This is a genomic window from Brevundimonas sp. ALps5, assembly GCF_058681645.1.
The window spans coordinates 2,365,055-2,421,216 of record NZ_CM178744.1 but is presented as its reverse complement, the minus strand read 5'-3'; the positions used below and the strand labels follow the sequence as shown (position 1 = coordinate 2,421,216).

General features: G+C 67.0%; 55 protein-coding genes (1 of these 55 cut by a window edge). 31 read left to right on the top strand and 24 right to left on the bottom strand.

The window, feature by feature from the left end; all coding sequences use genetic code 11:
• Positions 1-248: 248 nt before the first annotated feature.
• The gene (ilvA, locus tag ACW172_RS11710; protein WP_492031616.1) at positions 249-1,763 is read left to right on the top strand and encodes a threonine ammonia-lyase, biosynthetic; all 1,515 of its coding nucleotides are present in this window, start codon (positions 249-251) and stop codon (positions 1,761-1,763) included.
• A 4-nt stretch (positions 1,764-1,767) separates the two neighbouring features.
• Positions 1,768-2,499, top strand: a complete 732-nt coding sequence (locus ACW172_RS11705; RefSeq protein ID WP_492031615.1) for a LamG domain-containing protein — start codon at positions 1,768-1,770, stop codon at positions 2,497-2,499.
• A 10-nt stretch (positions 2,500-2,509) separates the two neighbouring features.
• On the opposite strand, the gene ACW172_RS11700 is transcribed toward ACW172_RS11705, so the two are convergent.
• The 9 genes from ACW172_RS11700 to ACW172_RS11660 all read right to left on the bottom strand — a co-directional run bounded on the left by ACW172_RS11700 (position 2,510) and on the right by ACW172_RS11660 (position 9,738).
• Positions 2,510-3,706, bottom strand: coding sequence for a GAF domain-containing sensor histidine kinase (locus ACW172_RS11700; RefSeq protein WP_492031614.1), 1,197 nt, complete (start codon positions 3,704-3,706; stop codon positions 2,510-2,512).
• Between the two features lie 59 nt (positions 3,707-3,765).
• Complete coding sequence (locus tag ACW172_RS11695; protein WP_492031613.1) at positions 3,766-4,305, bottom strand: methylated-DNA--[protein]-cysteine S-methyltransferase; 540 nt, start codon at positions 4,303-4,305, stop codon at positions 3,766-3,768.
• Positions 4,286-5,401 carry a bifunctional transcriptional activator/DNA repair enzyme AdaA gene (locus tag ACW172_RS11690; protein WP_492031612.1) on the bottom strand — a complete coding sequence of 372 codons (1,116 nt, stop codon included), beginning with the start codon at positions 5,399-5,401 and terminating at the stop codon, positions 4,286-4,288. The genes ACW172_RS11695 and ACW172_RS11690 overlap by 20 nt, the downstream gene beginning before the upstream one ends.
• 64 nt (positions 5,402-5,465) lie before the next feature.
• A complete protein-coding gene (locus ACW172_RS11685; protein WP_492031611.1) occupies positions 5,466-6,608 on the bottom strand; it encodes an HAAS signaling domain-containing protein in 1,143 nt (380 codons plus the stop codon).
• 26 nt (positions 6,609-6,634) lie between these two features.
• The gene (locus tag ACW172_RS11680) at positions 6,635-6,964 is read right to left on the bottom strand and encodes a PadR family transcriptional regulator (RefSeq protein ID WP_492031610.1); all 330 of its coding nucleotides are present in this window, start codon (positions 6,962-6,964) and stop codon (positions 6,635-6,637) included.
• Between the two features lie 338 nt (positions 6,965-7,302).
• Positions 7,303-8,049, bottom strand: a complete 747-nt coding sequence (locus tag ACW172_RS11675) for a helix-turn-helix transcriptional regulator (protein WP_492031609.1) — start codon at positions 8,047-8,049, stop codon at positions 7,303-7,305.
• A gap of 91 nt (positions 8,050-8,140) precedes the next feature.
• Positions 8,141-8,350 carry a helix-turn-helix transcriptional regulator gene (locus ACW172_RS11670; protein ID WP_492031608.1) on the bottom strand — a complete coding sequence of 70 codons (210 nt, stop codon included), beginning with the start codon at positions 8,348-8,350 and terminating at the stop codon, positions 8,141-8,143.
• Positions 8,343-9,059: a hypothetical protein gene (locus tag ACW172_RS11665; protein WP_492031607.1), complete on the bottom strand. Its 717-nt coding sequence runs from the start codon at positions 9,057-9,059 to the stop codon at positions 8,343-8,345. The genes ACW172_RS11670 and ACW172_RS11665 overlap by 8 nt, the downstream gene beginning before the upstream one ends.
• A complete protein-coding gene (locus ACW172_RS11660) occupies positions 9,052-9,738 on the bottom strand; it encodes a hypothetical protein (protein WP_492031606.1) in 687 nt (228 codons plus the stop codon). The genes ACW172_RS11665 and ACW172_RS11660 overlap by 8 nt, the downstream gene beginning before the upstream one ends.
• Positions 9,739-9,880: 142 nt before the next feature.
• Here ACW172_RS11660 and ACW172_RS11655 point away from each other — a divergent pair, with 142 nt between their 5' ends.
• Positions 9,881-12,586 carry a M14 family metallopeptidase gene (locus ACW172_RS11655; protein WP_492031605.1) on the top strand — a complete coding sequence of 902 codons (2,706 nt, stop codon included), beginning with the start codon at positions 9,881-9,883 and terminating at the stop codon, positions 12,584-12,586.
• Between the two features lie 18 nt (positions 12,587-12,604).
• Here ACW172_RS11655 and acuI read toward each other — a convergent pair whose 3' ends face one another.
• Positions 12,605-13,603, bottom strand: a complete 999-nt coding sequence (gene acuI / locus ACW172_RS11650) for an acrylyl-CoA reductase (NADPH) (RefSeq protein WP_492031604.1) — start codon at positions 13,601-13,603, stop codon at positions 12,605-12,607.
• A 108-nt stretch (positions 13,604-13,711) separates the two neighbouring features.
• On the opposite strand from acuI, the gene ACW172_RS11645 reads away from it, so the two are divergent.
• The gene (locus ACW172_RS11645) at positions 13,712-14,089 is read left to right on the top strand and encodes a winged helix-turn-helix transcriptional regulator (protein ID WP_492031603.1); all 378 of its coding nucleotides are present in this window, start codon (positions 13,712-13,714) and stop codon (positions 14,087-14,089) included.
• On the opposite strand, the gene ACW172_RS11640 is transcribed toward ACW172_RS11645, so the two are convergent.
• Positions 14,086-14,616 (bottom strand): methylated-DNA--[protein]-cysteine S-methyltransferase, encoded by a 531-nt coding sequence (locus tag ACW172_RS11640; protein WP_492031602.1) that lies wholly within the window; start codon positions 14,614-14,616, stop codon positions 14,086-14,088. The two genes, ACW172_RS11645 and ACW172_RS11640, sit on opposite strands and share 4 nt — an antisense overlap.
• The gene (locus ACW172_RS11635) at positions 14,616-15,404 is read right to left on the bottom strand and encodes an isocitrate lyase/PEP mutase family protein (RefSeq protein ID WP_492031601.1); all 789 of its coding nucleotides are present in this window, start codon (positions 15,402-15,404) and stop codon (positions 14,616-14,618) included. Before ACW172_RS11635 ends, ACW172_RS11640 begins: the two co-directional genes overlap by 1 nt.
• Positions 15,405-15,597: 193 nt before the next feature.
• Between ACW172_RS11635 and ACW172_RS11630 the strand changes: the two genes are divergently transcribed.
• A complete protein-coding gene (locus ACW172_RS11630) occupies positions 15,598-16,197 on the top strand; it encodes a GNAT family N-acetyltransferase (RefSeq protein ID WP_492031600.1) in 600 nt (199 codons plus the stop codon).
• Between the two features lie 79 nt (positions 16,198-16,276).
• Positions 16,277-17,266, top strand: a complete 990-nt coding sequence (locus ACW172_RS11625; protein WP_492031599.1) for a hypothetical protein — start codon at positions 16,277-16,279, stop codon at positions 17,264-17,266.
• A 9-nt stretch (positions 17,267-17,275) separates the two neighbouring features.
• Here the strand turns inward: ACW172_RS11625 and ACW172_RS11620 are convergent, their stop codons facing one another.
• The gene (locus tag ACW172_RS11620) at positions 17,276-18,025 is read right to left on the bottom strand and encodes an extensin family protein (protein ID WP_492031598.1); all 750 of its coding nucleotides are present in this window, start codon (positions 18,023-18,025) and stop codon (positions 17,276-17,278) included.
• A 313-nt stretch (positions 18,026-18,338) separates the two neighbouring features.
• Here ACW172_RS11620 and uvrB point away from each other — a divergent pair, with 313 nt between their 5' ends.
• The 4 genes from uvrB to ACW172_RS11600 all read left to right on the top strand — a co-directional run bounded on the left by uvrB (position 18,339) and on the right by ACW172_RS11600 (position 24,672).
• Positions 18,339-20,567: an excinuclease ABC subunit UvrB gene (gene uvrB, locus ACW172_RS11615; RefSeq protein ID WP_492034975.1), complete on the top strand. Its 2,229-nt coding sequence runs from the start codon at positions 18,339-18,341 to the stop codon at positions 20,565-20,567.
• Between the two features lie 80 nt (positions 20,568-20,647).
• Complete coding sequence (locus ACW172_RS11610; protein WP_492031597.1) at positions 20,648-22,933, top strand: DGQHR domain-containing protein; 2,286 nt, start codon at positions 20,648-20,650, stop codon at positions 22,931-22,933.
• Positions 22,933-23,754: a DNA adenine methylase gene (locus ACW172_RS11605; RefSeq protein ID WP_492031596.1), complete on the top strand. Its 822-nt coding sequence runs from the start codon at positions 22,933-22,935 to the stop codon at positions 23,752-23,754. Before ACW172_RS11610 ends, ACW172_RS11605 begins: the two co-directional genes overlap by 1 nt.
• Before the next feature lie 360 nt (positions 23,755-24,114).
• Positions 24,115-24,672: a hypothetical protein gene (locus ACW172_RS11600; RefSeq protein ID WP_492031595.1), complete on the top strand. Its 558-nt coding sequence runs from the start codon at positions 24,115-24,117 to the stop codon at positions 24,670-24,672.
• A gap of 163 nt (positions 24,673-24,835) precedes the next feature.
• On the opposite strand, the gene ACW172_RS11595 is transcribed toward ACW172_RS11600, so the two are convergent.
• Genes ACW172_RS11595 through ACW172_RS11585 form a run of 3 tightly spaced genes read right to left on the bottom strand, consistent with a single transcriptional unit; the run spans position 24,836 to position 28,076 of the window.
• On the bottom strand, positions 24,836-25,609 hold the full coding sequence (locus ACW172_RS11595; RefSeq protein WP_492031594.1) for an RNA methyltransferase: 774 nt from the start codon (positions 25,607-25,609) through the stop codon (positions 24,836-24,838).
• A gap of 1 nt (position 25,610) precedes the next feature.
• The gene (locus tag ACW172_RS11590) at positions 25,611-27,053 is read right to left on the bottom strand and encodes a sulfotransferase (protein ID WP_492031593.1); all 1,443 of its coding nucleotides are present in this window, start codon (positions 27,051-27,053) and stop codon (positions 25,611-25,613) included.
• 3 nt (positions 27,054-27,056) lie between these two features.
• Complete coding sequence (locus tag ACW172_RS11585; protein WP_492031592.1) at positions 27,057-28,076, bottom strand: S1/P1 Nuclease; 1,020 nt, start codon at positions 28,074-28,076, stop codon at positions 27,057-27,059.
• Positions 28,077-28,233: 157 nt separating this feature from the next.
• Here ACW172_RS11585 and ACW172_RS11580 point away from each other — a divergent pair, with 157 nt between their 5' ends.
• Complete coding sequence (locus ACW172_RS11580) at positions 28,234-29,607, top strand: M28 family metallopeptidase (RefSeq protein ID WP_492031591.1); 1,374 nt, start codon at positions 28,234-28,236, stop codon at positions 29,605-29,607.
• A gap of 24 nt (positions 29,608-29,631) precedes the next feature.
• On the opposite strand, the gene ACW172_RS11575 is transcribed toward ACW172_RS11580, so the two are convergent.
• On the bottom strand, positions 29,632-30,972 hold the full coding sequence (locus ACW172_RS11575; protein ID WP_492034974.1) for a WcaI family glycosyltransferase: 1,341 nt from the start codon (positions 30,970-30,972) through the stop codon (positions 29,632-29,634).
• 457 nt (positions 30,973-31,429) lie between these two features.
• Here ACW172_RS11575 and gmd point away from each other — a divergent pair, with 457 nt between their 5' ends.
• The 5 genes from gmd to ACW172_RS11550 all read left to right on the top strand — a co-directional run bounded on the left by gmd (position 31,430) and on the right by ACW172_RS11550 (position 37,575).
• Positions 31,430-32,506, top strand: a complete 1,077-nt coding sequence (gmd, locus tag ACW172_RS11570) for a GDP-mannose 4,6-dehydratase (RefSeq protein ID WP_492031590.1) — start codon at positions 31,430-31,432, stop codon at positions 32,504-32,506.
• Positions 32,496-33,443, top strand: coding sequence for a GDP-L-fucose synthase (gene fcl, locus ACW172_RS11565; protein ID WP_492031589.1), 948 nt, complete (start codon positions 32,496-32,498; stop codon positions 33,441-33,443). The genes gmd and fcl overlap by 11 nt, the downstream gene beginning before the upstream one ends.
• Positions 33,440-34,933, top strand: a complete 1,494-nt coding sequence (locus ACW172_RS11560; protein WP_492031588.1) for a hypothetical protein — start codon at positions 33,440-33,442, stop codon at positions 34,931-34,933. The genes fcl and ACW172_RS11560 overlap by 4 nt, the downstream gene beginning before the upstream one ends.
• On the top strand, positions 34,930-36,252 hold the full coding sequence (locus tag ACW172_RS11555; RefSeq protein WP_492031587.1) for a lipopolysaccharide biosynthesis protein: 1,323 nt from the start codon (positions 34,930-34,932) through the stop codon (positions 36,250-36,252). The genes ACW172_RS11560 and ACW172_RS11555 overlap by 4 nt, the downstream gene beginning before the upstream one ends.
• 147 nt (positions 36,253-36,399) lie before the next feature.
• Positions 36,400-37,575, top strand: a complete 1,176-nt coding sequence (locus tag ACW172_RS11550; RefSeq protein WP_492031586.1) for a glycosyltransferase — start codon at positions 36,400-36,402, stop codon at positions 37,573-37,575.
• Positions 37,576-37,612: 37 nt separating this feature from the next.
• Here the strand turns inward: ACW172_RS11550 and ACW172_RS11545 are convergent, their stop codons facing one another.
• The 4 genes from ACW172_RS11545 to ACW172_RS11530 form a co-directional block, all read right to left on the bottom strand.
• On the bottom strand, positions 37,613-38,605 hold the full coding sequence (locus ACW172_RS11545; RefSeq protein ID WP_492031585.1) for an NAD-dependent epimerase/dehydratase family protein: 993 nt from the start codon (positions 38,603-38,605) through the stop codon (positions 37,613-37,615).
• A gap of 9 nt (positions 38,606-38,614) precedes the next feature.
• Complete coding sequence (locus tag ACW172_RS11540) at positions 38,615-39,184, bottom strand: WcaF family extracellular polysaccharide biosynthesis acetyltransferase (RefSeq protein WP_492031584.1); 570 nt, start codon at positions 39,182-39,184, stop codon at positions 38,615-38,617.
• A 566-nt stretch (positions 39,185-39,750) separates the two neighbouring features.
• On the bottom strand, positions 39,751-41,082 hold the full coding sequence (locus ACW172_RS11535) for an ATP-binding protein (protein ID WP_035308677.1): 1,332 nt from the start codon (positions 41,080-41,082) through the stop codon (positions 39,751-39,753).
• Positions 41,079-41,732 (bottom strand): response regulator, encoded by a 654-nt coding sequence (locus ACW172_RS11530; protein ID WP_035308676.1) that lies wholly within the window; start codon positions 41,730-41,732, stop codon positions 41,079-41,081. The genes ACW172_RS11535 and ACW172_RS11530 overlap by 4 nt, the downstream gene beginning before the upstream one ends.
• Positions 41,733-41,794: 62 nt before the next feature.
• Between ACW172_RS11530 and dsbD the strand changes: the two genes are divergently transcribed.
• The 10 genes from dsbD to ACW172_RS11480 all read left to right on the top strand — a co-directional run bounded on the left by dsbD (position 41,795) and on the right by ACW172_RS11480 (position 51,817).
• Positions 41,795-43,693, top strand: a complete 1,899-nt coding sequence (gene dsbD, locus ACW172_RS11525; RefSeq protein ID WP_224764426.1) for a protein-disulfide reductase DsbD — start codon at positions 41,795-41,797, stop codon at positions 43,691-43,693.
• Entirely contained in the window at positions 43,690-44,484 is a 795-nt protein-coding gene (locus ACW172_RS11520; RefSeq protein ID WP_035308673.1) for a TlpA disulfide reductase family protein, read from the top strand. The genes dsbD and ACW172_RS11520 overlap by 4 nt, the downstream gene beginning before the upstream one ends.
• Positions 44,485-44,507: 23 nt before the next feature.
• Positions 44,508-45,182 (top strand): DsbA family protein, encoded by a 675-nt coding sequence (locus ACW172_RS11515; protein WP_035308672.1) that lies wholly within the window; start codon positions 44,508-44,510, stop codon positions 45,180-45,182.
• An 8-nt stretch (positions 45,183-45,190) separates the two neighbouring features.
• Positions 45,191-46,618 carry a bifunctional metallophosphatase/5'-nucleotidase gene (locus tag ACW172_RS11510; RefSeq protein WP_035308671.1) on the top strand — a complete coding sequence of 476 codons (1,428 nt, stop codon included), beginning with the start codon at positions 45,191-45,193 and terminating at the stop codon, positions 46,616-46,618.
• Between the two features lie 11 nt (positions 46,619-46,629).
• A complete protein-coding gene (locus ACW172_RS11505) occupies positions 46,630-47,247 on the top strand; it encodes an SAM-dependent methyltransferase (protein ID WP_492031583.1) in 618 nt (205 codons plus the stop codon).
• Positions 47,248-47,276: 29 nt separating this feature from the next.
• Complete coding sequence (locus tag ACW172_RS11500) at positions 47,277-47,801, top strand: DsrE family protein (protein ID WP_052005017.1); 525 nt, start codon at positions 47,277-47,279, stop codon at positions 47,799-47,801.
• Positions 47,802-47,900: 99 nt separating this feature from the next.
• Positions 47,901-48,551, top strand: a complete 651-nt coding sequence (locus tag ACW172_RS11495; protein WP_035308669.1) for a peroxiredoxin — start codon at positions 47,901-47,903, stop codon at positions 48,549-48,551.
• A 64-nt stretch (positions 48,552-48,615) separates the two neighbouring features.
• The gene (locus tag ACW172_RS11490; protein ID WP_052005015.1) at positions 48,616-49,515 is read left to right on the top strand and encodes an MBL fold metallo-hydrolase; all 900 of its coding nucleotides are present in this window, start codon (positions 48,616-48,618) and stop codon (positions 49,513-49,515) included.
• A complete protein-coding gene (locus ACW172_RS11485; protein WP_035308668.1) occupies positions 49,515-50,288 on the top strand; it encodes a substrate-binding domain-containing protein in 774 nt (257 codons plus the stop codon). Before ACW172_RS11490 ends, ACW172_RS11485 begins: the two co-directional genes overlap by 1 nt.
• Before the next feature lie 35 nt (positions 50,289-50,323).
• A complete protein-coding gene (locus tag ACW172_RS11480) occupies positions 50,324-51,817 on the top strand; it encodes a L,D-transpeptidase family protein (protein ID WP_081836188.1) in 1,494 nt (497 codons plus the stop codon).
• A 3-nt stretch (positions 51,818-51,820) separates the two neighbouring features.
• Here the strand turns inward: ACW172_RS11480 and ACW172_RS11475 are convergent, their stop codons facing one another.
• Genes ACW172_RS11475 through ACW172_RS11465 form a run of 3 tightly spaced genes read right to left on the bottom strand, consistent with a single transcriptional unit; the run spans position 51,821 to position 53,317 of the window.
• Complete coding sequence (locus ACW172_RS11475) at positions 51,821-52,216, bottom strand: cupin domain-containing protein (protein ID WP_035308666.1); 396 nt, start codon at positions 52,214-52,216, stop codon at positions 51,821-51,823.
• A 25-nt stretch (positions 52,217-52,241) separates the two neighbouring features.
• A complete protein-coding gene (locus ACW172_RS11470; RefSeq protein ID WP_035308664.1) occupies positions 52,242-52,661 on the bottom strand; it encodes an ArsR/SmtB family transcription factor in 420 nt (139 codons plus the stop codon).
• Positions 52,658-53,317, bottom strand: a complete 660-nt coding sequence (locus ACW172_RS11465) for a peroxiredoxin (RefSeq protein ID WP_035308662.1) — start codon at positions 53,315-53,317, stop codon at positions 52,658-52,660. The genes ACW172_RS11470 and ACW172_RS11465 overlap by 4 nt, the downstream gene beginning before the upstream one ends.
• A 104-nt stretch (positions 53,318-53,421) precedes the next feature.
• On the opposite strand from ACW172_RS11465, the gene ACW172_RS11460 reads away from it, so the two are divergent.
• The 5 genes in view from ACW172_RS11460 to ACW172_RS11440 are tightly spaced (at most 29 nt apart) and all read left to right on the top strand, a layout consistent with a single transcriptional unit that may run on beyond the window.
• Positions 53,422-54,363: an MBL fold metallo-hydrolase gene (locus ACW172_RS11460; RefSeq protein ID WP_035308659.1), complete on the top strand. Its 942-nt coding sequence runs from the start codon at positions 53,422-53,424 to the stop codon at positions 54,361-54,363.
• Between the two features lie 12 nt (positions 54,364-54,375).
• Positions 54,376-54,810 (top strand): YeeE/YedE family protein, encoded by a 435-nt coding sequence (locus ACW172_RS11455; RefSeq protein WP_035308657.1) that lies wholly within the window; start codon positions 54,376-54,378, stop codon positions 54,808-54,810.
• The gene (locus tag ACW172_RS11450; RefSeq protein ID WP_035308654.1) at positions 54,807-55,226 is read left to right on the top strand and encodes a DUF6691 family protein; all 420 of its coding nucleotides are present in this window, start codon (positions 54,807-54,809) and stop codon (positions 55,224-55,226) included. The genes ACW172_RS11455 and ACW172_RS11450 overlap by 4 nt, the downstream gene beginning before the upstream one ends.
• Before the next feature lie 29 nt (positions 55,227-55,255).
• The gene (locus ACW172_RS11445; RefSeq protein WP_035308653.1) at positions 55,256-55,678 is read left to right on the top strand and encodes a protein tyrosine phosphatase family protein; all 423 of its coding nucleotides are present in this window, start codon (positions 55,256-55,258) and stop codon (positions 55,676-55,678) included.
• A protein-coding gene (locus tag ACW172_RS11440) for an NAD(P)/FAD-dependent oxidoreductase (RefSeq protein WP_035308651.1) crosses the window boundary here: on the top strand, positions 55,675-56,162 show its 5' end (the start). It continues 790 nt past the right edge of the window; only the first 488 of its 1,278 coding nucleotides appear in the window; the start codon lies at positions 55,675-55,677; its stop codon lies off the right edge, out of view. The genes ACW172_RS11445 and ACW172_RS11440 overlap by 4 nt, the downstream gene beginning before the upstream one ends.

Here is a 56,162-nt window from a genome sequence, read left to right as displayed (position 1 = left end):
TCGCCCCGACTTATGCTCAACTTGAACATATGTGCATTCAATGTAGGCCGATCTTCGTGGGGCGCAAGCGTAAATGCGCCGGATCGCGACGGGTTTTCCTTCACGCCGAAAAAGCAAAACTCTCTGCCTCAGGGGCAAACGCTCGCTCGCACACGACCGTAAAAGCGGCGCATTAATGCTCGACCCCGCATCGACGGCAGCCTAGACGACAGCTTCCTTTCTCACCTCGCTGATTTTCCGAGACGTTCGTGCAAGACACCATCCGCCGCATCCTGACCGCCCGGGTCTATGACGTGGCCGAAGAAACCGCCCTCGACGCCCTGACCCGGCTGTCGCGGCGCCTCGACCGCCCGGTCTTCCTGAAGCGCGAGGACCTGCAGCCGGTCTTCTCGTTCAAGATCCGCGGCGCCTACAACCGTATCGCCAATCTGTCGGAGGCCGAGCTGTCGCGCGGCGTCATCTGCGCCTCGGCCGGCAACCACGCGCAAGGTGTGGCCCTGGCCGCCGCCACGCGAGGCGCCAAGTCGACCATCGTCATGCCGGTGACCACCCCGGGCATCAAGGTCGCGGCCGTGCGTGCGCGCGGCGGCGAGGTGGTGCTGCACGGCGACGGCTTCGACGACGCCTATGCCCATGCCCGCGAGATCGAGGCGAAGACCGGCGCCACCTTCGTCCACCCCTTCGACGATCCCGACGTCATCGCAGGACAGGGCACGGTCGGGCTGGAGATCCTGCGCCAGCATCCCGACACGATCGACGCCGTCTTCGTCCCCATCGGCGGCGGCGGCCTGGCGGCCGGGGTCGCGGCCATCGTCCGCTTCCTGCGGCCGGAAACGAAGATCATCGGGGTCGAGCCGGTCGACGCCCCGACCATGCATGCATCGATCAGCGCAGGTCACGTCGTGACGCTGGATCAGGTCGGGCTGTTCGCCGACGGGGTGGCGGTGCGTCGCGCCGGGGACCTGACGTTCGAACTGTGCAAGGACCTGCTGGACGACATCGTCCTCGTCGACACCGACGCCATCTGCGCGGCGGTGAAGGACATCTTTGACGACGTCCGCGCCGTCGCCGAGCCGGCAGGCGCCCTGGCGCTGGCGGGCCTCAAGGTCTGGGCCGCCGCCAATCCCGGATCGGGCGCCCTCGTGGCCATCAACTCGGGCGCCAATCTCAATTTCGACCGGCTGCGTCACGTCGCCGAACGGGCCGAGATCGGCGAGGGCGCCGAAGCCCTGCTGGCCGTCGCCCTGCCCGACGACCGCGACGCCTATCGCCGCTTCCTCGGCTCGCTGGACGGCCGCTCGGTGACCGAGTTCAACTACCGTTGGAGCAATACCGGCGCGGCCCACTTCTTCGTCGGTGTCGGGCTGAAGGACGGCGCGGCCGAGAAGGACGCCCTGATCGCGGCCCTGCGCGCTGACGGCTATTCGGTCGAGGACATGAGCGAGAACGAGACCGCCAAGCTGCACGTCCGCTATATGGTCGGCGGCCGCGCCACAGGTCTGGGCGACGAACGCATCCTGCGCTTCCAATTCCCCGAACGCCCCGGCGCCTTCCTGCGCTTCCTCAACAGCCTGCAGCCCGCCTGGGCCCTGACCCTGTTCCACTACCGCAACCACGGCGACGACGTCGGCCGGGTTCTGGCGGGCGTCTCGGTCCAGCCGGGCGAGCGCGAGGCCCTGGTCGCGGCGCTCGACGGATTGGGTTATCCCTACGTCGACGAGACCGACAACCCGGCCAGTCGTCTGTTCCTCGACGGAGTGTGACCTGATGCGGACCGATACGACCCGCCGCGACCTGATCCTCGCGGCCGCCGCCGCGCCCCTGCTCGCCACGACTTCCGCCTGTGCGACGCCGCTCTCCGCCCGTCCGCGCGACGCGGCGACGGGTCAGGTCTGGACCTTCGATAAACTCGCGGACATCGGCGGCCATCCGACCCATATCGAGGGCGCGCCCGTCCTGACCGACAGCCCCTGGGGTCAGGCCGTCAAGTTCGACGGCGTCGACGACGCCCTGTTCATCGACAACCACCCGCTGGCCGGCGCCGGGCATTTCACCTTCGAGGCCCTGTTCCGTCCGGACGGCGGCGCCTTCGAGCAGCGCTGGTTCCACCTCGCGGTCGACGAGCCGATCCCGGCGGACGGCTCGACGCCCATCGGCACCCGCTTCCTGTTCGAGATCCGGGTGGTCGAGAACGAATGGTATCTGGACGCCTTCACCAAGGGCGAGGGCTACAACCTGACCCTGATCGATCCGGCCAAACGCTTCCCCGTCGGCCAATGGTTCCATGTCGCCCAGACATTCGACGGGACCACCTACCGCAGCTTCGTCAACGGCGTGGTCCAGGCCGAGGGCCCGCTGGCCTTCAAGCCACAGGGCCCGGGCAAGTCCTCGGTCGGCTGCCGCTTCAACAGGCGCAACTACTTCAACGGCGCTGTCCGCGAGGCCCGCTTCCACGCCGAGGCCCTGACGCCCGACCGGTTCAGCAACCCGTTCGCCTGAAGGCTTGAGGCTACGAGGCCTCACCCTCGACCGAAGCCCAGACGGGCATCACGAAGCGAAATCGCGTGCGTTCCGCCGTCGATTCCGCATCCAGCGATCCGGCGTGCCCCTTGGCGATCTGTGAGGCGATGTAGAGCCCAAGCCCAAGCCCGGCCTGCGGCTCATCATTCTTCGGACGGTGGAAGGGCTTGAACAGATGCGGCAGGGCGTGGTCCGGGATCGGGTCGCCCGAGTTGGTGACCGACAGTTCGAAGAACTCGCCCTCGCACAGGGCGTGAACATGCACCACGCCGTCAGCCGCGCCATGGGTCAGGGCGTTGGCCAACAGGTTGGACAACAATTGCCCCACCCGGTCGGGATCGCAGGCGACCGGCCGGTCCACCCGGATATCGGTGATGATGGTGCTGTCGGGCCAGGCGCTGCGCAGTTCCTGCACCACCTGTTCGATAACGTCATGCACCCGGGCCTCGGCCTGACGCGCCAGCGGAACGCCGCCACCCAGCCGCCCCCGCGCGAAGTCCAGGACGTCGGCGATCAGCCGTTCCATCCGGTGACCGCTGGCTTCCATCTGACTGACGATCAGCCGGGCCCGGTCATTCAACGGGGTGGTCTTCAACAAGGTCGCGCCCGCCTGGATCGCCGCCAGCGGATTGCGCAGGTCGTGACCGAGGACGGCGATGAACTGATCGCGCAGCACCGCCGCCTCGCCAGCATCAATCAGAGCGGCCTCTGAGGCGGCCAGTTGGTCCCCGGCGTCCAGATGGATGGCGATCAGTTCGGCGAACAGTTTGAACATCGACCGGGTGTGGGGCGTGTCGACGACATGCGGGTTGGGATCGATGGCGCACAGGGTGCCGAACATCTCGCCGTTGGCGCGGACGATGGGGAAGGAGATATAGCCGCGCAAGCCATAGGTCCGAGGCGTGTGATGATCGCGATAGGCCGGGTCGGCCTGGGCGTCGTCGAACACGATGGGTTCACGGCTGTCGCGGATCTCGTCGCACAGGGTGGTCTTGAGCGGCAGTTCCCCGCCGACCGGCAGCCCGAACCCGATCTCGTCGCGCACAGCGCAGGCCGTCCAGTGCGTTTCAGTCACCCGCGCGACGGCCGCGAAGCCCATGCCGGTGATGCGGCAGACGACGTCGAGGATATTTTCGACCGCCGCGATGCCCGCCACCGCCGCGATGTCGCGATCGATGTCTGTCACGCCCTTCGAGGTCGGATCAGAAAAAACCATGTAGTCTGTGTAGCTTAACCGCGCGTCGGTTAAAACGGCTGTTTCGGCACAGGCCGTTCGTGGTCGAGCAGCCAGCGCTTGCGCTCCAGCCCGCCCGCATAGCCGGTCAGGGTCCCGTTCGCCCCGATCACCCGGTGGCAGGGCACGATGACCGCGACCGGATTCTGGCCGTTGGCCAGCCCCGCCGCCCGCACCGCCTTCGGCTTGCCGATCGCCGCGGCCAGCTGGCCGTAGGTGCGGGTCTCGCCCGCCGGAATGTCCCGCAGCGCGGCCCATACCGAGCGCTGGAAGTCTGTGCCCGCCGTCTTCACCGTCAGCCCGTCGAGCGCCTTGTGGTTCCCGGCGAAATAGGCCGCGACCGCGTCGCGCACCGCTTCCGGCGCGCGACCATCCGCCAACGGAGCGTCGCCATAGTGACGACGCAGCAGCCGGTGCATCCGGTCTTCATAGCCGGCGAAATCCAGCGCCCGCACGCAGCCTTCCGGATCGACGACCAGCAGCACGGTTCCGACGGGGGTCTCGATCCGGTCGAGCGTCAGCTTCAGGGGTTCAGGCCGCTTCGAGGCCATGGTCCGTCTCCTTCAGTTCGGCCGCCCCGATCCCCGCCGTCCGCAGGTGGAGCGCGCCATAGGCCCGCCAGGGCCGCCAATGATCCGCCCGGCCGATCAGCCGCGCGTCGAAATCTTCCGGAAGCCGGTCGTTGGGCGGCTCGCTTCCCGCGTCGATCCAGTCGCCCGGCAGCCTCAGCCCGGGCCGCGCCTCGACCCGCAACTTCAGGGCCGCATCCGCCGACAGGTCGCGGCCGATGGCCTCCGGATCCGCCGACAGGTCGAACACCCGCCGCACCCGGGCCAGAACGCCCGGAAGCGCCCGGAGGTCCGACGCCTCGACCCGGACCTCTACCCGACAAGGCTTGTCCGGCGTCACCGACACCCGACCCTCGGCTCCGTCGACGACGGCGTCCAACACCCGCGACCAGACCCGGTCCTCGACCGCGTCGCCGCGCGCGCGCAGCGCCGCCAGCATGGCCTCCCAGTCATAGGGAGGCCGATAAGACAGGTGCAGCCGCACCCCGCCCTCGCCCGGCCGTTCCTTCCGGCGCCTCAGGGCCGACGGCGGCCGCCCGTACAGGGACTGGAAGGTCTCGTTGAACCGCCTCACGCTGCCGAAACCGGACCCCAGCGCCACCTCGGCCATGGTCAGGTCGGTCTCGTGGATCAGGGCCTTGGCCAGCAGCACGCGCCGGGTCTGGGCCACGCTGACCGGCGCCGCGCCCAGATGCTGGCGGAACAGCCGGCGGAGCTGTCGCTCGCCGACCCCCAGCCGCCCGGCCAACGTATCGACGTCGCCCTCATCCAGCGCGCCCGCCTCGATCAGGCTCAGCGCGCGGCTGACCGTATTCGAGGTCCCGCGCCAGGCGCCCATGTCGGGGGCCGTCTCGGGTCGACAGCGCAGGCAGGCGCGAAAGCCCGCCTCCTCGGCCGCCGCCGCCGTGGGATAGAAGATCATGTTCTCGCGCCTGGGCGTGCGCGCCGGACAGACGGGCCGACAGTAGATGCCCGTCGAGGTCACCCCGCCGAAGAAGCGCCCGTCGAACCGCACGTCCCGCGTCACCGCGGCGCGGTAGCAGGCGTCCTGATCCAGTTCTGCGTGAGCGTTTTCCATGACGACAACATGGGGGCGGGCGGCCCCCATGTCTCGCGGTTTTCGGGCATTTGCCTGAGAAGGCCTAGACGGCGGCCTCGTTCCAACGGCGACGGTCATAGGGCATCAGCTGGCCCGTGATCAGCCGCCACAGGGCGCCCGACATCCTGAACAGGGCCTGCACCAGACCGAACACCACACAGGCCATCAGCACGGTCGACAGGCTCCACCAGCCACCCTCGAAGGCCGCACGGATCCGCTCGACGAAGGCTTGAACGCTCTCGACGTGGATCACCGGCGACAGGGGCGAGGCGGCCCACAGCCAGCCGAACAGCCAGGCCTGCACCCCGCCGAAGGCCAGGTCGCCCAGCGCCGTGAACCGCACCTGACCCGGATTGGCGGCCCGGATCAGGTCGAAGGCGATGCGGCAGGCGGCATAGGCGACGCCGGGCCAGTAGAGCAGGTTCAGGATGCGGCGGAAGATGTCGGCATAATCGACCCCGCCGATCGTCGCCCCGTCCAGGGTGAACAGGTCCTCGGGCCGCAGCGGCGTGACCATCAGGAGACCCGCCCACCACAGCAACAGCACCGTCCAGGCCGCCGCGCTGCCCATCGCCCGGGCCGACGGCGACAGGGCCATGCGGCCGCGACGACGCCCGCGCCGATCCCGGGATGAGGTCTCTACCGTCCCGGCCAACTGCCGCGACACCGCGTCGGCATCCATGCCCGCCAGTTCGAACAGGCCCAGATCCTTGACCCGCCAGTCGCGCAGGAAGGCCGGCTTCTCCTTCTGTCGCTCGATGACGAAGCCGGCGATGGTGGCCAGGCCGATGATGGTGATCCCGCCGGTGAAGACGCTGTTGAACGCCTGACCGATCGCCCGGCCGACCTCCTCGTCGCCGACGATGACGCGCACGATCGCCCCGATGACGGTGATGCAGATCAGGGCCATCAGCCCGACCTTCACCCCGAACATCCACCAGGGATAGAGCTCCGGTCCGACGATGTGTTGCGGCCCGGAGCCATAGCGGGCGGCGACGCTCAGCGGATGGCCGAACTCGCGCAGCACAGCCTCCTCATCGGCCTCGGTCAGGGGCCGGCCGAGTTCTTCCTCGCGGTCCTCCATCCGGGTCTGGAGGACGTCGCGCAGCTCGGCGACGATGTCTTCGCGGCTGGCCTTGGGCAACTGCGCCGCCACAGCCTTCAGATAGCGTTCCGTCAGGGTCATTGAGTGTCCCTCCTCAAGCGTGAATGTCAGAGAATCTTGTCGAGCGAGGCGTTGATGCCCCGCCATTCGTCGGCCAGGGCGGCCAGCATGGCCTCGCCCATCGGCGACAGGCGGTAGAAGCGCTTCTTGCGCTTCTCCTCCTCGCGCCATTCGGAGACCAGCAGCCCCTGGCTCTCCAGCCGGCGCAGCAGCGGATAGAGGGTGGATTCCTCCATCTCCAGCCCGTCCCCGGCCAGGGCCTGACGCAGGGTATAGCCGTAGCGCTCCTCCCTCAGGCGAGCGAGCACAGCCAGGACCAGCGACCCGCGCCGCAGCTCCAGCCTCATGCTTTCGAACAGTTCGGGATCAGGGGTCATTGCGTCTGCCTTGGCGCCACATAGTGTGTGACACACAGTGTATGCGACATACTGTGTGACCGAGTCAAGCGAACGTTGGGGTTCGGGATGATGGACTGGTCATTTCAGGGGATTTCGGTGAGCCGAAGGGGGCGTCCCGACCCCGTGGGGCGAAGGCGGGACGCCCGTTCCGGGGCCGCCCTACGGTCAGGCGGGACGGCTCGCGGAGCCCGGCGATTCGACATCTGGGAGCCGTCCCGTCGGGTGCGAACACGCTAGGGCCGGGCCCTGTCGGCGGCTACCTGCGGAAATCCATAGGACGTCTCTGATTTGAAACAGCCCAGCCTGGCCTGAAGACCTCAGGCGACCTCGATCTGCTGAAACAGCAGGGCCCGGGCCACGGCCTCGGGCAGGCTGCGCGCCCCCAGTTTGTAGCGCGCATTCTTCAGGTGCAGACCGACGGTGACCTCGGCCAGGGCCATGTCGTGGGCGATGCCGCTGACCCTCTGCCCCCGGGCGACGGCCTGCAGACAGTCCTTTTCGCGCGCCGTCAGCTTCGCCGCCCCATAGCGCCGCCGCATCATCTCCCCGACCGCGCCGGCGTGGAACAGATGCGCCAGCGACACCAGCCGCGGCCCATGCTCCTCCAGAAGCCGCCGGCACTCGGCCGGGTCCATGCCCGAGCCCATGACGATCCCCGCGCCCGGACCCAGCGTCCCGGGCGCGCCCGGCAAGGGGATCAGTATGCCGCCCGCCAGTCCGGCCTCCTCGGCCTCGTTCAGGATCTGCGACGGGCCGTAGTGGGTCGTGGTTTCGAAAATCACCGGATCGTACCGCGCCGCCCGGACGTGACCGACCAGTGGATCGTGCATGTCGTACATCCGCTCGGTGTAGTACTCGATCCAGTCCGACCGCATGGTCGACATGGCCGGGTCGCCCCGCGCCTCCATCCGGTCATAGGTCACCATGTCCAGAAAGGCGTAGTTGACCTGGTCCAGCCCCATCCGGGCCAGACCTCGGGTCAGGACGCCCCAGCGCCGATCCGGATCGCGTTCAGACAGCAGTCCGGCGAAATGGTCCCCGAGCGAAAGGTCTCTGTTCGGCATGATTGATCCCCACGCCTCACCCTGACCCACACCCGAAGGTTGATCAACGCTCCAGATATGACAAAAACGGGTATTTTCCGCCCACCCGCAGTCAGTCCGTCAGATAGAACAGGGCCTCGACCGTGGTGCCGAGCGCCTTGGCCAGGCTGAGCGCCAGCAGGGTCGAGGGGATGAAGACCCCGTTCTCGACCGTGTTGATGGTCTTCCTCGACACCCCGGCGCGGTCGGCCAGTTCGGCCTGGGTCAGTCCCGCCTCGGTACGCACGGCCTTCAGTCTGGAGCCCAGACGCGGATCACCCACCGTCGCCGCCCTCCGCCTGCTGGTCCAGCCAGACGAAGCGCAGACCTGCCACCGAGGCCGCCAACATCAAGGTCGCCGGAAAGCCCATGACGACCCAGTCCCGCTCCCATAGTGCGATCACGAACAGGGCGGTCATCGCGGTCATCAGCACGATGAACCCGAGCGACAGGGCGCGCCGGCGAATGTCACGCGTGACCTCATCTTCCAACCAGCGGCGGTTCAACTGGACCACGCCCTCCCAGCCCGCGACACTCATCATCACGAACAGGGGCGACAGGGCCGTTGCCGCCGCGATCCCGAAATCATCGCCGTCGGCCTGCCCCTGAACGATCCGCCACAGGGGCGACAGGCCGACCGCTACCAATCCCCATCCAGTGATAGAACCCGCGTAGATGCGGTCGTTTCGCACCCGCTGCAGCCGGTCGCGGCGACCGATCAGCCCCTCCAGACGCCGCGCCGCCCGCCCCCTCCTCCACAGCAGGGCCGCGGCGGCGCCGAGCAGGCCGAGCGCGGCGGCGATCGCGAACCCGACACTGGCCCCGCCATCGGAAATCGATCCGACCTTGGAGAGGGTAAGCGTCACTCCGCCGGTCAGTATGCCGGTGACGATCGCCATGACGCCGAAGCGTTCATGCCCCTGACGCCGACGTTCGACCCGCAACAGGACATCGACCTCGTCGGTCGCTTCAGCCGTGATCCGATCACTCATCGCGGCCAGCCTCGCGGAACAGCCAGGCGAAGCGTAGACCCGCCGCCGCGCCCGCCGCCGCCAGGACGAGGATCAGGCTCAGGACTCCGACGATCGGACGCCAGAGGCCCAGACCCAGCGACAGGGTCGTGCCGGCCAGAAGGACGAAGAAGGCCACGGTCATCGCCCGCGCCCGCAGCGACTGGGTCAGTTCGTCCTCGAGGAAGCGCTTGTTCTTCAGCGAGGCGCCGTCCCAGCCCATGACCAACAGGGCCGTGACCCAGGCATAGAGAACCGGTACGGCCAGTCTCAGACAATCGACCCAGCGGTGCTCGCCCGCGAGCACATGATCAAGCGCACCGACCGCCTGGGCGAGGAACAGCAGCGACAGGGCCGGGAAGATCGCCAGCTGCCGCGCCCTCTGGGCCTGCAGCCGGTCGCGCCTGCCGGGCTCAGCCGGATCGACGCGCCAGCGCGGACCGCCGGGCCTGTAGAACCAGGCGCAGATTCCGCCCGCCGCCACGAAGGCCGCGCCCATGCCTGCGACCACCCCGGCCGTGGTCGCCGCATCACCGCTCTTGTCCGCGCCCCAGGCGAAGCCGAAGGCGCACATCGCCGCCCCGACCGCCGTCAGCGCCACCAGCAGGACGAACTTCGCCCGGCTGGTCCGTTCCGTTGTTTTCCTGTTGTCCGCCATCATTGATCGGCTCCCGAGCCTGATGTCACCTTCGGGTTACATATATCACCTATGGGTTACACGCCGTCAAGTGACCCAGCCAGGCCCGCTTCCCTTTCGCGGCGGCGAAGCTAGGGTGGCTCCGCTTTCGGGGATCCCATCACACATGCCGTCTTTCTCGCGCCGTCTCGTTCCGGCCGGCCTCGCCGCCGTTCTCGCCACCACCACCGTCCTGGGCGCCGCCCCTGCCCTGTCGCACCCGATCCAGACGGCGCCCGCTCCGGCCTCCGTCCCGCTGATCCCCGGCGCCGACTACGATTCCAGCGTCCCGTCCGTCGCCCAGGTGCTGGGCTATGACAGCGGCGCCCGGATCAGCCGCGCGGCCGACGTGCGCCGCTATTTCGAGGCCCTGCGCGCCGCCGCCCCCGACCGCGTCGCCATGGGCGACTACGCCACCACCCACGAGGGCCGCCCGGTGTTCTGGGCCGCCGTCGGCTCGGCCGCCAACATCGCCCGCCTGGACCAGATCAAGGCCAACTCCCGGGCGCTCGCCGACGCCCGTGTCACCTCGCCCGAGCGCGCCCGCGCCATCATCGCCGACCAGCCGGTCATCGTCTGGCTGATGTATTCGGTGCACGGCGACGAGATCAGCCCCGCCGACGCCGCCATGGCCGCCGCCCGCCATCTGCTGGCCTCGCGCGACCCGGCGGTCCAACAATGGCTGGCCAACACCGTCGTGGTCTTCGTGCCCACCCAGAACCCCGACGGGCGCGAGCGCTTCCTGAACTCCAACGCCTCTGGCTTCGGCACCGAGCCCAACCCCGATCCCCTCTCGGCCGAGCGTGACCAGATCTGGCCCGGCGGCCGTTACAACCACGATCTCTTCGACCTGAACCGCGACTGGTTCATCCAGACCCAGCCCGAGACGCGCGGCCAGGCCGCCGCCGTGCGCGACTGGCGCCCGCAGGTCCTGGTCGACGCCCATGAGATGGGCACCGACGACACCTTCTTCTTCCCGCCCGAGGCCCAGCCGCTGAACCCGTGGATCTATCCGGCGACGCTGGAGAGCCGCGAACTGATCGGCCGCAACACCGCCCGTCGCTTCGACCAGAACGGCATCCCCTACTTCAACCGCCAGGTCTATGACGCCTTCTATCCGGGCTATGGCGACGGCTGGCCGGGCTATCTCGGCGCCATCTCCATGACCTATGAACAGGGCTCGGCCCGGGGTCTGGCGGCGCGCCGGTCGTCGGGCGAGATCCTGACCTACCGTGACACCGTCCGGAACCACTTCGTCGCCTCCCTCTCGACCATCGAGGCGGCCTCGACGAACCACGACCGGCTGCTCAACAACTTCTACGCCTACGGCGCCGACGGCGTCGGCGGACGCGGCGCCTATGTCCTGTCGCGCTCCAGCTGGGACCCGGGTGAGGCCGACCGCCTCGCCGGGCTGCTGGTCGCCTCGGGCGTCGAGGTCGGCAAGGCCGAGGCCGGCTTCACCGCCTGCGGCAAGTCCTATCCGGCCGGCTCCTATGTCGTGAACCTCAGCCAGCCCCAGCGTCGCATGGCCGAGGTGCTGCTGACGAAGGACGTCGCCGTCCCCGCCGACTTCCTGGCCGAACAGGAGCGCCGTCGCGCGCGCGGTCTGGGCGACGAGATCTATGACGTCACCGCCTGGTCCCTGCCCCTGATGTTCAACACGCCCGCCGACCGCTGCGCTTCGGCGCCGAGCGTCAGCGTCACGGCCGCCACCACCGACAAGGCCACGCCGCGGGGCATCGCCGACGCCGACGCCGCCTACGGCTTCCTCGTCGCGCCGGGCTTCGGCGCGACCCAGCTGATGGCCTCGGCCCTGCGTCAGGGCGTGGCCATGCGCACCATGGACAAGCCCTTCACCCACGCCGGTCGCCGCTGGCCCGCCGGGACGCTGGTCATTCCCCGCGCCGGCAACGCCGCCGACCTGACCGCGAAGATGACTGGCTGGGCGGCCATGACCGGCGCCGAGGTCGTGGGCGCGGCCGAGAGCTGGAACTCCGACGGCCCCAGCTTCGGCTCGGGCGACGCCGTGGCCCTGCGCGCCCCGCGCATCGCCCTGGCCTGGGACGACCCGGCCGACCCCACCGCCGTCGGCGCCACCCGCTATGTGCTGGAGCGCGAGTTCGGCTATCCGGTCACCGTGGTCCGCACCTCCAACCTCGGCTCGGCCGACCTCTCGGCCTTCCAGGTGATCGTCCTGCCCCAGGGCGGCGGCTACAAGGGCGTCCTCGGCGAGGGCGGCGCCAAACATCTGAAGGAATGGGTCGACAACGGCGGCACCCTGATCGGCCTGGGCTCGGCGACCCGCTTCCTGACCGACCCCGCATCCGACATGCTGGCCTCGCGCCGCGAGAACGCCGCCGAAGCCGGCGACGGTTCCGGCGCCTCCGACAAGGCCCGGGTCGACGGCCAGCGGATCGCCAGTCTCTCGGACTATGAGAAGCAGGTCGGCGACAGCCAGCACGGCCCGGCCTCGGTCGCCGGCGTCCTGGCCCGCGCCGACGTCGATCCCGACCACTGGCTCTCGGCCGGGACCGCGCCGTCGCTGAACGTGCTGGTTCAGGGCGGCGACATCTACACCCCGCTCAAGGTCGGCGAAGGGACCAATGTCGCCCGCTTCGCCTCGGCCGACGATCTGCTCATGTCCGGCCAGCTCTGGGCCCAGAACCGCGCCCAGCTGGCGTTCAAGCCCGCGATCATGGCGGCTTCCTCTGGCCGGGGCTGGATCATCGGCTTCGCCCAGGACCCGACCTTCCGCGGCTATATGGACGGGATGAAGGTCATCTTCGCCAACGCCGTCTTCCGCGGCCCGGCCCACGCCAGTCCGAACTGGTAGGGGCCGGGCCGGAAGGCCTCAGCGGTTTACGTCCACCACTGTCCGGCCGCGCACCCTGCCCTGCAGGATGTCCGCCGCGACGCCCGGGACCTCGGCCAGACCGACCTCCGTGATGGTGCTCGCCAGCTTCGTCACATCCAGATCGGCCGCCAGTCGCCGCCAGGCCTCCAGCCGGACCTCGCGCGGCGCATTGACGCTGTCGATCCCGGCCAGGGTCACATTCCTCAGGATGAAGGGCGCGACCGATCCCGGCAGGTCCATGCCCTGGGCCAGACCGCAGGCGGCGACCGTTCCCCGATATTTTGTCTGGGCCAGAACATTCGCCAGAGTATGGCTGCCGACCGAATCCACCGCCCCGGCCCAGCGCTCGGCCTGGATCGGCTTGCCCGGCTCCGACACGGTCGCGCGGTCAATGACCTCTGCCGCCCCCAGAGCCTTCAGATAGTCAGCCTCTTCCAGCCGCCCGGTCGAGGCGACGACGCGGTAGCCGAGCTTCGACAACAGGGCGATGGCGATCGATCCGACTCCGCCGTTGGCGCCGGTGACCAGCACCTCGCCCTTGTCCGGCGTCAGCCCGCCGTGCTCCAGCGCCAGCACACACAGCATGGCCGTATAGCCGGCCGTCCCGATGGCCATGGCCTCGCGCGTGGTGAAGGCCTCGGGCACGGGGATCAGCCAGTCGCCCGGCACGCGGGCCTTCTGCGCATAGCCGCCATGATGCGTCTGGCTCAGCGCCCAGCCGTTGACCAGAACCCGGTCGCCGACCTTGAACCGATCATCCTCCGAGGCCTCGACCACACCTGCCAGATCGATGCCCGAAATCAGCGGAAAGACCCCGATCACCGGCGCCCGCCCCGTGATCGCCAGCCCGTCCTTGTAGTTGATGGTCGACCACTCGACCGCGACGGTGACATCGCCCGCCATCAGGTCCGACGTCGGAAAATCGACGACCGCCGTCTGCAGTCCGCCCTCCCCCTTCGTGGTCAGCAGCGCCTTGAAATTCGCCTGTTCGCTCATCGGTCCGGTCCTTGTCTGGAGTGTCGATGAGGCCCAGATCGGTCGGTGCGCCGATGATCGCAAGAAGGCACAATCATCACCGGTACTTACATTTATGGACGTATAAAGATGCGACCCAAACGGCTGGACGCGAAGAGCGGATGCGCTGTCGAAGTGACCCTGTCGGTCATCGGCGGGGTGTGGAAACCCTTGATCCTGTTCCACCTTCTGGAGAAGCGGCTGCGCTTCATGCAACTGACCCGCCGCATTCCCAATGCGACCCAGCGGATGCTGACCCTGCAGTTGCGCGAACTGGAGGCCGACGGCCTTGTCGCCCGCCATGTCTTCCCGCAGGTGCCGCCGCGCGTCGAATACGAACTGACCGACTATGGTCGCAGCCTGAAGCCCATCCTGCTGACCCTGCGCGAATGGGGCATGGCCTATCAGCGCGACCACGGCATCCCGGTTTCGCAGGGCTACTGCGCGGCCGAAGCCGACGCCGCCTAGAGCAGCAGCGCGCCCTCGTGGCGCAACAGCCAGGTCTTGCGCTCCAGCCCGCCGCCGAAGCCGGTCATGGCCCCGTCGGCCCCGACCACCCGGTGGCAGGCCAGCACCAGGGCGATCGGATTTCGGTTCAGGGCCACCCCGGCGGCGCGCGCGGCCTCCGGCCCCGAACCGCCGGCCCGCTTGGCCATCTCGCCATAGCTGATCGTCTGGCCCGGCGGGATGTTCGTCAGTTCGACCCAGACCCGCGCCTGAAACCCGCCCTCCCCGGTCGCCCCGTCCAGCGACCACGGGATCCGCTCCAGCGCCGACCGATCGCCGGCGAAATAGGCCACGAACGCCTCGGCCATCGTCGCCGGAACCGGCGCCTCGATCAGGTCTGCGCGCGGATATTCGCGCGCCATCGTTGCCGCCACGCTGTCGCCCTTCCCATCGAAGCTCAGCGCCCGCAGCGCTCCGGCCGCGTCGAAGGCGATGGCCAGGGGCTGGATCGGGCTGTCGATCACGGCGCGATAGAAGGTCAGGCTCATCAGCGGCTCATCAGGGCGTTCAACGCCCCATAGTCCATCGCCGCCTCGACCTGGGGCCCCGACAGTCCGTCGGCCAGAAACGCCCGCGTCAGCCGGTCGGCGGTCCCATAGGCCGCCGCCGACATGTTCGACCCGGCGCTGAGCCTGCGCACCCCCATGGCCTCCAACGCCGCCGCCCCCGGCAGGGCCGCCCGCGCCAGCAGGTTCAGCGGCAGGCCGAACCCGACCAGTTCACGGATGGTCGGCTCGTCCGTTACGCCCGGCATGAACAGACCGTCGGCGCCCGCTTCACGGAACAGGGCCGTGCGCCGCGCCGCCTCTTCCAGCCGCCCTTCGACCGGCCCGATCCCTCTCAGCCACAGGTCGCAGCGGGCATTGATGAACAGGTCGGGTCCCACCACCGCCCGGATGGCCGCGATCTTCTCGGCCAGCAGTTCCGCCGGCCCGGCCCCGTCCTCGATATTGATGCCCTGGGCGCCCGTCTCGACCACCCGGCGGATGAAGCCCGCCGCCTCGGCCGGATCGTCGGAAAAGCCCGCCTCGCAGTCGGCGCTGACCGGCACGCCCGCCACCCGCACGATCCGCGCCAGCGCCGCCAGCAGCTCGCCCTCGGGCGGCGCCGCCTCCCCTTCCGCCCCGTCCGGCCAGCCCAGCGCCCAGGCCACGCCCGCGCTGGTCGTCGCCACCGCCTTCGCCCCCGCCGCTCGCGCCACCACGGCGCTGGCCGCATCCCAGGCATTGGGCAGGATCAGCAGGCCCGAGGCATGCAGGTCGCGGAATTGGGTCATGACGGGTCTCCCGGTTTTCGCCGACCCTAGCGTCCCGCACGCATCGCGGTCTCGCGGTTTTCGGACGCGAACGGGAGATGCTGACATTTTCCAGGGCGCCCGCGCCTGCGGGCGGATTTCGGCGTGCCGTGTGTTGCCAAGTCTGCGCTCTCCCGGCCTTACTGCGCCGTCCCAACCGCCAGCAGGCGCCGCCATGTTCGAAGTCAGACCCGCGCGTTCCGACGACGTCGAGGCCGCCGTCGCCATGCTGGGCGACACCTTCGCCCGAGACCCGTTGATGGCCTGGCTGTTCGGAGACCACCCCGAGGGCCTCCGCGCTGGCGTCCTGACCTTCTTCTCCATCCTTCTGCGGGCTCGACTGGCGCTGAACATGCCGGCGTTCGTTGTTCACCGGGACGGCGAGGTGCTGGGCGCTGCGATGGGCTACGACGCCTCCCGACCGATCTGGCCCGCGGCTCTGATCGAGGAATGGCGCCTGTTCGAAGCCGGTGCGCCGCCGCTCGCCGACCGTCTCGCCGCCTATGAACGGATCTGCGACGCTTTTCAGCCCCCCGAGGCTCACGCCTATCTGGGCGTCATCGGCGTACACCCGTCGCTCCAGGGCCAGGGCGCCGGCAAGCGGTTGCTCGAAACTTTCTGCGAGGCTGCGCGCAGGGACGAGCGCTCGCACGGCGTCTATCTGGACACCACCAATCCCGACAGTCTGGAGTTCTACTATCGCAACGGCTTTGAACTCCGTGGCGAAGGCGAGGTGGGCTCGACCCCGATCTGGTGCGTGTGGAAGCCGAGCTGAACCTCTTCGGCAACCGATCCGCCCCGCCGTCGTTCTGTCGGCTCAGGGGCCCGGGGCCGGCCCGTTCGGAGACTGAGCCATGCGTTCGATCAAGACCACCGTCACCTCGCGCGACCTGATCGCGCCCGCCCTGATCGGGATCGCGGCGGCCGCCATGGCGATCACCACCAACGCTCACGCCCAGACGCCCTACGGCCAGACGACGCCCTACGGCCAGACGTCTTACGGGCAGACCCAGCAGCCCAATCTCGGCAGCGTCGTCGGCGCCCTGTTCGGCATCAACTCCAATCTCGATCCGCAGTGGCTGGCCAACCGTCGCCCGCTGGAAACCGGCCGCGCCCAGTTCGAAACCCAGCTGACCGCCGACGTTCGCGCCGGAACCCGGTCGAGCAGCAGCGCCGACCGCCTGCGCACCGACTACAACGCCCTGGTCCAGCTCGAGGCCCGCTACGGCTCGGACGGCCGCTTCACCACCCAGGAGCGCGCCGACCTGAACGCCCAGTATCAGGCCTTCACCCAGCGGCTGAACGTCGTCGACAACACCGGGACCGGCTATCCCAACACCGGTGGCGGCTATGGCTCGAACACCTCGGTCGCCGATGGCCGCGCCGACTTCGAGGCCCGCATCAACGCGGCCGTCACCGCCCGTCGCATCACCCGCACCCAGGCGACCAGCCTGCGCACCGACTATCAGGCCCTGATCCAGACCGAGGCCTCCTATGCCCGCAACGGCATCGACGCCCGCGAGCAGGCCGATCTGGACGCCAGGCTCGATGCACTGGACGCCCGTCTCGGCGACGGCCCGACCTCGGGCTACCCGGGCGGCGGCTACCAGCCCGTCCTCGACAACCGCACCCGCCTGGCCAACATCGACGCCGCCGTCTCGGCGGGCGAACGCTCCGGCTCGATCAGCCGCACCGAAGCCGCCGACATCCGTGTCGAATACGGCGACCTCATCCGCCTGGAAGCCGCCTACAGCCGCACCAGCCCCTCGGCCGACGACCGTGACTATCTGCTGCGCCGTATCGGTGAACTGGAGACCCGCGCCCGCGTCAGCACGCGCCGCTAGGGCCCCAGCCTAGCGGCAAAACCGGCTGTTCTCCGCCTCCAGATGGAGGTGGTCGTGGTGCAGGGCGTTGTAGTCGGGGCTGAGCGTGGTCCCGAACACCTTGCAGGCGTCGTCGCGGATCCGGTGCAGGAACCGGCCCTTGGGCCCCGGGTCATTCCAGTCGTTGGTCACGGTGATCCGCGTCCCGTCCCTCAGCCGCACGCCCGCGAAGTCCAGGGCCGCCGCCCGCGAATGGGCGCTCGGCCGGTTGCCTGCCTGTGAGTTGACCGGTCGGCAGGCGTAGACGCCCATATGGTCGATCTGGACCACGTCCGATCCAAAGAACTCCCGCGCCGCCGGCTCGACCGACTGCCTGCGCCAGACGCTGACGGCGGCGGCCAGGGCGCAGGTCATGGTCACGTCCGACGGCTGCATCCGCGCCACCGTGCCGAAGTCCGGGCCCAGCACCCCGGCGTCGGTCAGGCCGCAGGTCTCGGAGTTCACCCGGTCCGGCGTCGGCGAGAAGGTCACCCGCGCCGCGTCCAGCTCGGCCACGCACTGGCCCAGCGAGCTCGTCGCACCGCGTAGCCGCCGGTACGTATCGCCGTCGATCGGCTGGCCGATCACCCCGGTCGCGCTGGCGTAGGAGGTCTGTCCCGGCCGGCTCATGCTCGGTGGATAATAGGGAGCGGGCTTCGGCGCATCCGGGATCAACCGCCCGCAGCCGGACAGCAGCAGCAAGCTTGCCACCGCCAGCCGCATCTTCACTCCGTGCCTCATCCGAATCATCCACGCGACGCCCCGTACAAGGGTAGGTCAGGACGCCGCCGCCCCGAAGCGTCGCCGGATGTGAAACTTGCTGCCACCCCGTCATCCTCCGGCTTGACCGGGGGATGTCAGCAACCCTCCGCCGTCCCGGGCGCTCTGACTGGCGTCTGCCGCCCTCCGGACCTATCTTGCGTTCATGAACCGTTCCTCGACGCCCAAAGGCTCCGCGCCCCGGACCACGAAGCCCGTGCACGTCCCCGGCTCGGGCATGCAGGAGGCTCCCGCCGCCTTTCTCCGCGACGATGCGGGCGCCATGCCCAGGGCGATGAAGAACATGCCGATGTTCGCCCCGGTGTCCGGCCCGCGCCTGACGCCCGAGGAGGCCCCCGGCGCGCCCGACGATTGGGTCCCGCACCGTCCCTCGCACGAGGGCAAGCGCAAGGGCGGCCGCTTCCGCCTCGAGACGAAATACACCCCCGCCGGCGACCAGCCCGCCGCCATCGCCGAACTCGTCGCCCAGGCCGCCGAGGGCGATCGCGACCAGGTCCTCCTCGGCGTCACCGGCTCCGGCAAGACCTTCACCATGGCCAAGGTCATCGAACAGACCCAGCGCCCCGCCCTGATCCTCGCCCCCAACAAGACCCTGGCGGCGCAGCTCTATTCCGAGTTCAAGGCCTTCTTCCCGGACAATGCCGTCGAGTATTTCGTCAGCTACTACGACTACTACCAACCCGAGGCCTATGTGCCCCGGACCGACACCTACATCGAGAAGGACAGCTCGATTAACGAGCAGATCGACCGCATGCGCCACTCGGCGACGCGGTCGATCCTCGAGAGAGACGACGTCATCGTCGTGGCCTCGGTCTCCTGCATCTACGGCATCGGGTCGGTCGAGACCTATACGGCCATGACCTTCACGCTGAAGGTCGGGGACACGATCGACGAGGGCAAGCTGCGGGCGGACCTGATCGCGCTGCAGTACAAGCGCAACGACGTCCATTTCGAGCGGGGGATGTTCCGCAAGCGCGGCGACGTCGTCGAGATCTTCCCGGTCCACCAGGAGGACCGCGCCTGGCGCATCAGCCTGTTCGGGGACGAGATCGAGAGCATCCAGGAGTTCGATCCCCTGACCGGCAAGAAGACCGCCGACCTCAAGGAGATCACCGTCTACGCCGCCTCCCACTACGTCACCCCCCGGCCGACGCTCAACCAGGCCGCCGCCGGCATCAAGGCCGAGCTCAAGGAGACGCTCGACTGGATGATCGAGAACGGCAAGCTGCTGGAGGCCCAGCGCCTCGAACAGCGCACCCGCTTCGATCTGGAGATGATGGAGGCCACCGGCTCCTGCGCCGGCATCGAGAACTATTCCCGCTGGCTGACCGGCCGCGCCCCCGGCGAGCCCCCGCCGACCTTTTTCGAATACATCCCCGACAACGCCCTGCTGTTCGTGGACGAGAGCCACGTCACCGTGGGCCAGATCAACGGCATGTACCGCGGTGACTACCGCCGCAAATCCACCCTGGCGGAGTACGGCTTCCGCCTGCCCTCGGCCATCGACAACCGCCCGCTCAAGTTCGACGAATGGGACGCCATGAGGCCCCAGACGGTCCACGTCTCGGCCACCCCCGGCCCGTGGGAGATGGAGCGCACCGGCGGCGTCTTCGTCGAACAGGTCATCCGCCCCACCGGCCTGATCGACCCCCCGGTCGAGATCCGCCCGGTCTCGGGAACCACCCGCAACCAGGTCGACGACGTCATCGACGAGGTCAAACAGGTCGCCCGCAACGGCTACCGCTCCCTGGTCACCGTCCTGACCAAGAAGATGGCCGAGGACCTGACGGAATACATGCACGAACAGGGCGTCCGCGTCCGCTACATGCACTCCGACGTCGACACCCTCGAACGCATCGAGATCATCCGCGACCTGCGTCTGGGGACCTTCGACGTCCTGATCGGCATCAACCTGCTGCGCGAGGGCCTCGACATCCCCGAGTGCGGCCTGGTCGCCATCCTCGACGCCGACAAGGAGGGCTTCCTGCGCTCCGAGACCTCGCTGATCCAGACCATCGGCCGCGCCGCCCGCAACGTCGACGGCCGCGTCATCCTCTACGCCGACCGCATGACCGGCTCGATGGAGCGCGCCATGGCCGAGACGAACCGCAGGCGCGAGCGTCAGGAGGCCTACAACCTCGAACACGGCATCACGCCCGAGAGCGTCAAGCGCGACATCAAGGAAATCCTCGACAGCCCCTATGAGAAGGACCGCGTCCTGATCCCGGCCGGCGTGAAGGAAGACAGCAAGCCCTTCATCGGCTCCAACTTCCAGGCCACCCTCAAGGACCTCGAAGGCAAGATGCGCGACGCCGCCTCCAACCTCGAGTTCGAGGAAGCCGCCCGCCTCCGCGACGAGATCAAGAAGCTCAAGCTTCTGGACCTGGAGTTCGCCAACGACGTCATGACGGCGGAGGGCGATGCGGTCGACCGCGCGGCGCCGAAGAAGTGGCGTCAGGAGGCGGCGGCGGAGAAGGCGGAGGCGTTCAGGAAGGGGCGGTAGCTACCTCTGGTGACGCTAGGCAAACCCCTCAACTCTCAGTAGCTTGCCTCCGAGATAAGCTAGATAAGCCGGGGGGCGAGTTGCCAGAAGCCAACGTAGCTACAATTCCAGCAGAGGGCCTGACCGAGACCCGCGCTGCTCGGATCGCCGAGTACAAAAAGCGTCGCCAGCCGTATTCGATCAAGCGGATCAGCCAAGGCGAGCTAGCCGAACATCTTGAAGCGGGTTGGGAAAAAGACCGCGACATGCAGCGCGGGGTCCGAGTTCGCAGAGCCAAGCGGTTGGACGAGCAGCTCGAAAACCAGCTTTGGGTCCTCCTGTATCTGCTCGGCTACGAAAAGCTGAACACAGGCCGCCACTTTAAAGTGACGGTCGATGTGGAAGGCAAAAAGATTACCAAGCAGATCGACGTGCTAGCGCTTGATGATGAAACGGCGGTCGTGGCGGAGTGCAAGTCCGCCGAGTCGATGAAATCCAAGAGCCTGCAAGCAGAGCTTTCCGAGTTCGACTCCATCAAGAAGCAGGTAGCAAACGCCATCCGCGCTCACGGCGGACCGGACTATAAGCCAAAGATCATCTGGCTGATGGTGACGGCAAGAATTCGGTGGAAAGAGAACGATCTAGCGCGCGCCAAAGATCGGCAAATTCATGTAGTTCGCGAACACGAGCTTCGGTACTTCATGGAGATAGCCAAAATTCTCGGCAAGGCCGCAAAATATCAGTTTCACGCCGAATTTCTGCGCGGCCAATCCATACCCGCCTTATCTCAATCCTATGTAATGGCGTCTCGTTTTCGCTTAGGAGGCCGTGCGGCCTACTCCTTCACCATTTCTGCAGAAGACCTCCTTCGCCGGGCATTTGTGAACCACCGAGATCTTCGTGACCCCTCGGGAGCCCCAACTTATCAGCGGCTGATAAACCCTGGTCGCTTGAAGAAAATCGCCGGGTTCCTTGAAGCTGGCGGCTACTTCGCGAACTCGGTGCTGGTGAATTTCCACCACAATCTTCGATTTGACATCGGAGAGCGCGACCCCGGCGGAGACGTCCAGTTTGGCCGTCTCTACTTGCCCGACACATACAAGAGTTGCTGGATCATCGACGGCCAGCATCGGATCTACGGTGCCGCGATAGTAGGCGACCCCGAGAGGGCTCCTGCGATTCCGGTTGTCGCCTTTGAGCGCCTTCCTGCAGAAGAAGAGGCCAACCTATTCGCAACGATCAATCGCGAACAGAAGCAGGTCCAAAAGAAACTGCTCGATGAGTTGGACGGCGAACTCAAATGGGGATCCGAAGATCCCCGGGAAGCGCTTAGTGCGATCGCCGTTCGCGCCCTCGACATGCTTCGCGGTGAAGTTTTGGGGCCGTTTGAAGATCGCATCGCTCTTCCTGGCATGCGCGGCCGTCAGCAGCCCCTGACGGTACCCCAACTGAAGCCCGCAATCCTCCAAAGTGCGCTTATAGGGCGGCTTTCAGCACGAGATGGAAGGCTTGTTGACGGCCCGCTCACGGGACGTACTCACGAGGAAACGCTCTCAAATATTACGAGTTTCCTCAGCAGCTTCTTTGAGGCAATACGCCGGGTGAACCCTGACCGTTGGGCTGGCTCCGCCGTCCCCCTCTGCCATAACGTGGCAGTTGCTGCCCTTATCCGTCTATCTTCTGAGCTCATTCGCCATCTCGAGACCGTCGAGCGAATTGACGTCCGAGAAGTGGATCCAGGAGATTTGGCTGATCAAGCCATAATGCTGGCCAAACCATTTATCGATTTCTGTGAACAGGCCTCTGATGAGGAGTTCAAGTCGCGATTCCCAATTACCTTCGGTACGGGCGGCCCCAAACGCTACTTCTTGCAGTCCGCAGCTCTAATCGCTGAACAGCTCCCTTCACTGAATGTGGATGGCCTTGACGAATTTCGGTTGAACTCATCGAAAGGACGGACCGATCAAGGAGATCAGTATGTCCGATGGATCGTCGACAATCTTCACCGGTATGTCATTCAGCGACTAAGAGAAATCTACGGCGCTGACTTCTTCGAAAAGGGAATCAAAAACAAAGACATAAAAATCAAAGCCTACAGCAAACGGGCGGATACAGATCCAGACGGCACTACACCTCTTGAGACATATCTCGACGTAATTGAGCTTAAGAAAATCGTCGAAACCAACGAAAATTGGCCTCACTTCAAAGAGGTCCTGAACATACCGCTTCCGGGCCAGCAGAAAGGCCTGACCAAATACATAAAATGGTTCGATGATTTCAACGACGTGCGCAAGATATATGCGCACCCTTTCAATAGGTCATATTCCGACGCAGACATGAATTTGCTGTCGTTGATCGAGGACCATCTTCGAAAGCAGGCGTCCTGATGTCTGCGTTGATTTTAGAGGAGCTGACTCCTCCATTGAAATGGGCTGGCGGAAAGCGATGGCTTGCTCGAAATTACAAGAACCTTATACCGAAGGATTTCGGCACATACGTCGAGCCCTTCTTCGGGGGCGGAGCTATCTTCTTCAGTATCAGACCGGAAAGAGCGATCCTTTCAGATTTAAATCTAGATCTTATAAGAACATATCGCGCAATTCAGTTTGACGTCATTGGTGTTCAGGAGGAATTATCCAAACACGCCACCAATCATTCTGAGTCATATTATTATAAAACGAGGTCAAATCGCCCAAAAGATCCCACAGAACTTGCTGGTTGGTTTCTGTATCTTAATAGATCTTGCTACAACGGTTTATATAGAGTCAATAGAAAGGGCGAGTTCAACGTCCCAAAAGGCACAAAGGATCAGATTTTACTTAAATCGGATAATTTTGATGGAATAGCAGAATCGCTGGACGGCTGCGAGATACTGAATTCTGACTTTGAGCCTGTAATTGACAGAACAAAAAGGAATGATTTCCTATTTGTGGACCCTCCCTACACGGTAAAGCATAACAACAACGGATTTGTTAAATATAATGAGAATATTTTCTCTTGGCATGACCAAGAGCGTCTTTCTCGAGCAATAAGGCGGGCATCAAATCGAGGCGTAAAAATTCTTATAAGTAACGCGGACCATAAGTCAGTACGTATGCTCTATGAGGATATTGGAGAAACAGTGACCTTGAATAGATACTCCGTTATAGGAGGAGGATCTAACTACAGATCAAATACTTCAGAAATTGCCGTGAAGATAAATTACTAGGCACCCTGCGTCACGAGATATCGCTCCTCACTTCAGGCACCGTGTCGCCCCCTCCTGATCGCTGCGCGATCTGTCCTCCCCATTCGCCTTGGCGAATGGGGAGGTGAAAGAGCCCCCTCCACCGCTTAGCGGTCCCCCTCCCCACTGCGTGGGGAGGATAAGCACGCCCGATGTCCGGTCCGGGCGGCGAACCTCAAGGATCTGAACGGCTTGCGGAGCGGCGATGCGGGCGCTCGATGCATTCGGCTCAGCATGGTCGCCGGCGGGGGCAGGATGGGGTTTGGAAAACCCTGCACGGAGGATCGCCATGGGCGGCCTGTTAGAGACCCCTCACCTGCCCTGCCGCCGGGAGATCAAGCCATGAGCCGGTGGGCGGCGCCGAAGATACGGTCGGAGGAGACCTGGGGCGAGGTGCGGCGGGCGTGGGAGGCCGGAGAGACGGCGGCGTCGGTGGCCGAGCGGTATGACGTCGGGCTGGATAATCTGTGGCGGCGGCGGGCCTCGGAGCGGTGGCGGCGGGGGCCGGGGATGCGGGGGGATTGCGATCCGTCGCCGATCCCGCCGGAGGGCTGGGACAGGCATGGCGAGCGGAAGCTGGAGGCGTTTCTGCGCGAACGGGACGCGACGCGGGAGCTGGCGCGGGACCTGATCCGGATGATGGACGGCGGGCCGATGGAGGAGGCGCCGATGTGGCACATGACCTTCCTCTATCGCTGGCGCGCCGACCATCTGGGGCCCGAGGTCGCGGCCATGGACCGGGTGCGGGCGGCCGAGCATCCGTGGGCGGAGGAGTTCTGGGACGAGGATGGACGGCTGAAGCCGTTGTGGGCGCTGGATGACGCGATGCTGCGGCTGCATCGGAAGGAATGGCGCGCGCAGATGGGGTTGCCGGAGGGGGAGGCGGCGGGGGTTCCGTGACCTGATCCTTCTCCCCTTGCGGGAGAAGGTGGCAGCCGAAGGCTGACGGATGAGGGGTCGTGCAGACTGTCCAGTGGGGAAGTGGCGCTGACTTCAGAGGACGGCGTGACCCCTCATCCGTCGCGCTCCGCGCTCCACCTTCTCCCGCAAGGGGAGAAGGAAGCTATTGCTTCCCCTCCTCCGCCAGCTTCCGCAGCTTCTGCCCCCGCCCCTTCGACAGGGCGGTGATCACGCCACGGAAGGTGGCGACCTCCTGGGCGGTGAAGGCGGCGCGGCCGAGCATGACGCGCAGGTTCTGGCTCATGGAGCGGAACTTCTCGGGCGGGTGGAAGAAGCCGGCGGCGTCGAGCTCGCGCTCCAGATGTTCGTACATGCCGAGCTGGAGGTCGCCGGTCGCCGGGGGCTCGGCCTCGCGGAAGTTCGGCGGCGGGGCGTCGAGGACCAGGGTGCGCCACTCATAGGCGTTGATGGCCACGGCCTGGGCCAGGTTCAGGCTCTGGTGGCGCGGGTCGATGGGGATGGTGACGATGCCGTGGCACAGGGCGATGTCGGTGGTCTCCAGCCCCGCGCGCTCGGCGCCGAACAGGAGGCCGATCTCGAGGCCCGAGGCGCGATCGTCATAGAGGACGCGGGTGGCCTCGCGCGGGGTGCGGACGGGCTGGCGGGTCTCGCGCGGGCGGGCCGTGGTGGCGAAGACGGTATTCAGGTCGGCGATGGCGGCGGCGACGCTGTCGAAGACCGTGACGCCCTCCAGCACCCAGTCGGCGCCCGAGGCCGTGGCCCAGGCGCGGTCCTGCGGCCAGCCGTCGCGCGGGCTGACGAGGCGCAGCTGGTCGAGGCCGAAATTGGCCATGACGCGGGCGACGGCGCCGATGTTCTCGGCCATCTGGGGGCGGTCGAGGATGACGACCGGAGGCTTGGGGGCGGAGGTGGTCATGTCAGAGGCCGAGCGCGGTCCGCAGGCCGCCGAGGTGGGCCTCATAGTGCTTCCAGCGGCCGGAGGAGCGTTTGTAGAAGGGCTCGCGGATCTGCCAGACGCTGGCCGTGCGGACCATGCCGCCGGCGGCGTGGAAGTCCAGCACCTGATCCTGCCAGTCGAGACCGCAGAAGCTCAGGATGCGTTCGATCTCCGGCCTGGGATCGGCGACGAGGGCGTCGTAATCGACGGTCAGGATGTCCGGATAGAGCGACTTCCAATGGGCCATGAGGCGGTTGTGCTCGCCGTACCAGTGGGCGGCGTCCTCGAGGTCCAGCGCGTAAGGCATCGAGCCGTCGAGGTGGAGGAACCAGTTGGACAGGATCATGTCCCGGGGGTCGCGGACGGTGTGGATGATCTTCGCGTCCGGGAACATGGCCTTGATCAGGCCGATGTGGAGGAAGTTGTCGGGGCGTTTGTCGGTGACCAGCGCCGCATTGGGACGGGCGGCGTGGAGCTGGTCCAGATAGGTCTGGCGCCAGTTGGCGAGGGCGTCGCGTGAGGCGGCGCCGGCGGCCTCGGGATAGGGGGTGATGGTTGAGATGACGCGGGGCATGAGCGCCAGCTCCCCGCCCGAGGTCACGCCGTCGTGGGCCGACAGGATCCGCTCCACCAGGGTCGATCCCGAGCGGAACATGCCGAGGATGAAGACGGGGGCGCCGGTGGGGTCCCAGACCGTGGGGGCGGGCTTGGGGAAGGCGGCGATGGCGCGGTCGACGAAGGCCTCCTGGGCGGCCCGGTCGTAGCGGGCGCCGAGGCCCCGGCGGCTGGCGGCGTTGGCCGAGGCATAGGCGGCGAAGGCGTCGTCGTAAGCCCCGACTTCATCCAGCGCGCGGCCGAGGGCGAAGCCGACCTCGGCGACGTCGGCGTCGGGGGCGCCGGTCCGGCCCACGGTCGCGCGCAGGGCGGCGATCAGGGGGTCGGCGGCGTCGGTGAAGCGGGTGGCGTTGGCGAGGCGGGCCAGGGCCAGGGGCGCGGCCTGGGGCGGGGCGAGGTCGAGCGCGCGGCGATAGGCGGCCCGCGCCAGCTCCCGCTCGCCCTTGTCCTCGTGCAGATTGCCGAGGTTGAGCCAGGCGGCGAGGTAGGCGGGCTGGATGGCCAGGGCGGTCTTCAGCTCCGCCTCGGCGGCCTCGGCCTGGCCCAGGTCGTCGGCGTAGATGACGGCGCGGTTGAGGTGGACCTCCTCGGGGCCCGAGACGCGGCGGTCGAGCGCCTGCTGGTAGGAGGCGAGCGCCGCCGCCGGCCGCCCCGCCTGACGCTGCATCAGCGCCAGGTTGAACCAGGTGTCGGGCAGGTCGGGCCTGAGCGCCAGCAGGGCCTCATAGGCGTCCGCCGCCTCGCCCGGGCGGCCGGCGAGCTTGTGCGACTGGGCCTGCCGCAGCAGGGTCTCGGCCTCGGCGGTCAAGGCTCAATCCTCGCCGTAGAGGGAGGCCCAGGGGTCGGCGGCGCCGCTCTTGACGTCGGCGACCTTGACCGCCGGCCAGCCGACGGAAGCGGTCTCGGAGGCCTGCCAGGCCAGGATGATCAGGTCGCGCAGCTCGGCCGCGCCCGCCGCCACCCGCTCGGTCGCGAAGGCCGCGCCGCGCGCGTCGCCCTCGGCGAAGGCCCCGGCCTTCTCAAGCCGGTAGAAGGGAACCACCTGGCTGACGCCGGTCTTCAGATAGGCGACGATCGAGGGCTTCATCTGGAAACCGTCCAGCGCCGGGGCGGGCATGGCGGCCTCGACCGCGTCCAGACGGACGTTGCGGCGGATATAGCCGCCCTCGAACATCGAGTGCGTCTGCCGCGAGTTGGTGAAGCCTTCCGGGTTCGGATAGTCGCCCCAGCCGTTGTAGTGGATCGACATGTGCAGCGGCTGCGAGGCGTCGCCGACATAGTGGGACAGATAGCCGAGGTCGCGCATCACCAGCGCTTCGCGACGCAGGCGGTCCTCGCGATACCAGGCGCGTTTGGCCGGGTCGGTCTCGCGCTGTTCGACGGCGTCGAGCACGCGCCAATAGCCGAAATCGCGCACCAGCTGCTGCCAGCCGTCCATGATGGCGTAGGGCAGATAGCCGGCGTCATCGACCTTGATCCCGGCGGCCAGCAACTGGGCGTCGTATTCGGACTTCAGGTTCGGCAGGGCGTCGATCGACATGCCGTTGGCGTTCATGACGTGGCCGGTGTCGTCCAGATCGACGAAGTGGGCGGTGTCGCGCTCGCGGTCGTGGGGCTGGCCGCCGCCCTTGGAACGGTCGGGTTCGCGCGACAGCTCGCCCACCTCGGCGGCGGCGTTCATGCCGCGCACGAAGGCCGGCAGGCTGTCCGGCAGGGCGCGGATGGCCGCGACGCCCACGAGCCGGTGACCGGTCGATCCCCAGGCGTCGACCTGGGCGGCGGGGACCGCGACCGCCAGCATGGCGATGGCGGCGAGGGCGAAGCGTTTCATGACGGAACTCGCGTGAGGAACGGGGCTGTGACGGCGGTTAAATCCACGGCGCGGCGGCGTCGAGCGGTTTCTTGCCGAACCTTAATCCGCCGGTCGCTTGACGGCCCGGATCGTCGCCGCCTAACCCTGCGGTCCTGTCGTTCGGGGGACCTCTGACATGTCGAAACGCCACGCCATTCTCGCCGCCGCGATCCTGGCGCTCACCTCGGCTTCGGCCCATGCGCAGGCCCAGACTTCAGGTTGGCAGGTGAAGCAGGAATGGGTCGCCGCCCATGAGGCCTTCCTGGCCGGAGACGCCCTGCGCGGCCGCGGCAGCGCCACCCCGGACGAAGGCGTTGCCGCCGCCTATGTCGGCGCCATGTTCCAGGGCTATGGCCTGCAGACCGCGCCGGGGATGACGTCGTATCTGCAGACCGCGAGCGTGACGAAGACCACCCTGGGCACGAACGCCAGCCTGACCGTCGGCGGCATCACCCTGACTCAGGGTTCGGGGCTGACCGTCCTGCTCGGCTCGGGAACCCCCAACTCCGGCGCCCTGACCGTCGGCGGCGACGATCCCGCCGCCTTTACCGGCGCCGAGGTGGTGATGATCGCGCCGCCGGAAGGCAACGCGGCCCTCGGGTGGATCAATGCGGCCGCGACCAAGGGCTCCAACCTCGTGATCGTGCGCGAAACCGACTTCCTGAAGGCCCGGGCCGCCAGCCGCCCGCCCCGGCCGACCATCCGTCTGACCGAGGCCACACGCCGGCAGAGCCAGATCGATGCGGTCATCGTCTCGGCCGCCGACTACGATCGGCTGAAAGCCCTGGCCGGAACCACTGCCGCGATCGACCCGGGCGCCGTCCGGCGCGAGGAAGGGGTGACCACCAACGCCATCGGCTATCTGCCCGGCAGCGATCCGACCGCAGGCGTCCTGCTGATCTCGGCCCACCTCGACCACCTCGGCGTCCGCGCCGACGGGACCATCATGCACGGCGCCAATGACGACGCCTCGGGCACGACGGCGGTGCTGGAACTGGCCCATGCCCTGTCCTCCGGCGAGGCGCACCGGCGCGGCATCCTGTTCGTCGCCTATGGTTCGGAAGAGATCGGCGGTCTCGGCTCGACCTACTTCGGGGAGCACCCGCCCGTGCCCCTGACCGACATCGTCGCCAATCTGGAAATCGAGATGATCGGCGCCCAGGATCCGAAGATGCCGGCGGGGGTCATGATGATGACCGGCTTCGAACGCTCCAACTTCGGCCCGACGCTGAAGGAGAAGGGCGCCCTGGTCGCGCCGGACATGTATCCGGAACAGAACTTCTTCCAGCGCTCGGACAACTACTCGCTCGCGCTCAAGGGCATCGTCGCCCACACCGTCTCGGGCTGGGCGGTCACCCCGACCTATCACAGCCCCGACGACGACATCGCCCATCTGGACCTGCCGTTCATGACCCAGGCGATCCAGTCCCTGATCGAGCCCCTGCGCTGGATGGCGTCGAGCGACTTCAAGCCCGAATGGGCGCCGGGCGGACGTCCCGAGCCGCGCTGAGGCGGCTCAGGTGCGGGCGAGAATTCAGGCCTTGCGAAGGGCCTGAACCGTCTGTTCGAAGGCGCCGATGATCTCGCTCTTGCGCCAGCGCTCCTCGGCGCGGACGCGAGCTTGCATGCCGAAAGCCTGACGCGCCGCGGTGTCCGCGACCAGATCCAGAATGCCCGCCGTCATGGCCTGAGCCGTCGTATCGACCGCCAGACCGCAGCCCTCGACCTCATGCGCCAGTCCCGTGCCCGGGGCGGCCATGGCCACCACGGCCCGGCCCGAGGCCAGCATGCCCGTCAGCTTGGACGGCAGGACCAGATCGGCGGCCTCGGGCCGTTGCGGCAGGAGGTGGATGTCGGCGGTCCCGAGCAGTTCGGGCAGGCGCTCCATGGGCTGCAGCGGCAGGAAGCGGACATTGTCCAGACCGGCGCAGGCCGCCTCAAGCCCCGCACGGGCCGGGCCGTCGCCGCACAGCATCAGGGTGACCGGGGCGCCGGCGTCACGCAGCCGGGTCGCGACCTCGCCCAACATCTCGATACCCTGTTTGGCGGCCATGTTGCCGGAATAGAGGGCGACGATCCGGTCGGCCGGAATGCCCAGCTCGCGGCGATAGGCGGTGTCGCTGGAGGGGAAGACGCTGACGGCGTCCACATCGACCCAGTTGCGCAGTTCGACGATGCGATCGGCCGCCACGCCCTTGCGGGCCAGAAGTCCGGTCATGGCCGGGGAGATGCTCGACACCCGGTCGAAGCGGCGCAGCACGGTGCGTTCGATGCCGAGCGCGGTGGAGCGCGCCGTCTGATTGCTGAGCAGACCCAGGTCGAAGGCCGCGTCGACCTCGAAGTCCTGGATGTGCAGCCAGCCGGCGGCGCCCGACGCTTTGGCCGCCATCCAGGCGGCGGCGGCGGCGGTCAGGGTCGGGGCCACGGCGAAGACCAGATGCGGCTTGAACCGCAGGGCCGCGGCCACGGCGGCGGGCGCGGCGGTCAGGCCGAAGGAGGCCAGATGGGCGATCCGTTTCACGCCCGTGGGCTTGGGCGGCACATAGAGGGGCACGCGGTGCAGGACGACGCCGTTGCGCTCCTCGCGCCGCCACTCGGCGCCGGAATAGCCCTCGCCGATCTTCCATTGCGGATAGTAGGGCGGGGCGCAGACGACCTCGACCGTATGGCCGCGCGCGACCAGATCCTCGGCCAGTTCGGTAGAGTATTTGGCGCAGCCGACCAGCTCGGGCGCATAGTTCAACGCGACGATCAGGATACGGCGCGGACCGTCGGCGACGAGGTCCGTCCCGATCCGGGACGTTCCGGCCGTCGGTTCATCCCCGTTCGGCACGGCGTTCAGAAGAGTCTCGCGCGAAAGCGCGCCGGAGGCCACGCCGCTCAAGACACTTCGCTCCACCGACAACGCCTGACACCGTCGTCTCTGATCATCATATCGTCCCCGCAGTCGCCGCCGTCATTTTGCATCGCAACATGACGGGGCCCGACCCACTCTCTCATATTCCCCGGGCTTTTAAAGCATCGCTGTACAAATCACGTGCGGGGGACCGCGTTTCACAATTGGGACATCGCCGTCCGTCGCCGCGCATCTCCGCCACAAAATGCCGTAAGCGCCAGTAAAATCCGCCCTGTAGTGAAATCGGACGACAGCGTTCGCTTTCATGGAGAATGGCTCGGGGCTTGCAGTCCCTAGCCGGACGAGCCAGTCGCAGGCGCTTGATCACATTTGTCGTTTTCGATTTTGCAAATGCGAACAGGGCCTCGTCAGTTTGTGATTAGAGAGCTATGTTACATTTGCCCTGTCGGGGGGCGAAAACATCACCGGGGGTTTGATGTCGGAAGTGGGTAAGGGCAAGGTCGCGCTGATCACCGGGGTGACCGGTCAGGACGGCGCCTATCTGTCGGAGCTGCTGCTCGAGAAGGGTTATACGGTCCACGGCGTGAAGCGCCGCTCGTCGTCGTTCAACACGGGCCGGATCGAACATCTGTACCAGGATCCGCACGAGAAGGATCCGCGCTTCATCCTGCACCACGGCGACCTGACGGATTCCACCAATCTGATCCGCATCATCCAGGAAACCCAGCCGGACGAAATCTACAACCTGGCGGCCATGAGCCACGTCCAGGTGTCGTTCGAGATGCCGGAATACACGGCCAATGCCGACGGCATCGGCACCCTGCGCATCCTTGAGGCGATCCGCATCCTGGGCCTCGAGAAGAAGACCAAATTCTATCAGGCCTCGACGTCGGAGCTGTATGGCCTGGTGCAGGAAGTGCCGCAGTCGGAAACGACGCCCTTCTATCCGCGCAGCCCCTATGCCGTGGCCAAGATGTATGGCTACTGGATCGTGGTGAACTACCGCGAGGCCTATGGCATCCACGCCTCGAACGGCATCCTGTTCAACCACGAGAGCCCGCTGCGCGGCGAGACCTTCGTGACGCGCAAGATCACGCGCGCGGTCGCCGCCATCAAGCACGGCTTCCAGGACACCCTCTATCTCGGCAACATCGATGCCAAGCGCGACTGGGGCCACGCCCGCGAGTACGTCCGCGGCATGTGGCTGATGCTGCAGCAGGAAACGGCCGACGACTATGTCCTGGCCACCGGCGAGACGACGGTCATCCGCGACTTCGTCACCCACGCCTTCAAACAGATCGACGTGACCCTGCGCTGGGAAGGCGAAGGCGTCGACGAGACGGGGATCTGCACCGAGACCGGCCGCGTCTACGTCCGGATCGACCCGCGCTACTTCCGCCCGACCGAGGTCGATCTGCTGATCGGCAACCCGGCCAAGGCGAAGGCGAAGCTGGGCTGGACCCACGACACCAAGTGGGAAGCCCTGTGCGAGGAAATGGTCGCCGCCGACCTGATCGCGGTCGCGAGGGAGCGGCGCGGCAATGGCGAGTGAGGTCGTCTTCCCGCTCGCCGGGAAACGAATCTGGGTCGCCGGCCATCGCGGGATGGTCGGTTCGGCCATCGTGCGCCGGCTGGCGTCCGAGGACTGCGAGGTCGTCACCGCAACCCGCGCCGACGTCGATCTGAAATCGCCCGACCAGGTCCGCGCCTTCGTCGCGGACCGCAAGCCCGACGCCATCTTCATGGCCGCGGCCAAGGTCGGCGGCATCCTGGCCAATGACACCTATCCGGCCGACTTCCTGTACGACAACCTGATGATCGCGGCCAACGTCACCGAGGCGGCCTACCGCGAGGGCGTCGCCAAGATGCTGTTCCTCGGCTCCAGCTGCATCTACCCCAAGCAAGCGCCCCAGCCGATCCCGGAAGACGCCCTGCTGACCGGCCCGCTGGAACCGACCAACGAATGGTATGCGGTGGCCAAGATCGCCGGCATCAAACTGGCCCAGTCCTATCGCAAGCAGCACGGCTGCGACTTCATCTCGGCCATGCCGACCAACCTCTACGGCCCCGGCGACAACTACGACCTGACCTCCAGCCATGTCCTGCCGGCCCTGATCCGCAAGGCGCATGAGGCGAAGGAAACGGGCGCCGACCACATCGTCATCTGGGGCACCGGCACGCCACGGCGCGAGTTCCTGAACTCCGACGACTGCGCCGACGCCTGCGTCTTCCTGATGAAGACCTATTCCGACTTCGAGCACGTCAACGTCGGCTCGGGCGAGGACCTGCCCATTATCGATCTGGCCAGACTTGTGTGCGAGGTTGTCGGCTTCAACGGCGACATCGTCACCGATACCTCCAAGCCGGACGGCACCATGCGCAAGCTCATGAGCGGCGACAAACTCAAGGCCATGGGCTGGGCCCCGACGATCGGTCTGAAGGACGGCATCGAAGGCGCCTATGCCGCGTTCAAGGCGGCCAACGCGTGAAGAAGTTCGCTGCCGCATATCTGATCCTCGCCACGATCTGCGCGATCATTCAGCTTGTGCTGGGTGCGAACTTCCCGATCCTGATCGCACTATACATCATCTCGGTGTGCGGCTTCTTTTCGATCTATTCGGACAAGCTGACCGTCGCCAGCATGATCTATTTTTCGATCTGCCTGTACAGCGGCATGTTCGCCGTCGTGATCAAGACTGTCCTGTGGCAGCCGGTCCAGCAGAACCTGTACAATCCGGACACTTCGGCGATCGTCGTCTTTACCGGACATATGGCCACGACCGCGGCCTTCATGGTCGCCCAGAGGTTCCCGATCCGCTTCCGGGCGATCCAGAACCTGAAGCAGGAGTTCGACGTCGCGGGATCCCGAACGCCGCTGTTTCCGGTGATGTTCGTGATCGCCTTCATCCTGCTGGTGCTGCATGAGCATTTCCGTCCCCAGTTCACGAACGGCAACAGCGACGCCATCGGCGGCTTCGGCGGCTTCGGCGCCTTCTATTTCCTGCTGGTCTTCAGCTTCGCCGGCCAGGTCTCCCGCGCCGTCTCCAGCCGCGCCCGGGGCGCCGACACCACCCTCGCGATCGTGATGTTCATCATGATCACGGGCCTGTCGTTCGCCGCCAACATCAAGAAGGATGTCATGGACGCGGCGCTGGTCATCGTGCTGATCTTCGTCTTCTACAAACTGAAGGTGAAACCTCAGTACGTGGTCGGCGGCGCCGTCTTCCTGATTGCATCCCAGTTCGTGCTCGCTCCGCTGATCCACATCACCCGCGCCGAACAGACCAACAAGACCGTCGCCGAACGGGTCGATCTGACGATGGCGATCCTGAGGCAGAACAACTATGACTTCGGCCGGATCAACGCCCTGAACGACAAGGTCTACAAGGGCTTCGCGGCCAACTACCGGTCATCGGGAAGTTACGTCTATCCGTCGACCGCGAACATCGACCGGTTCGCGCTTATTCTTCCGGTCGATCAGGTCACGCGGGTGAACGACCCCGGACGCGTGACGATGTCCGAGGTCACCAGTCTCGTCGGCCAACGCGTGCTTCCGTCGGTGCTGGTCTCGAAAAGCCCCGGCGTTCTGGGCGACATCGTCAGCTGGAAGTACGGGTTCCGGACCTATCTGACGGTCGGACGTCCGGTCGTGGGTCTGTCCGCCAGCTCCTTCGCCGTCGGCGGCCTTCCGGGGGTGATCGGCATCAGCTTCTTCCTGATGCTGGTGGTCTTCCTCGTGGTCGATCTGATCGGCGGAGCGATGACCGCCAGTCCGTGGTCGGTGGCTATGGTCGTGACGCTGAGCAACGTCGCGGAGAAGGAAATCGACGCCTTGTTCGAGATCCTGCTGCGCAACATCCCGCTGATGATGGTGACGCTGGCGATCTTCGTCTTCATGGCCCGACTGTTCTATCCGGCAGCACCAGGTCGACAGATGCCGTCCGGAGGGCCCGCCTACCCGGCTCCCGGCGCCCGATGAAACTGCCCTCCCGTCTGACCAAGAATTTCTCCGCCCAGATGTTCAGTCAGGCGGTGACGCTGGGGGTGCAGTTCGGGTCGGTGCCGATCCTGATCCTGGCCTGGGGGATCGAGCGGTACGGGGTCTGGGTGCTGTTGACGGCCCTGCCCGCCTATCTGAATTTCAGCGACTTCGGCTTCACCTTCATCGCCAAGAACGACATGTCGATCCGGGTGTCCGCAGGCGACCGGGCCGGGGCGATGGAGACCTTCCAGAGCATCTTCGGCCTGCTGCTGATCGCCGGCTGCGTGTTGGCGATCGCGGCGGCGGTGCTGCTGACGGTCGCGCCGATCGGCGCCTGGTTCAACCTCGGCTCGGAAAGCCTGGATCAGGCGCGCGGCGTCCTGGGGACCCAGACAGCTTCGGTCATCGCCTATCAGTTCTTCCTGCTGCTCTCCGCCGGAGTGCGCTGCGAGGGGCGTCCGGCGACGGAGACGATGTTCGCCGCCTCGGCCCGTCTGTTCGAGGCCGCCGCCATCGCCATCGCGGCCCTGAGCGGCGCGGGTCTGGCGGGCGCGGCCCTTGCCGGGATGTCGTCGCGCCTGCTTTCCCTTGTTCTTCTGGCCGTCTGGGTCCGCCGCAACACCCCCTGGCTGCAGATCGGCCTAAAGCACGCCACCCGGAGCCGGCTGAAGGCCATGGCCGGCCCCTCCCTGACCTATATGCTGGTGCCGGTCTCCAACGCCCTGATGATCCAGGGGCCGCTGGTCATCCTCGGCGCCGTCGCGACCCCGGCGACCGTGGCCCTGTTCTCGGTGACCCGCACCGTAGCCCGCCTGGGCACCTCGGGCTCCAACATGCTGAGCTTCGCCCTGCAGCCCGAATACAGCTTCGCCTTCGGCAAGCGCGACCATCACCGCTATAACCAGCTTCTCAAGATCCACGCCGCCCTGACCGTCGCCGGCCTGCTGGCCTATGGTCTGTGCGTGGTCTTCCTGGGCGAGCTGGGCGTGCGCCTGATCTCCCACGGCCAGCTGAACTTCTCGACCGCCCTGCTCTGGACACTGGGTCTGGCCACCGCCTTCGAGATGGTCTGGACCGGGCTGTTCACCCCGCTTTCGGCGATCAACGCCCACAAGATGGTCTCGGGAACCCTGGCCGCGGTGCTGGTGGTCGCCTCCCTCATCGTCGTCCCGATCGCCAGCGTGATGAATATCGCGCTCGCCCTGGTGGTAGTGCATCTGATTATGACCGCCGTCGCGTCCTGGCGTCTGGCGGCGCACAAATGGCCTGAAGCCCACCCGGCGGCGGTCTCGGCCGCCGCGCCCGAGACCATATAGGGGCATGCGCGCCACAACCCCCGGGAGAGACCTTGTGGCGCATGCTCAACCTCTTGACGGCTATAACTAAAGTTAGTTCGGTTATCCTCTCTCCCCTTGCGTAGAAGTCAGCGACCCATGAAACCTGAACCGTCGGGTTCCCGCCGAATGCGCCTGTTGCACATCATCAATTCGGTGAACCCTGTCAGCGGCGGGCCGATCGAGGGTGTGTTCCGGCAGGACGGGGCGACGCGCGATCTGGGCCTGCGCGAGGTCCTGTCCCTGGATCACCCGGACGATCCCTGGGTCGCCGCCAGCCCGATCAAGGTCCATGCCATGGGCGCCCGCAAGGCCAAGGGCGGGTTCCTGGGCCACTACGGCTATTCGCCCGACATGGAGCCCTGGCTGAAGGCCCACGTCGGCGACTATGACGCGGTCATCGTCAACGGCCTGTGGAACTACGCCACCTTCGCCGCGGCGCGGGTTCTTCCCCACGCCTCCACCCCCTATTTCGTCTTCACCCACGGGATGATGGACCCCTGGTTCCGGCGCACCTATCCGCTCAAGAACCTGGCCAAACAGGGCTTCTGGCAGATCTGCGAAGGGCCGCTGACCCGGGGCGCCCAGGCGGTGCTGTTCACCACCGAGGAAGAGAAGCTGCTGGCGCGCGGCGAGTTCTGGGGCAGCCGCTACAAGGAACAGGTCGTCGGCTACGGCACCTCGACGGCGCCCGCCCCAACCTCGGCCCAGACCGCGGCCTTCGCCGGGAAGGCGCCGGAGCTGACGGGCCGCCCCTATCTGCTGTTCCTCAGCCGCATTCACCCGAAGAAGGGCGTGGACCTGCTGGTCGAAGCCTTCGCCCGTGCCGCCGACCTTCAGCCCGATCTGCAGATCGTCGTCGCCGGCCCGGACCAGACCGGCTCGGTCGCCGCCCTGAAGGCGCAAGCCCAGGCCCTGGGGATCGCCGACCGGCTGCACTGGCCGGGCATGCTGCAGGGCGATGCCAAATGGGGCGCCTACTACGGCGCCGAGGCCTTCATCCTGCCCTCGCACCAGGAGAATTTCGGCATCGTCGTCGCCGAGGCCATGGCCTGCGGCAAGCCCGTCCTGATCAGCGACAAGGTCAATATCTGGCGCGAGGTCGAGGGCGCGGGCGCGGGTCTGGTCGAGCCGGACACGATCGAGGGGGCGGAAGCCCTGCTGCGCCGCTGGAACGCGCTGACGCCGGACGAACGCACGGCCATGGGCGCCGCCGCGCAGGCCGCCTTCCGCGCCAATTTCGACGTGGAGATCACCGCCCCGGCCCTGCTGCACACCCTACGCGAGACGCTTCAGGCGGCCTGAGGCCCCGAAACGTCCTCAAGGGCCGGGCCGGCGCCGATCAGTGGTCGGCGCTGGAGGTCGGGTTGGTCTTCAGCCAGGCGACCGTATTGGCCACGCCTTCCTCGAAGCTGAACGGACCCGCGCCGAGCAGGGCGAAGGTCGGCTCCACCGGGGTGCGGAAGTCCGAGGTCATCCGCTTCAGCCGGCCCGAGTTGATCGGCGACGGCAGCTTCAGAGAGGCGGTCAGGTCGCCGACGCGGGCGATGGCCCCCAGCAGCCCCTTGGGGAAACGCCGCACCGGCTTGCCGCGCAGGGCCACCGAGAAGGAGTCGAGCCAGACCGAGGAGTCCATCGGGGCGTCGCCCACATAGAAGACCTTGTGACGGACCTCAGGCAGCGGAACCTTGATGGCGTTGACCATCTGGGACACGACATTGCCGACATAGCCGTAGGAGCGGATCGAATGATCGCCCTCGGGATGCAGATACAGACCCATGCCGATGTAGCGCCAGATCGATTTGGCGAAGGACGGATGGTAGGGCCCCCAGATGTTGGTCGGGCGGAAGACGACCCAGTCCAGATCCATGGCGCGGGCGCGCAGGATTTTCTCGGAATCGACCTTGGTCTGGCCATAGACGGTGTCGGCGCTGAAGGCCTCGGGATCGAAGGATCCCTGGGCCGGGCCGGCGACCATCTGGGTCGAGACGTGCAGGACGACCGGGCTGTAGCGCTCGATGGCCTTGACCGCGTCGATCACATGGTCGACCCCCACCGTATTGACCAGCATCAGGGAGGCGTCGCCCGCCAGGCTGGCCCAGGCGGCGAGGTTGTAGATCACCTCGGGACGATGCTCGGCGACCACGGCGGCGATGACCGGGGCGTCCATCAGATCGGCCTTGATCCAGTACGGCGTGTGGGTGTCCAGAGTCGGAGGCTTCTTGTCGAAGTTCAGGACCGTATGACCCTCGGCGAGCAGGGCCTCGACCAGATGGGTGCCGATGAAGCCGGAGCCTCCGGTGACCAGGATCGTCTTCTTGCCGGTGTCAGCCATCTGCGGTCCTCAGGCCTCGGGCTTCACGCGCCGGTCGCCGACCTTGCGCGCGGGGAAGCCTGTGTTGATCGAATAGGGTTCGGTGCTTTTGGTCACCACGGCGCGGGCGCCGATGACCGAGCCCCGCCCGATGGTCAGGCCCTGGTGCACGAAACAGCCCGAGCAGAACCAGCTCTCGGACTCGATCTTCAGCGGCAGGGCGTAGATGTCGAAGGTCGGTTTGCGGAACTCGTGCGAGCCCGTGACGATGGAGATGTTGTCGGCCATGGCGACATTGTCGCCGATCTCGATCTCGGCGAGCGAATACAGCAGGGTGCCGTCGCCGAACCAGCAGTGGTCGCCGATGGTCAGCTTCCAGGGATAGGTGACCCGCACGCCGGGGCGCAGCTTGACCCCCTTGCCGATCTTCGCCCCGAACCGGCGCAGCAGCCAGGCGCGCCAGCCGAACATGAACTGGGGCGACCAGGCGAAGAGGGTCGACTGGACCAGCCACCACAGCTGAACGACCACCGCCGAACGCCCCCTGAAGCCCGGCGGATTGCGGAACAGGGAGAGGTCCTGAACGGTCTCGTCGCTCATGAGCGGCTGTATTCCAATGGGTTATCGCCGGGTCCGGCGCGCCGTCCCCCGATGGTCGGCTCAACCCCTCTAGACCTGAACCGTAAAGAAGGCGCCCACTGTTCGCAACCGCAGCATTCCGGCGATTTCCGAAATGGGACGCCCCGGACTGATGGCCCGGGCCTTCAGGGCTCCAGCTCGATGTCCCAGTAGAGGATATTCGATGCCGCGAACTCTCGTTCTATCCTATTGATAAAGCTGATTTTTCTAAGACCTTAGGAAATCTCAGCGACGATTGGTCACCATATGGTCACCAGAAGAGGGGAAGAGCCAGCAATCTGGATCAATACCCACTTCCTGAAATCCCATAGCAGAAACCCGGTCGGAAATCTCCCGACCAGCGGCCGCTGAGCCGCCGAAAGCCCTAGCCCAACTTAGTGAGCCAGCAGTGGGGTGCGTGCGGGCTATCCTCGCTGTGCGACCAGCAGCCGTTTGCATCAGCAGACGCTGGAGGTGAGAACATCTAATGTCCGCCTCCGATCCGCGATCGGCCCCGAGCTCACCCTTTCGGCGTGCCGAGATCGTTGTTAGTCGGTCAGCGTGCTAGGCTTATGCATCGACCCCGAAGCCTCAATAGCAACTATCACCTCGACACGGAGACCGCCTCCTGGTGAGCGCAAGAACTGCACCTGTCCCCCATGGGCCTTCACTGTGGCGAGGACGATAGAGAGGCCCAGACCGCTCCCTCCGGAAGGTGCATTGGCCGCACGGAAGAAGCGCCTACCCAGCCGATGCAGATCCGAGAAGGCCACGCCCGGGCCGTCGTCCTCGACGATTAAACGCCCGGAAGTCGGGTCGTAACTGATCACGACTGAGGATGCCGCATGCGCCTGCGCGTTGGCGAGGAGATTGGCAGCCGCTGCCTCGAAGCGATCTGGATCCACGTTAAGCAGCGCGTCACCTTCAACGATCGACACCCGATCATCGCCTTCCGCTCCTGCAAACAGCGACCGAAGCGTCACCCAGCGGCGATCTTCGTCGCTAACCGGCATCTCGTCCTCGCGCGCCAAGACGAGAAGACCTGTGACGAGGCGGGCAGTGCGATCGACAGAGGTCTGGATCTGCTCCAGCGCGCGTCTTCGAACGGCCGTATCCGAAGACGACGCCGCAATCTGCGCCTGGACGCGCAGGCCTGCCAGAGGCGTACGCAATTCGTGCGCGGCAGCGGCCGTGAACTCGGCCTCGCGACGTCGCGCTGCGCCAAGGCGTGACATCAAGTCGTTCAGCGCCAGGGCGAAGGGACGGAGTTCGCGGGCGTCCGGCGATACGTCCAACGCCGTCAGATCTTCCGCATCCCGTACCGCAAGGCTGCGGGTCATTTGTCGAATAGGGGTCAGCCCCCGCCCTACCGACCACCAGATCAATACGCCAAGCACCAGCAGACCAAGGACCGCCGGACCGATCAAAGCGGTGACGACATTGCCGACCAGGTGCTCGCGAACGGCCAGATTGTCCCCGACCATGACCCTGAAACCGGCATCACGATCATGCACCGTGTAGACGCGCCAGCGCTCGCCCCGGATCGTGCGTTCTGAAAAACCGTCGCCCCCTTCCGACAACCGCTCCGCAGGCGCGCTTTGGGACCGACCAATCAGATCGCCTTCCAGCGACCAGATCTGGCAGGAGAGCTGACGGTCGTAGACATCGGCGGCCCCGCTTTCCGGAGCCTGCATCGCCGGGCGCACGCTGCCGGCCTGCATCAGGGACGAGACCATGCGGGCCGACTCCATCAGGCGCCGGTCCAGCACCCGTTGCACCTCGGCCCGGGTCTGGATCTCGACCCAGACGACCGCGCCGCCCCAGACGAGGGCGGTCACGAGCGCGAGGGTGGCGAACAGACGCAGGCGGATCGAGCTCATTGCAGGGTGTATCCTACGCCGCGGACGGTGCGGATGAAGCCGGCTCCCAACTTGGCCCGGAGATAGTGGATGTGCACTTCCACCGCGTTAGAGCCGATCTCCTCCTGCCAACCGTACAGGCGTTCTTCTAGCTGACTGCGCGAGAGGACCTGTGCAGGCCGTTCCATCAGGGCCTCCAGGATGGCGAACTCACGTCTCGAAAGGGGCAGGTCCCCCTCTTCACGCCAAGCCAGACGCGACTGGGGATCAAGGGTCACCCCGCCGTGGCGCAAGGCGGGCGCCGAGCGCCCAAGCAGGCGACGCCGCACCGCGCGCAGTCGCGCCGCCAGTTCGTCGAGATCGAAAGGCTTGCCGACATAGTCGTCCGCGCCGGCGTCCAGACCCACAATGCGGTCCCGACTGTCATCGCGCGCCGACAAGACCACCACGCCGACATCCATGTCGCGCTCGCGAACGAAACGCAGCACCGAAAGGCCGTCGCCATCAGGAAGACCCAAATCCAGCACGACCGCATCGAACGCCGAGCTTTCCAGCGCCGCGAGGGCGTCCTCGACCCGCCCGACGACTTCGACCGTCCAGCCGCAGGCGCTGAGCCCGACCTGGAGGCCGTCGGCGAGAACGGGATCATCTTCTATGGCGAGCAGTCTCATGCGGCGTGAGGTGGAAGTTGCGGCTTAAGCCTGACTTAAGCTCGTTTGCCGACGAGATGGCCATGAGGTTTTTCCGCCGACTGTTGCCCGCCGCTCTCGCGATCCTGTCCTTCACCCTTCCGGGTTCGGCATTGGGTCAGGCTCCGCTATCGCCTGACAAGGCCTTCTCCCTGACGGTGACGCGTGAGGCTGACGGCGACCTGGCCTTCGCCTGGGACATTGCGCCCGGCCATTATCTCTATCGTGACCACACCGTCGCCAGCACGCCGGGCGGGAAAGCATCGCTGCCTCTGGAGCTTGCGACCGGCGAAACCAAGGACGATCCGGGCTTTGGCGTCGTCGACGTCTGGCATGACGAGGGTCGCGCGACCCTATCGGCGCAGACCCTGACGCAGGTTGGCGGCCCGACGTCGGTCAACATCACCTACCAGGGGTGCCTCGAGGACTCGATCTGCTACCCGCCGATGACGCGGACAGTGGACGTGCCGACCCGGCCGCAGTCCGAGGTTGCCGCTCGGGAGGCCGATGCGCAGACCGCTCAGGCCGCCGCTCTGCTGGCGATCCAGGCGCCGGGCGCTGCACCCACACCCGCACTCGCGAGTGATGAGGGCGCGTTGGCGCCTCCGCCGGTCGCGCCATCGCCGGCGGTCATCCCGGACCCCAGCCCGGGCTTCGTCGATCGCTTGGCGCTGCAGGGCGGGGCCACCTGGGTCCTGCTCGCCTTCTTCGGTTTCGGCGTGCTTCTGGCCTTCACGCCCTGCGTCTTTCCCATGTACCCGATCCTGGCCGGCGTCATCGGACGCGGCGTGGACGGGCGCGGTACGCGCCGAGGCCTGATGCTCTCGGTCGCCTATGTGCTGGGCCTTTCCGTCGCCTTCGCCCTGCTGGGCGTCGCGGCCGCCTGGTCCGGACAGAACCTGCAGATGGCGCTCCAGTCGGTTTGGGCGATCGGCGCTCTGGTTGTCGTCTTCGTCGTTCTCGCCGCGTCCATGTTCGGCGGCTTCGAGTTGCAACTGCCCTCGGCCTGGACCAGCCGCCTGTCCCGCGACAGCGGTGACGGACGGCGGTCCCTGCCCTCAGCCGCAGGTCTGGGCTTCGTCTCCGCCCTCATCGTGGGCCCTTGCGTCACCGCGCCCTTGGCGGGTGCCCTGCTCTATATCGCACAGACCGGCGACGTTGGGCTGGGCGCGGCGGCCCTGTTCTTCCTGGGCCTGGGCAAGGGGGTGCCCTTGATCGTGTTCGGCACGGTCGGCGCGCGCTTCCTGCCCAAGGCTGGGCCGTGGATGGACCGGGTGAAGATGCTGTTCGGCTTCATCTTCCTGGGCATGGCCTGGTGGCTGGCCGGCCGCATCCTGCCGCCGAGCGCGACGCTGGCTTTCGGCGCGGCGCTGGCGCTCGGTCTGGCGGCGGCTCTCGGCCTGTTCCAGCCGCTGAGCCCGAATCTGAGAAACGGCGTCGCACGTGTCGCTGGCCTGGCGGCCGCGACCTGGGGCCTGTTGCTGCTGGTCGGCCTCAGTCTCGGGGCGGACGACCCGTGGCGTCCGCTTGAGCCCCTGGCGCGGCCCGCTGGAATCTCAGCCGCCGCGCCGGTCGAAACCGCAGCGGTCGTGCTGGATCAGACGGCGCTCGACCGCGCCGTCGCCGATGCCGCCGCGCGCGAACGTCCCGCCCTGGTCTATTTCACCGCCGACTGGTGCGTCAGCTGCAAGGTGATCGAGCGGACGGTGTTCGAGGACCCCGCGGTCATCGCCGGCCTTTCGAACACCGACCTCATCAAGGTCGACGTCACGCGCAGCACGCCCGAGGCGCGCGCGCTTCTTGAGCGGCACGGAGTGATCGGACCGCCGACGATGATCTTCCTGTCGCCCTCGGCGACCGAAGCGCCGGGCAGCCGACTGATCGGAGAGATGTCGGCCCAAGACGTCGCCTCCGCCCTGCAGAGCGCCGGAGCCGCCGCATGAACGCCATCACCCTGGGCCCGCTCGTCCTGTCGGGCGAGCGGTTCGCCATCATCGCCGGCGTGTTCGTCTTCATGATCGGCGTCGGGCTGTTGGCCAGCCGGGTCAGCCCGCGCTTCAACCTGTGGAGCACGGTCCTAGTCTTCGGCGGTCTGGCGGTCGCCCGCCTCGGTCACGTGGCGACGCACTGGGAGTATTTCGGGGCTGACCCGTGGCGGGCGCTCGCGGTCTGGCAGGGCGGATTCAGTTGGATCTGGGTCGCGCCGGTCGTGATCCTGGCCACCATTCTGCTGCTGCGCACGACGCGCGAACGCGCCTGGGCCATTGCGCCTGTGCTGGCCAGCGCCTTGGTTTGGACCACCGCCCATCAGTTGGCCTCGGCGACGCAGCCCATGGCGCCGCCCGCCCTGACGCTGGCCGCGATGGACGCACCGGCGATCGACCTTTCGGCGCCGATCGATCGGCCTACGGTGATCAATCTCTGGGCCACCTGGTGCCCGCCCTGCCGGCGCGAGATGCCGGCTTTGGCCCAGGCCGAAAAAGCCCATCCGAATGTGCGCTTCCTCTTCGTCAACCAGGGCGAGGGCGAAGCCGGCGTTCGGGCCTTTCTGCAGAGCCAGGGGCTGGCCCTCGACCATGTGCTGTTCGACGAGGCCATGGCGCTGCCCCGCCACTACGGTACGGCCGGCATTCCGGTGACCCTGTTCCTCCACGCCGACGGCCGTCTGGCCAAGGCCCACATGGGGGAAATCGCCCCCGAACAGATCGCGACCGAAATCGCGCGTCTGCACTGACCCCCTCGCCTCACGGAGCTTCCATGAACCGCACCTTCGCCCCTGCCTTCGCCGCCGTCCTGGCGCTCGCCGCCTGCGGCCCGGCCGACGCCGACAACGGCGCGGCGCCCGCCAGCCCTTCCGCCGCCTCCGGACAAGACATGCCGCCCATCGCCCAGGTCGGCTTCAATGACCTGCTGCGCGATCCCGCAGCGCCCTTCATCGGCGCCGAGAACGCCGATGTGACCATCATCGGCTTCGTCGATTACAACTGCCCCTACTGCAAGAAGATGCAGCCTGAGATCGACGGCCTGCTGAAGGCGGACACCAAGGTGCGCGTCCTGTACAAGGATTGGCCGATCTTCGGCGACGTCTCGGAGACCGCCGCCCGGACCGCCCTCGCCGCCGCCTATCAGGGCAAGTACGAGGCCGTCCATAACGCCTTCATGCTGTCGCCGTCGCGCATCGGCGACCAGGCGGACATCACCCGTCTGGTCCAGTCGGCCGGCGTGGACATGGCGCGCCTGAATCAGGACCTGGCCGAACACCGCGCAGACATCGACGCGGTGCTGGACCGAAATGGTCGAGAAGCGGCGGCCCTGGCCCTGCAGGGCACGCCCGCCTTTATCATCAACGGCAATCTGATCCCCGGCGGCATGCCCCAGGCGCAACTCGAAGCGGTGATCGGTCGTATCCGCTCCGGACAACCGCTGCGCTGAAGCCGACCATGACCACCCTGACCCTGCTCCAGCTGAACGACCTCCACGGCTATCTCGAGCCGCATCCCGAACTGGTGCGCACCGAAGGCGGCTGGCGGTTCGAACGGCTGGGCGGGGTCGCCCGCATCGCGCGCCTCTTCGAAGAGGCGCGCGCCGAAGGTGCATGCCTGACCCTGGACAACGGCGACACCTTCCATGGCACGCGGGTCGCCGTCGCCAGCCGGGGCGAGGCGCTGGTTCCGATCATGAACGCCCTGAAGATCGACGCCATGACGGCGCACTGGGAGTTCGCCTATGGCCCGGCGGGGTTCAAGGCGTTGGCGGCGGGACTGGATTATCCCGTCCTGGCCGCCAATGTCTTCCGCAAGGATGACGGCGCGCCGGAGTTCGACGGGCGGTGGGTGTTCGAGCGCGGCGGTCTGAGGATCGGCGTGATCGGCCTGGCCTGCCCCATCATCGACAAGACGATGCCCCCCGCCTTCTCTGAAGGCGTGCGGTTTGAAATGGGTGTGGCCGAAGCCCGCGAGCAGCTGCACCAGCTCCGCGAGGAAAAGGTCGATCTGGTCGTCCTGCTGTCGCACCTGGGCTTTCCGCAGGATCTGAAGCTGGCCGCCGAAACGCCGGGCATCGACGTGATCCTGAGCGGTCATACCCATAACCGCCTGCACGAACCGGCCCGCGTCGGCGACACCCTGATCATCCAGTCCGGCTGCCACGGCGCCTATATCGGCCGGCTGGATCTGGAGATTGCAGAGGGCCGCGTGTGCCTGCGGCGCCATCGGCTCATAGCCGTGGACGCTGGCCCCGAAGACGATCAAGTCGCCGGCTTGGTGGAGATGGCCCTGGCGCCCGAGCGCGAGCGTCTGGCGCGCATCGTCGGCCGCACCGCCATCCCCCTTCACCGCTACGCCATGGCCAGCGCGCCGATGGACGACGTCCTGCTGGCGGCGGCGGCGCAGGCGGCGGGCGTGGACATCGCCTTCTCCAACGGCTGGCGCTACGGCGCGCCCGTCGCGCCGGGTCCGGTCACTCTGGGCGACCTCTACAATATGGCGCCGATGAATCCGCCGATCTCACGCACGACGCTGACCGGGGCCGAGTTGCAAGCGATGCTGGAAGAAAATCTGGAGCGCACCTTCGCCGCCGACCCGTATGAGCAGATGGGCGGCTACATCAAACGTTGCCGGGGTCTCACGGCCTTCGTGAAGCTTGAGAATCCCAAGGGGCAGCGCCTCGACCGCCTGCTGGTCGGAGACCGCCCTGTCGAGCCGGAGGCGGACTATCTGGTGGCCTTCGTCACCGCCCAAGGGGTGCCCGAACATTACGGGCGAGACCGCCGGACGCTCGACATCGACACTGTGGGCGCGCTTGAATCCTGGTTCGCCGACCATACGCCTGGCGAGACCGATCTGCCCGTCAGCGTCCTCATCATCTGAAGGAACACCTTATGGACTCCGTCGCCGCCCGCGACTTCTGGAACAGCCGCTATGACCGCCAGGACTATCTGTTCGGCGAGACGCCCAACTCCTTCCTGGCCGCTCAGATCGCGCGGCTCCAGCCCGGCATGACCGCTCTGGCGGTCGCCGACGGCGAGGGCCGAAACGGCGTGTGGCTCGCCGAACAGGGCCTGGCCGTCACCACCACGGATATCGCCCCGCGCGCGGTCGAGAAGGCCCTCGCCCTGGCCGAGCGACGTGGCGTCACACTGGACGCCCAGGTGGCGGACTTCGAGACCTGGGGCTGGCCGCAGGGTGCGTTCGACGTCGTGGTCGCCGTCTTCATTCAGTTCGCCCCGCCTCCCCAGCGCGACCGACTTTTCGAGCGTATGAAGGCGGCCGTGAAGCCTGGCGGCCTGGTCCTGTTGCAGGGCTATCGGCCGGAACAGATCGCCTATGGCACCGGCGGTCCGGGGCAGGTCGAGAACCTCTACACCGAGGCGCTGCTCCGCGACGCCTTCGCCGACTTCGACATCCTGCATCTGAAAAGCCACGACAGCGACGTCTCCGAAGGCGCCGGCCACAGCGGCCGGTCCGCCCTGATCGATCTCATCGCCCGCCGTCCCTGACCCCCAGCGCCCGCACACCGGAACCCGCCATGAAAACCCTCGTGATCGCCCTGTCCTTGGCCGCCTCCCTGGCGGCCTCCCCGAGCTTCGCCCAGGCTGTCTCAGGCTTCGGCGGCTTCAAGCCCCTGCCCGAGGCCGGCGAACAGCCGGATCCGTCGCGCATCTATCGGGTCATCTTCGACGTGTCCCAGGGCGGTGCGGACGACAGGCCGCTGAAGGGATTGGATCGCGTCGCGCGGCTGGTGAATATGCTGGCGGCGGGCGGCGTGGACGCCGACCACCGTCAGATCGTGGTCGTCCTGCACGGCGCCGCCACCCCTGCAGTTCTCTCCGACGCCGCCTGGACCGCGCGCGGCAAGGGCGACGCCAACCCCAACAGCGCCCTGATCCGCGCCCTCATCGCCGCCGGCGTCCAGGTTCGACTGTGCGGCCAGGCCATGGCGGGGAACGGCATCGCGCAAGCCGATCTCGAAGCGGGCGTGAGCGTTGATCTCGCCGCCCTGATGACGGTCATCCACCTTCAACAGGCCGGATACGCCCTGGTTGTGAACTGACGGCTCGGCATAGGCGGAACCTTTCCTGAGCATAAGAACTATTAGTTTGCGTAAGTATGTATGTAATTGTTCATTGGGGCGTCTGAAGGAGATATCGACATGACCGGACTGCCCCGCCTCAACGAACCCGCCCCCGACTTTCACGCCCGCACCACGCACGGGGATCGCAGCTTGGCCGATTACCGCGGCAAATGGCTGATCCTCTTCTCGCACCCGTCGGACTTCACCCCGGTCTGCACGACCGAGTTCATCGGGTTCGCCAAGCATGCGAATGAGTTCGCCGCCATGAACTGCGAGCTCCTGGGCCTCTCGATAGACAGCATCTTCTCGCACCTAGCCTGGACCCGGAACATCAAGGAGAAGTTCGGCGTCGAAATCCCCTTCCCCATCATCGAGGATCTGAAGATGGAGGTGGCCCAGGCCTACGGAATGATCCACCCCGGGGCGGCCGACACCTCGGCTGTTCGCGCCACCTTCCTGATCGATCCGGAAGGCAAGCTGCGCGCCATGGTCTACTATCCCATGAGCAATGGCCGCAGCATCGAAGAGTTCGTTCGGCTGCTCACCGCGCTCCAGGCGTCCGACGCCAACGGGGTCGCGACGCCTGAGAACTGGCGCCCTGGCCAACCGGCCATCGTCCCCCCGCCCAAGACCGCCGAGGCGGCCGAGGCTCGCGCTTCCGAGGGTTACGTCTACACCGACTGGTATTTCTCGACGCGCGACCTCCCCGACGCCCCGAAAGCCGCCTGATCGGATTCCGGCCGGACCTCGCAAGCGGTCCGGCCTTTTTCTTCGCAAACCAAACGGAGCCTTCATGCAGATCATCGACCACGGCGGAGCGCGCATCGCGGCGCTCCACGACAAGAAGACCGGCAGTTGGCAGTATGTCGTCTCCGACCCGGTCAGCCGCAAATGCGCGATCATCGATCCGGTCTGGGATTTCGACGAGAAGGCGGCGGCGACCTCGACCCGCAACGCCGACGCCATCCTGGACTACGTCAAGGCGGAGGGCCTGACCGTCGAGTGGCTGCTGGACACCCATCCCCACGCCGACCACTTCTCCGCCGCGCCCTTCCTCAACGAGAAACTGGGCGCGCCGACCGCCATCGGCGAAAAGGTCATCGGCGTCCAGAAGCTGTGGAAGGACATCTACGGCCTGGACGACGACTTTCCGGCCGATGGTCGCCAGTGGGACCGACTCTTCAAGGCTGGCGACACGTTCGCTGTTGGCGACCTGCCGGCGCGGGTGATGTTCTCACCGGGGCACACCATGGCCTCCATCACCTATGTGATTGGCGGCAACGCCTTCGTCCACGACACCCTGATGATGCCCTATGCCGGCACCTCGCGCGCCGACTTTCCGGGCGGCGACTCGAAGACTCTCTTCCGAAGCATCCAGGACATCCTGGCCCTGCCTGAAGAGACCGCCGTCTTCGTTGGCCACGACTATGGCCCGGATGGCCGCGAGCCCGCCTGCTTCAGCACCGTGAGAGAGCAGAAGGCGGACAACATCCATGTCGGCGGCGGACGCGGCGAGGCGGATTTCGTGCGGCTCCGCGACGATCGGGACGCCACCCTGCCCTTGCCGAATCTGATGCTCTACGCGCTTCAGGTGAACATCCGCGGCGGGGTGCTGCCGCCGGCCGCGCCGGACGGGCGCGTCTATTTCAAGATTCCCGCCAATCACTTCGCCCCACCCCAGGAGAATTCTTGATGCGCCCGTCCGCACTGACGCTGGCCGCCCTCCTGAGCGCAACGGCCCTGGCCGCCCACGCCCAGACGCCCGCCGATCCACTTCATGTCTACGGTCCCGGCGGCCCCTCCCCCGCCATGCGCGACGCCGCGAAGGCCTATGAGGCGCGCACCGGTCGCGCCGTGGCCGTCGTCGCCGGACCCACGCCCCAATGGCTGGACCAGGCCAAGGCGGATGGCGACCTGATCTTCTCAGGCTCCGAGACGATGATGACCGACTTCGTCAGCGCCCTGGAGGGCCGCATCCGCGCCGAGGCGGTCGAGCCGCTCTATCTGCGCACCGCCTCCATCCTCGTTCGGCCGGGAAATCCGGACGGCATCGGCGGCCTTGAGGATCTTTTCCAGCCCGATCGCCGGGTCTTGGTTGTCAACGGCGCGGGCCAGAACGGCCTGTGGGAGGACATGGCCGGTCGCACCGGCGACATCGCCAAGGTGCGCGCCCTGCGTCGTAACATCGTCGTCTACGCCCGCAACAGCGCCGAGGCCCGACAAGCCTGGATCGACGACCCGACGCTGGACGCCTGGATCATCTGGGGCATCTGGCAGGTCGCCAATCCGGACCTCGCTGATGTGGTCGAGGTCGAAGAGCCCTACCGCATCTACCGCGACGCCGGCGCCGTTGTGACAGAGACCGGCCGCCAGGACGCCGACGCCCAGCCGTTCCTCGACTTTCTGAAGTCCGACGAGGGGGCCGCCATCTTCGCGCGGTGGGGCTGGCGGACCGGCCAACCTTAAGCCTGCCTTAAGGTGAACCCTGCGGTGTCGGCGGCATGGTTGATCGTCGCTCCTCAATCCTGAACCGCCGACACCTGCTGGCGGCCGCAGCGGCGCCGCTCTGGGTCTCTACGGCGGCGCGAGCAGCACCCGCGCCCGCCGCCTTTGACATCACTGTTCTGACTACAGCCTTCTACGCGGCCCGCGGCGGACGCCCCGCCTGGGCGGGGTCCGCGCGCCGGCAAGCCATGGACGCCCTAGCTCTGGCGGACCGCCACGGGCTGTCGGCGCCCGACGGTCTCGCCCTTAGCGAAGCAGAACTGACCCAGGCCGTCCTGATCCTGGCTGAGGCGCTCGCCCATGGCCGGGTCGATCCAGCATCCGTCGAGACGCTCTGGGAGATGGATCGCAACCAAGTCGACACGCCGCCTCTCCTCGCAAAGGCGGTCGACGACGGAACACTTGCGGCGACGATGGCCGGCCTCGCACCCCAGGACCGCGGCTATCAGGGCCTGTGCGACGGCTTCCTCCGCTATCGCGCCATCGCCGACCGCGGCGGTTGGCCGCCCTTTGCCCTGGGCGCGACGATCGAACCATTTGCGTCCGACCCGCGCCTTCCCGCCCTCCTGCCGCGCCTTCGGGTGGAAGGCGATTTAAGCGAAGCCGCCGCCGCGATGGTCGGCCCGTCTGGCGGTGAATACGGCTCCATTGTGCAAGAGGCCGTTCGGGCGTTCCAGGTGCGCCACGGTCTTGAAGCGGACGCCCGCATCGGCCCGGCGACACAGCGGGCGCTCTCGATTTCGGCCGAGGCCCGCGCTCGCCAGATCGCGCTGAATTTGGAACGCCGCCGTTGGCTGAAGAGAGACGTCGCCCCGGAACGGATCGAGGTGAACACCGCCGCCTCCATCATGGTCTACTGGAAGGACGGTCGGCCCGTGCATTCGATGCGGGTCGTGACGGGTGACGCCGACAATGCGACGCCCAGCCTCGAACGGCCCTTCGCCTCGGTGGTCGCCAATCCGCCCTGGACGGTGCCGACTTCCATCGCCCAGCGCGAGATCCTGCCACGCGGCGCCGCCTATATGCGGGCGAACAACATGACGATTCAGAATGGCATGGTGGTTCAGCGCGCTGGCCCGAACGCCGCCCTGGGCCAGGTCAAGTTCGAACTTCAGGACAGCTACGCCATCTTCCTGCACGACACCCCGTCGCGGGGTGCGTTCGACCGGAGCTTCCGCCATCTCAGCCACGGCTGCGTGCGGGTGCAGGACGCGGTCGGCTTCGCTCGGCTGCTGCTTGCGCCCGACCCCGCGAGGCTCGCCCGATTCGACGCCGCGCTGGACAGCGGCGAGACCGTCCGGGTGGCGACCGGTCGGCCGATCGACGTGCGCCTGCTTTATTGGACGGCCTTTCTGGACGGCCAGGGCCGCGTCGCCTTTCGCGATGACATCTATCGTCGCGACACCCGTCTGGCGGAGGCGTTGGGTATCGACCTGCACCTGCCGCGGCCCGACGACCGGCGCGCCGATGCGGACGACGTCGGCCCCTGACGGTTATTCGGTCGTGCGGCCGTCGAAATGCTCGTGGTCGGCGGAGGCCTCTTCCACCGTGGCGTGAACCGTACCGTCGCGATGCTCCGGCGGACCATAAAGGGTGTAGAGCCGAAGCGGCTCGGACCCCGTGCTGACCACATTGTGGCGGGCGCCCTGAGGGACGATGACCCCGTCATCCGCCTTCACGGCGTGACGAACGCCGTCGATCCAGATTTCGCCCTCGCCCGCCTCGATGCGGAAGAACTGGTCGCGGTCGTCGTGGACCTCTTCGCCGATCTCCTGGCCGTGCGGAATGGCCATGAGGACGAGCTGCAGATTGTGGCCGGTGTACAGAACGCGGCGAAAGTCTGTGTTCTCTTCCGTCAGACGTTCGATATTGTCGATGAAGCCCTTCACTAGAGTCTCCTGTGCGGGTTTGCCGTCAGCGACGTGCGACGGCGGTGATGCGGGCGAACTGAGCTGTGTCGCCGCGCGCCGGCGTCGATGTGCGGGGCGCCGGGGCGGCGGCTCGCGCGCCGACCGCCTTCGCATCGCCGCAGAAGATTTCGTAGAGCATCCCCATGACCGCCTGGGCGCGCTCGTCGGCGATCGAATAGAAGATCGAGCGGGACTGACGGCGGGTCTTGACCAGGCCATACTGGCGCAGCTCTGCCAGTTGCTGGGATAGCGCCGGCTGCTTGATGCCGAGGTCCGCCTCGAGCTGGCCCACCGAGCGCTCCTCTTCGGCGATATGACACAGGATCAGCAGCCGGTTGGCGTTGGCCAGCTGGCGCAACAGCTCTGCGGCCTCCGGCGCCTTTTCCTTCAACCGCTCCATCGCGGCCGCTTGATCGTCGGTCATGCGCTGCGCTCGCGATAGTACCAGGGTGCATCGCCGTCACCGTCGGCGATGGCGGCGTCCAGTGTGGTGGCGGCCGGCTCCAGCAGTGCGTCGCCGGGCGTCCAGCCCGCCGGCGTGGAGGCCGCCTCACGGTCCGAGGTCTGCAGGGCGGTGACGAGACGCAGCAACTCATCAACCGAGCGGCCGATGTTCATCGGGTACCAGCTGATGGCGCGCACCACGCCTTCGGGATCGATCACGAAGGTCGCGCGCACCGTGGCGCTGTCGCTCGAGCCGGCGTCCACCATGCCAAAGGCGTGGCCGATGGCCATGGAGGGATCTTCGATGATCGGGAACGGCACCTTCACGCCGAAGCGGCGGAAGATGTCCTTCAGCCAGGCCAGGTGCGAATACAGACTGTCCACCGACAGGGCCATCAGATCGCAGTCGATCGCCGCGAAGGCGTCGGCCTGCCGGGCCAGGGCCACGAACTCGCTGGTGCAGACCGGCGTGAAGTCCGCCGGATGCGAGAACAGCACCAGCCAGCGTCCACGGTAGTCGCTGAGGCGCCTTTCGCCCTGAGTCGTGCGCGCCGTGAAGTCCGGCGCCGTATCGTTGATGCGCAGGGCGCGCATTGCGGGGGGATAGACGGCTGGCCCGGTGTCGATCGTGTCCATAGCCGCAAGCTAAGCGCATCCCACCGTTTCCGCTACATTAAAATACATACTTGCACGAACTATGAATGAGTATATGTGTTGAGTCACCGAAACGGAGACACGTCATGTCCTCGCCCACACCCGACCCCGCCCGCGACGACGCCGCCGACATCGTGCGCGCCGCGCTGGGCGATCCTCGCCAACGCCCTGTCGTGAAATCGTTCTTCGACGAAGCCACCTTCACCGTCAGCCACGTCGTGCGCGATCCCGGCTCCGACGTCTGCGCCATCATTGACAGCGTGCTGGACTACGATCCGGCGTCGGGCCGCACCACGCACGCTTCGGCCGATGCGCTCATTGATTACGTGAAATCCGAAGGTCTCACGGTTCAGTGGCTGCTCGAGACGCACGCCCATGCCGATCACCTGTCGGCGGCGCCCTATCTCCAGGAAAAGCTCGGCGGTCAGCTGGCGATTGGCCATGAAATCCTCACCGTCCAGGCGGTCTTCGGCAAGATCTTCAACGAAGGGACCGACTTCCGCCGCGACGGCAGCCAGTTCGACCATCTGTTCAACGACGGCGACCGGTTTGAGATCGGTGGTCTGAAGGCCACGGTCCTGCACGTGCCCGGCCACACCCCGGCCTGTCTGGCCTATGTCATCGGCGACGCCGTCTTCCCCGGCGATACCATGTTCATGCCCGACTATGGTACGGCGCGCTGCGACTTCCCCGGCGGCGACGCCCGGACCCTGTACCGCTCGATCCATCGCCTGACCTCCCTGCCGGACGAGGCGCGGGTCTTCCTGTGTCACGACTACAAGGCGCCGCCGGGCCGGACCGAGTTCGCCTGGGAGACCACCATCGGTGCCCAGCGGACAGGCAACATCCATATTCGCGACGACGTCAGCGAGGACGAGTTCGTGGCCATGCGCACCCAGCGCGACGCCACCCTGCCCATGCCCAAGCTGATCCTGCCGTCGGTTCAGGTGAACATGAACGGCGGCCGCCCGCCCGAGCCCGAGGACAATGGGGTGCGCTACCTCAAGGTCCCGCTGAACGCGCTGTGAGGCGAGGCTCCGATGCTTGAGCCTCTTCCCTTCATCTGGCCGCTGGCCGGCGGTCTGCTGGTCGGCCTGTCGGCCGGTCTCTATCTGTTGCTGAATGGGCGCGTGGCCGGGATTTCCGGCCTGACCGCCGCAGCGACCGGCCTGTCAAAAGGCGCGCCGCGCATTCTGGGCCTGCTTTTCATCGCCGGCCTGCTGGGCGGCGCGGCCCTGGCCTCGGCCCTGATCCGCAGGCCCGAGGTGCAGATCACTTCGGAGGTCTGGCTGCTGGTGCTCGGCGGCCTGATCGTCGGCTTCGGCACCCGCTGGGGCTCGGGCTGCACCAGCGGCCACGGCGTCTGCGGCCTGGCCCGCCTGTCGCCCCGCTCCATCGTCGCCACCGGCGTCTTCATGGCCGTCGCGGCCCTGACCGTCTTCGTCACCCGCCACCTGTTGGGAGGCCTGGCGTGAGCCGGCTGATCGTCGCCGTCCTGTGCGGCTTGTTGTTCGGCGCCGGCATGGTGGTGTCCGACATGATCAACCCGGCCCGCGTCCTGGCCTTCCTGGATGTGACGGGCGCCTGGGACCCCTCTCTGGCCTTCGTCATGGGCGGGGCGCTGATCCCCTCCGCCATAGCCTGGCTGATCCGCCGGCGCATGGAGGCTCCGGTCGCGGCCGACACCTTCCATGTGCCCGAGGGCCGGACCATCGACACCCCTCTGGTCGGCGGGGCCGCCCTGTTCGGCCTTGGCTGGGGCTTGGTCGGCCTGTGCCCCGGCCCGGCGCTTGCGGCGCTGACGACCGGCGCCTGGCAGGCCTTCGTCTTCGTCGGCGCCCTCGCGGCCGGCATGGCGCTGTTCCGCCTGACCCTCGACCGAAACGCCTGAACCAGAAAAGACCCTAGGGAGACAAAGCCATGCATATTCGCCCTTTGGACGAGGCCCTGTCCGCCTCGCCCCAGATCGCCCCGGAAGACCTGCCCGACATCGCGGCCCAAGGGTTCCGGTCGGTGATCTCCAACCGACCCGACGGCGAAGAGCCCGGCCAGCCCAGCTCCGAAGATCTGCGCCAGGCCGCCGAGGCTGCGGGACTGGCTTTCGCCCATGTTCCCGTGGTCGGCGGCGCAATCTCCGACCAGGACGTGGCGGACTTCCGCGAGGCTCTGGCCAACCTGCCCCAGCCTGTGTTCGGCTTCTGCCGCACCGGCACGCGCACGACCACCCTGTGGGCGCTGGCGAACGTCGCCTCGATAAGCGCTGACGATCTGATCGCACGCGCCAAGAGCGCCGGCTACGACCTCGGCGCCCTGCGTCCCCGTCTCGAAGGAGCCGCGTCATGAGCGCCCAGTACGCCCCCCTGGAGTCCTGCGATGTCCTGATCGTCGGCGGCGGATCCGCCGGCATCGCCACAGCCGCCAGCCTCCTGCGTCGTCGCCCCGACCTTGATGTCCGCATCGTCGAGCCATCCGAACATCACTACTATCAGCCCGGCTGGACCATGGTCGGCGCCGGCGTCTTCACGCCCGAGCGGACCCGGCGCCGCACCGAGGACCTGATCCCCCAAGGCGCCCAGTGGGTGCGCGGCTCGGTCGCGGCTTTCGACCCCATCCACGATCGCGTCGAACTGACCGACGGCCGCTGGATCGGCTATCGCATGCTGGTCGCGGCGCCGGGACTGAAGCTGGACTGGGGCGCCATTCCGGGCCTGGCGGAAACGCTCGGGCGCAACAACGTCACCTCCAACTACGGCTATGAGACCGCGCCCTACACCTGGAAGCTGGTCCAGGCGATGCAGAGCGGTCGGGCGATCTTCACCCAGCCGCC

Coding starts and splice junctions, on each gene's coding strand:
- ACW172_RS11705 (WP_492031615.1), top strand. CDS start 1,768: ATGCGGACCGATACGACCCGCCGCGACCTGATCCTCGCGGCCGCCGCC.
- ACW172_RS11695 (WP_492031613.1), bottom strand. CDS start 4,305: ATGGCCTCGAAGCGGCCTGAACCCCTGAAGCTGACGCTCGACCGGATC.
- ACW172_RS11690 (WP_492031612.1), bottom strand. CDS start 5,401: ATGGAAAACGCTCACGCAGAACTGGATCAGGACGCCTGCTACCGCGCC.
- ACW172_RS11685 (WP_492031611.1), bottom strand. CDS start 6,608: ATGACCCTGACGGAACGCTATCTGAAGGCTGTGGCGGCGCAGTTGCCC.
- ACW172_RS11680 (WP_492031610.1), bottom strand. CDS start 6,964: ATGACCCCTGATCCCGAACTGTTCGAAAGCATGAGGCTGGAGCTGCGG.
- ACW172_RS11675 (WP_492031609.1), bottom strand. CDS start 8,049: ATGCCGAACAGAGACCTTTCGCTCGGGGACCATTTCGCCGGACTGCTG.
- ACW172_RS11665 (WP_492031607.1), bottom strand. CDS start 9,059: ATGAGTGATCGGATCACGGCTGAAGCGACCGACGAGGTCGATGTCCTG.
- ACW172_RS11660 (WP_492031606.1), bottom strand. CDS start 9,738: ATGATGGCGGACAACAGGAAAACAACGGAACGGACCAGCCGGGCGAAG.
- ACW172_RS11655 (WP_492031605.1), top strand. CDS start 9,881: ATGCCGTCTTTCTCGCGCCGTCTCGTTCCGGCCGGCCTCGCCGCCGTT.
- acuI (WP_492031604.1), bottom strand. CDS start 13,603: ATGAGCGAACAGGCGAATTTCAAGGCGCTGCTGACCACGAAGGGGGAG.
- ACW172_RS11645 (WP_492031603.1), top strand. CDS start 13,712: ATGCGACCCAAACGGCTGGACGCGAAGAGCGGATGCGCTGTCGAAGTG.
- ACW172_RS11640 (WP_492031602.1), bottom strand. CDS start 14,616: ATGAGCCTGACCTTCTATCGCGCCGTGATCGACAGCCCGATCCAGCCC.
- ACW172_RS11635 (WP_492031601.1), bottom strand. CDS start 15,404: ATGACCCAATTCCGCGACCTGCATGCCTCGGGCCTGCTGATCCTGCCC.
- ACW172_RS11630 (WP_492031600.1), top strand. CDS start 15,598: ATGTTCGAAGTCAGACCCGCGCGTTCCGACGACGTCGAGGCCGCCGTC.
- ACW172_RS11625 (WP_492031599.1), top strand. CDS start 16,277: ATGCGTTCGATCAAGACCACCGTCACCTCGCGCGACCTGATCGCGCCC.
- ACW172_RS11620 (WP_492031598.1), bottom strand. CDS start 18,025: ATGAGGCACGGAGTGAAGATGCGGCTGGCGGTGGCAAGCTTGCTGCTG.
- uvrB (WP_492034975.1), top strand. CDS start 18,339: ATGAAGAACATGCCGATGTTCGCCCCGGTGTCCGGCCCGCGCCTGACG.
- ACW172_RS11605 (WP_492031596.1), top strand. CDS start 22,933: ATGTCTGCGTTGATTTTAGAGGAGCTGACTCCTCCATTGAAATGGGCT.
- ACW172_RS11600 (WP_492031595.1), top strand. CDS start 24,115: ATGAGCCGGTGGGCGGCGCCGAAGATACGGTCGGAGGAGACCTGGGGC.
- ACW172_RS11595 (WP_492031594.1), bottom strand. CDS start 25,609: ATGACCACCTCCGCCCCCAAGCCTCCGGTCGTCATCCTCGACCGCCCC.
- ACW172_RS11585 (WP_492031592.1), bottom strand. CDS start 28,076: ATGAAACGCTTCGCCCTCGCCGCCATCGCCATGCTGGCGGTCGCGGTC.
- ACW172_RS11580 (WP_492031591.1), top strand. CDS start 28,234: ATGTCGAAACGCCACGCCATTCTCGCCGCCGCGATCCTGGCGCTCACC.
- gmd (WP_492031590.1), top strand. CDS start 31,430: ATGTCGGAAGTGGGTAAGGGCAAGGTCGCGCTGATCACCGGGGTGACC.
- fcl (WP_492031589.1), top strand. CDS start 32,496: ATGGCGAGTGAGGTCGTCTTCCCGCTCGCCGGGAAACGAATCTGGGTC.
- ACW172_RS11555 (WP_492031587.1), top strand. CDS start 34,930: ATGAAACTGCCCTCCCGTCTGACCAAGAATTTCTCCGCCCAGATGTTC.
- ACW172_RS11550 (WP_492031586.1), top strand. CDS start 36,400: ATGCGCCTGTTGCACATCATCAATTCGGTGAACCCTGTCAGCGGCGGG.
- ACW172_RS11545 (WP_492031585.1), bottom strand. CDS start 38,605: ATGGCTGACACCGGCAAGAAGACGATCCTGGTCACCGGAGGCTCCGGC.
- ACW172_RS11540 (WP_492031584.1), bottom strand. CDS start 39,184: ATGAGCGACGAGACCGTTCAGGACCTCTCCCTGTTCCGCAATCCGCCG.
- ACW172_RS11535 (WP_035308677.1), bottom strand. CDS start 41,082: ATGAGCTCGATCCGCCTGCGTCTGTTCGCCACCCTCGCGCTCGTGACC.
- ACW172_RS11530 (WP_035308676.1), bottom strand. CDS start 41,732: ATGAGACTGCTCGCCATAGAAGATGATCCCGTTCTCGCCGACGGCCTC.
- dsbD (WP_224764426.1), top strand. CDS start 41,795: ATGAGGTTTTTCCGCCGACTGTTGCCCGCCGCTCTCGCGATCCTGTCC.
- ACW172_RS11520 (WP_035308673.1), top strand. CDS start 43,690: ATGAACGCCATCACCCTGGGCCCGCTCGTCCTGTCGGGCGAGCGGTTC.
- ACW172_RS11515 (WP_035308672.1), top strand. CDS start 44,508: ATGAACCGCACCTTCGCCCCTGCCTTCGCCGCCGTCCTGGCGCTCGCC.
- ACW172_RS11510 (WP_035308671.1), top strand. CDS start 45,191: ATGACCACCCTGACCCTGCTCCAGCTGAACGACCTCCACGGCTATCTC.
- ACW172_RS11505 (WP_492031583.1), top strand. CDS start 46,630: ATGGACTCCGTCGCCGCCCGCGACTTCTGGAACAGCCGCTATGACCGC.
- ACW172_RS11500 (WP_052005017.1), top strand. CDS start 47,277: ATGAAAACCCTCGTGATCGCCCTGTCCTTGGCCGCCTCCCTGGCGGCC.
- ACW172_RS11495 (WP_035308669.1), top strand. CDS start 47,901: ATGACCGGACTGCCCCGCCTCAACGAACCCGCCCCCGACTTTCACGCC.
- ACW172_RS11490 (WP_052005015.1), top strand. CDS start 48,616: ATGCAGATCATCGACCACGGCGGAGCGCGCATCGCGGCGCTCCACGAC.
- ACW172_RS11485 (WP_035308668.1), top strand. CDS start 49,515: ATGCGCCCGTCCGCACTGACGCTGGCCGCCCTCCTGAGCGCAACGGCC.
- ACW172_RS11480 (WP_081836188.1), top strand. CDS start 50,324: ATGGTTGATCGTCGCTCCTCAATCCTGAACCGCCGACACCTGCTGGCG.
- ACW172_RS11470 (WP_035308664.1), bottom strand. CDS start 52,661: ATGACCGACGATCAAGCGGCCGCGATGGAGCGGTTGAAGGAAAAGGCG.
- ACW172_RS11465 (WP_035308662.1), bottom strand. CDS start 53,317: ATGGACACGATCGACACCGGGCCAGCCGTCTATCCCCCCGCAATGCGC.
- ACW172_RS11460 (WP_035308659.1), top strand. CDS start 53,422: ATGTCCTCGCCCACACCCGACCCCGCCCGCGACGACGCCGCCGACATC.
- ACW172_RS11455 (WP_035308657.1), top strand. CDS start 54,376: ATGCTTGAGCCTCTTCCCTTCATCTGGCCGCTGGCCGGCGGTCTGCTG.
- ACW172_RS11445 (WP_035308653.1), top strand. CDS start 55,256: ATGCATATTCGCCCTTTGGACGAGGCCCTGTCCGCCTCGCCCCAGATC.